Annotated in this window: 52 protein-coding genes and 1 pseudogene (2 of these 53 cut by a window edge); 35 read left to right on the top strand and 18 right to left on the bottom strand. The window is 67.9% G+C overall.

Features of this window, described 5'->3' with window-relative positions; translation table 11 throughout:
• A protein-coding gene (locus ACRAQ3_RS12440; RefSeq protein ID WP_432254847.1) for an NCS1 family nucleobase:cation symporter-1 crosses the window boundary here: on the top strand, positions 1–415 show its final stretch. 1076 nt of this gene lie to the left of the window's left edge; the window shows 415 of its 1491 coding nt (coding positions 1077–1491); its start codon lies off the left edge, out of view; it ends in the stop codon at positions 413–415.
• Positions 416–489: 74 nt separating this feature from the next.
• Positions 490–783 (top strand): DUF1330 domain-containing protein, encoded by a 294-nt coding sequence (locus tag ACRAQ3_RS12435; protein ID WP_253330509.1) that lies wholly within the window; start codon positions 490–492, stop codon positions 781–783.
• Between the two features lie 16 nt (positions 784–799).
• On the opposite strand, the gene ACRAQ3_RS12430 is transcribed toward ACRAQ3_RS12435, so the two are convergent.
• Positions 800–2197 (bottom strand): helix-turn-helix domain-containing protein, encoded by a 1398-nt coding sequence (locus ACRAQ3_RS12430; RefSeq protein WP_432254846.1) that lies wholly within the window; start codon positions 2195–2197, stop codon positions 800–802.
• 125 nt (positions 2198–2322) lie between these two features.
• Here ACRAQ3_RS12430 and ACRAQ3_RS12425 point away from each other — a divergent pair, with 125 nt between their 5' ends.
• The 5 genes from ACRAQ3_RS12425 (at position 2323) to ACRAQ3_RS12405 (ending at position 12707) form a co-directional block, all read left to right on the top strand.
• Complete coding sequence (locus ACRAQ3_RS12425; RefSeq protein WP_432254845.1) at positions 2323–3855, top strand: acyl-CoA carboxylase subunit beta; 1533 nt, start codon at positions 2323–2325, stop codon at positions 3853–3855.
• Positions 3836–5866, top strand: a complete 2031-nt coding sequence (locus tag ACRAQ3_RS12420; protein WP_432254844.1) for an acetyl-CoA carboxylase biotin carboxylase subunit — start codon at positions 3836–3838, stop codon at positions 5864–5866. The genes ACRAQ3_RS12425 and ACRAQ3_RS12420 overlap by 20 nt, the downstream gene beginning before the upstream one ends.
• A gap of 18 nt (positions 5867–5884) precedes the next feature.
• Positions 5885–8023, top strand: a complete 2139-nt coding sequence (scpA, locus tag ACRAQ3_RS12415; protein WP_432254843.1) for a methylmalonyl-CoA mutase — start codon at positions 5885–5887, stop codon at positions 8021–8023.
• An 899-nt stretch (positions 8024–8922) separates the two neighbouring features.
• Positions 8923–9810: a hypothetical protein gene (locus ACRAQ3_RS12410; RefSeq protein WP_432254842.1), complete on the top strand. Its 888-nt coding sequence runs from the start codon at positions 8923–8925 to the stop codon at positions 9808–9810.
• A gap of 2 nt (positions 9811–9812) precedes the next feature.
• A complete protein-coding gene (locus ACRAQ3_RS12405) occupies positions 9813–12707 on the top strand; it encodes a bifunctional diguanylate cyclase/phosphodiesterase (protein ID WP_432254841.1) in 2895 nt (964 codons plus the stop codon).
• Positions 12708–13070: 363 nt separating this feature from the next.
• Here the strand turns inward: ACRAQ3_RS12405 and ACRAQ3_RS12400 are convergent, their stop codons facing one another.
• Positions 13071–14159: a polyheme membrane-associated cytochrome C gene (locus ACRAQ3_RS12400; RefSeq protein WP_432254840.1), complete on the bottom strand. Its 1089-nt coding sequence runs from the start codon at positions 14157–14159 to the stop codon at positions 13071–13073.
• Between the two features lie 100 nt (positions 14160–14259).
• Between ACRAQ3_RS12400 and ACRAQ3_RS12395 the strand changes: the two genes are divergently transcribed.
• From ACRAQ3_RS12395 to ACRAQ3_RS12360, 8 genes are read left to right on the top strand one after another with little or no spacing between them, the layout of a single operon-like run.
• Positions 14260–15414: a hypothetical protein gene (locus ACRAQ3_RS12395; RefSeq protein ID WP_432254839.1), complete on the top strand. Its 1155-nt coding sequence runs from the start codon at positions 14260–14262 to the stop codon at positions 15412–15414.
• Positions 15411–16205, top strand: coding sequence for an RnfABCDGE type electron transport complex subunit D (locus ACRAQ3_RS12390; RefSeq protein ID WP_432254838.1), 795 nt, complete (start codon positions 15411–15413; stop codon positions 16203–16205). The genes ACRAQ3_RS12395 and ACRAQ3_RS12390 overlap by 4 nt, the downstream gene beginning before the upstream one ends.
• Positions 16198–16998, top strand: coding sequence for an NADH:ubiquinone reductase (Na(+)-transporting) subunit C (nqrC, locus tag ACRAQ3_RS12385; RefSeq protein ID WP_432254837.1), 801 nt, complete (start codon positions 16198–16200; stop codon positions 16996–16998). Before ACRAQ3_RS12390 ends, nqrC begins: the two co-directional genes overlap by 8 nt.
• Positions 16995–17654: an NADH:ubiquinone reductase (Na(+)-transporting) subunit D gene (locus ACRAQ3_RS12380; RefSeq protein ID WP_432254836.1), complete on the top strand. Its 660-nt coding sequence runs from the start codon at positions 16995–16997 to the stop codon at positions 17652–17654. The genes nqrC and ACRAQ3_RS12380 overlap by 4 nt, the downstream gene beginning before the upstream one ends.
• Positions 17651–18250: an NADH:ubiquinone reductase (Na(+)-transporting) subunit E gene (nqrE, locus tag ACRAQ3_RS12375; protein WP_432254835.1), complete on the top strand. Its 600-nt coding sequence runs from the start codon at positions 17651–17653 to the stop codon at positions 18248–18250. Before ACRAQ3_RS12380 ends, nqrE begins: the two co-directional genes overlap by 4 nt.
• Positions 18247–19464: an NADH:ubiquinone reductase (Na(+)-transporting) subunit F gene (gene nqrF / locus ACRAQ3_RS12370; RefSeq protein WP_432254834.1), complete on the top strand. Its 1218-nt coding sequence runs from the start codon at positions 18247–18249 to the stop codon at positions 19462–19464. Before nqrE ends, nqrF begins: the two co-directional genes overlap by 4 nt.
• Before the next feature lie 3 nt (positions 19465–19467).
• On the top strand, positions 19468–20424 hold the full coding sequence (locus ACRAQ3_RS12365) for an FAD:protein FMN transferase (protein WP_432254833.1): 957 nt from the start codon (positions 19468–19470) through the stop codon (positions 20422–20424).
• Positions 20421–20993 carry a CBS domain-containing protein gene (locus ACRAQ3_RS12360; RefSeq protein ID WP_432254832.1) on the top strand — a complete coding sequence of 191 codons (573 nt, stop codon included), beginning with the start codon at positions 20421–20423 and terminating at the stop codon, positions 20991–20993. Before ACRAQ3_RS12365 ends, ACRAQ3_RS12360 begins: the two co-directional genes overlap by 4 nt.
• A gap of 183 nt (positions 20994–21176) precedes the next feature.
• Here the strand turns inward: ACRAQ3_RS12360 and ACRAQ3_RS12355 are convergent, their stop codons facing one another.
• The 3 genes from ACRAQ3_RS12355 to ACRAQ3_RS12345 all read right to left on the bottom strand — a co-directional run bounded on the left by ACRAQ3_RS12355 (position 21177) and on the right by ACRAQ3_RS12345 (position 23354).
• A complete protein-coding gene (locus ACRAQ3_RS12355; RefSeq protein WP_432254831.1) occupies positions 21177–22031 on the bottom strand; it encodes a universal stress protein in 855 nt (284 codons plus the stop codon).
• Positions 22032–22104: 73 nt separating this feature from the next.
• On the bottom strand, positions 22105–22329 hold the full coding sequence (locus ACRAQ3_RS12350) for a hypothetical protein (protein WP_432254830.1): 225 nt from the start codon (positions 22327–22329) through the stop codon (positions 22105–22107).
• A 128-nt stretch (positions 22330–22457) separates the two neighbouring features.
• Positions 22458–23354: a LysR substrate-binding domain-containing protein gene (locus tag ACRAQ3_RS12345; protein ID WP_432256291.1), complete on the bottom strand. Its 897-nt coding sequence runs from the start codon at positions 23352–23354 to the stop codon at positions 22458–22460.
• A gap of 132 nt (positions 23355–23486) precedes the next feature.
• Here ACRAQ3_RS12345 and ACRAQ3_RS12340 point away from each other — a divergent pair, with 132 nt between their 5' ends.
• Together ACRAQ3_RS12340 and ACRAQ3_RS12335 are read left to right on the top strand one after the other, a co-directional pair.
• Entirely contained in the window at positions 23487–23726 is a 240-nt protein-coding gene (locus ACRAQ3_RS12340) for a hypothetical protein (RefSeq protein ID WP_432254829.1), read from the top strand.
• Positions 23716–23964 carry a DUF6552 family protein gene (locus ACRAQ3_RS12335; protein WP_432254828.1) on the top strand — a complete coding sequence of 83 codons (249 nt, stop codon included), beginning with the start codon at positions 23716–23718 and terminating at the stop codon, positions 23962–23964. Before ACRAQ3_RS12340 ends, ACRAQ3_RS12335 begins: the two co-directional genes overlap by 11 nt.
• Positions 23965–24038: 74 nt before the next feature.
• Here ACRAQ3_RS12335 and ACRAQ3_RS12330 read toward each other — a convergent pair whose 3' ends face one another.
• Entirely contained in the window at positions 24039–24566 is a 528-nt protein-coding gene (locus tag ACRAQ3_RS12330; RefSeq protein ID WP_432254827.1) for a TetR/AcrR family transcriptional regulator, read from the bottom strand.
• A 70-nt stretch (positions 24567–24636) separates the two neighbouring features.
• On the opposite strand from ACRAQ3_RS12330, the gene ACRAQ3_RS12325 reads away from it, so the two are divergent.
• The 4 genes from ACRAQ3_RS12325 to ACRAQ3_RS12310 all read left to right on the top strand — a co-directional run bounded on the left by ACRAQ3_RS12325 (position 24637) and on the right by ACRAQ3_RS12310 (position 30814).
• Positions 24637–25707 (top strand): alcohol dehydrogenase family protein, encoded by a 1071-nt coding sequence (locus ACRAQ3_RS12325; RefSeq protein ID WP_432254826.1) that lies wholly within the window; start codon positions 24637–24639, stop codon positions 25705–25707.
• A 382-nt stretch (positions 25708–26089) separates the two neighbouring features.
• Positions 26090–27013, top strand: a complete 924-nt coding sequence (locus ACRAQ3_RS12320; RefSeq protein WP_162620613.1) for a transposase — start codon at positions 26090–26092, stop codon at positions 27011–27013.
• A gap of 159 nt (positions 27014–27172) precedes the next feature.
• Positions 27173–28732, top strand: coding sequence for a trimethylamine methyltransferase family protein (locus ACRAQ3_RS12315; RefSeq protein ID WP_432254825.1), 1560 nt, complete (start codon positions 27173–27175; stop codon positions 28730–28732).
• Between the two features lie 45 nt (positions 28733–28777).
• Complete coding sequence (locus ACRAQ3_RS12310; RefSeq protein ID WP_432254824.1) at positions 28778–30814, top strand: FAD-dependent oxidoreductase; 2037 nt, start codon at positions 28778–28780, stop codon at positions 30812–30814.
• Positions 30815–30948: 134 nt separating this feature from the next.
• On the opposite strand, the gene ACRAQ3_RS12305 is transcribed toward ACRAQ3_RS12310, so the two are convergent.
• Positions 30949–31854: a LysR family transcriptional regulator gene (locus ACRAQ3_RS12305; protein ID WP_432256290.1), complete on the bottom strand. Its 906-nt coding sequence runs from the start codon at positions 31852–31854 to the stop codon at positions 30949–30951.
• A 130-nt stretch (positions 31855–31984) separates the two neighbouring features.
• Here ACRAQ3_RS12305 and ACRAQ3_RS12300 point away from each other — a divergent pair, with 130 nt between their 5' ends.
• From ACRAQ3_RS12300 to ACRAQ3_RS12290, 3 genes are all read left to right on the top strand, one after another.
• Positions 31985–32347, top strand: coding sequence for a DoxX family protein (locus ACRAQ3_RS12300; RefSeq protein WP_432254823.1), 363 nt, complete (start codon positions 31985–31987; stop codon positions 32345–32347).
• A gap of 36 nt (positions 32348–32383) precedes the next feature.
• A complete protein-coding gene (locus tag ACRAQ3_RS12295; protein ID WP_432254822.1) occupies positions 32384–33178 on the top strand; it encodes an SDR family NAD(P)-dependent oxidoreductase in 795 nt (264 codons plus the stop codon).
• A 110-nt stretch (positions 33179–33288) separates the two neighbouring features.
• Positions 33289–34275 (top strand): zinc-dependent alcohol dehydrogenase family protein, encoded by a 987-nt coding sequence (locus ACRAQ3_RS12290; RefSeq protein WP_432254821.1) that lies wholly within the window; start codon positions 33289–33291, stop codon positions 34273–34275.
• 196 nt (positions 34276–34471) lie between these two features.
• Here ACRAQ3_RS12290 and ACRAQ3_RS12285 read toward each other — a convergent pair whose 3' ends face one another.
• The gene (locus ACRAQ3_RS12285) at positions 34472–35068 is read right to left on the bottom strand and encodes a TetR/AcrR family transcriptional regulator (RefSeq protein WP_432254820.1); all 597 of its coding nucleotides are present in this window, start codon (positions 35066–35068) and stop codon (positions 34472–34474) included.
• A gap of 120 nt (positions 35069–35188) precedes the next feature.
• Between ACRAQ3_RS12285 and ACRAQ3_RS12280 the strand changes: the two genes are divergently transcribed.
• The 3 genes from ACRAQ3_RS12280 (at position 35189) to ACRAQ3_RS12270 (ending at position 37819) form a co-directional block, all read left to right on the top strand.
• On the top strand, positions 35189–36214 hold the full coding sequence (locus ACRAQ3_RS12280) for an aldo/keto reductase (RefSeq protein WP_432254819.1): 1026 nt from the start codon (positions 35189–35191) through the stop codon (positions 36212–36214).
• A gap of 70 nt (positions 36215–36284) precedes the next feature.
• Complete coding sequence (locus ACRAQ3_RS12275) at positions 36285–37232, top strand: SDR family oxidoreductase (protein ID WP_432254818.1); 948 nt, start codon at positions 36285–36287, stop codon at positions 37230–37232.
• 74 nt (positions 37233–37306) lie between these two features.
• Positions 37307–37819, top strand: coding sequence for a hypothetical protein (locus tag ACRAQ3_RS12270; protein WP_432254817.1), 513 nt, complete (start codon positions 37307–37309; stop codon positions 37817–37819).
• Positions 37820–37834: 15 nt separating this feature from the next.
• Here the strand turns inward: ACRAQ3_RS12270 and ACRAQ3_RS12265 are convergent, their stop codons facing one another.
• Complete coding sequence (locus tag ACRAQ3_RS12265; RefSeq protein WP_432254816.1) at positions 37835–38917, bottom strand: NAD(P)/FAD-dependent oxidoreductase; 1083 nt, start codon at positions 38915–38917, stop codon at positions 37835–37837.
• A gap of 105 nt (positions 38918–39022) precedes the next feature.
• Here ACRAQ3_RS12265 and ACRAQ3_RS12260 point away from each other — a divergent pair, with 105 nt between their 5' ends.
• Positions 39023–39928, top strand: a complete 906-nt coding sequence (locus tag ACRAQ3_RS12260; RefSeq protein ID WP_432254815.1) for a LysR family transcriptional regulator — start codon at positions 39023–39025, stop codon at positions 39926–39928.
• Between the two features lie 349 nt (positions 39929–40277).
• Here ACRAQ3_RS12260 and ACRAQ3_RS12255 read toward each other — a convergent pair whose 3' ends face one another.
• The 3 genes from ACRAQ3_RS12255 to ACRAQ3_RS12245 form a co-directional block, all read right to left on the bottom strand.
• Positions 40278–41795, bottom strand: a complete 1518-nt coding sequence (locus ACRAQ3_RS12255; protein WP_432254814.1) for a hypothetical protein — start codon at positions 41793–41795, stop codon at positions 40278–40280.
• Positions 41792–42241, bottom strand: coding sequence for a TadE/TadG family type IV pilus assembly protein (locus ACRAQ3_RS12250; RefSeq protein WP_432254813.1), 450 nt, complete (start codon positions 42239–42241; stop codon positions 41792–41794). Before ACRAQ3_RS12250 ends, ACRAQ3_RS12255 begins: the two co-directional genes overlap by 4 nt.
• 249 nt (positions 42242–42490) lie before the next feature.
• Entirely contained in the window at positions 42491–43495 is a 1005-nt protein-coding gene (locus ACRAQ3_RS12245) for a 2-hydroxyacid dehydrogenase (protein WP_432254812.1), read from the bottom strand.
• Positions 43496–43741: 246 nt separating this feature from the next.
• On the opposite strand from ACRAQ3_RS12245, the gene fnrL reads away from it, so the two are divergent.
• From fnrL to ftsH, 4 genes are all read left to right on the top strand, one after another.
• On the top strand, positions 43742–44467 hold the full coding sequence (gene fnrL, locus ACRAQ3_RS12240) for a transcriptional regulator FnrL (protein WP_269398468.1): 726 nt from the start codon (positions 43742–43744) through the stop codon (positions 44465–44467).
• 41 nt (positions 44468–44508) lie between these two features.
• Positions 44509–45516 carry a zinc-dependent alcohol dehydrogenase family protein gene (locus tag ACRAQ3_RS12235; protein WP_432254811.1) on the top strand — a complete coding sequence of 336 codons (1008 nt, stop codon included), beginning with the start codon at positions 44509–44511 and terminating at the stop codon, positions 45514–45516.
• Positions 45517–45980: 464 nt separating this feature from the next.
• A complete protein-coding gene (locus ACRAQ3_RS12230) occupies positions 45981–46415 on the top strand; it encodes a universal stress protein (RefSeq protein WP_269398466.1) in 435 nt (144 codons plus the stop codon).
• Positions 46416–46957: 542 nt separating this feature from the next.
• Positions 46958–48859 carry an ATP-dependent zinc metalloprotease FtsH gene (ftsH, locus tag ACRAQ3_RS12225; RefSeq protein WP_432254810.1) on the top strand — a complete coding sequence of 634 codons (1902 nt, stop codon included), beginning with the start codon at positions 46958–46960 and terminating at the stop codon, positions 48857–48859.
• Positions 48860–49226: 367 nt separating this feature from the next.
• On the opposite strand, the gene ACRAQ3_RS12220 is transcribed toward ftsH, so the two are convergent.
• Positions 49227–49964, bottom strand: a complete 738-nt coding sequence (locus ACRAQ3_RS12220; protein WP_432254809.1) for a VIT1/CCC1 transporter family protein — start codon at positions 49962–49964, stop codon at positions 49227–49229.
• Positions 49965–49966: 2 nt separating this feature from the next.
• Positions 49967–50380, bottom strand: coding sequence for a c-type cytochrome (locus ACRAQ3_RS12215; RefSeq protein ID WP_432254808.1), 414 nt, complete (start codon positions 50378–50380; stop codon positions 49967–49969).
• Positions 50381–50520: 140 nt separating this feature from the next.
• Here ACRAQ3_RS12215 and ACRAQ3_RS12210 point away from each other — a divergent pair.
• The 3 genes and pseudogenes from ACRAQ3_RS12210 to ACRAQ3_RS12200 form a co-directional block, all read left to right on the top strand.
• Positions 50521–50898 (top strand): annotated as a pseudogene (locus tag ACRAQ3_RS12210) (universal stress protein); the annotation flags it as partial.
• 6 nt (positions 50899–50904) lie between these two features.
• The gene (locus ACRAQ3_RS12205) at positions 50905–51375 is read left to right on the top strand and encodes a universal stress protein (protein WP_432256289.1); all 471 of its coding nucleotides are present in this window, start codon (positions 50905–50907) and stop codon (positions 51373–51375) included.
• A 14-nt stretch (positions 51376–51389) separates the two neighbouring features.
• The gene (locus tag ACRAQ3_RS12200) at positions 51390–52217 is read left to right on the top strand and encodes a universal stress protein (protein ID WP_432254807.1); all 828 of its coding nucleotides are present in this window, start codon (positions 51390–51392) and stop codon (positions 52215–52217) included.
• 2 nt (positions 52218–52219) lie between these two features.
• Here the strand turns inward: ACRAQ3_RS12200 and ACRAQ3_RS12195 are convergent, their stop codons facing one another.
• The 4 genes in view from ACRAQ3_RS12195 to ACRAQ3_RS12180 are tightly spaced (at most 14 nt apart) and all read right to left on the bottom strand, a layout consistent with a single transcriptional unit that may run on beyond the window.
• A complete protein-coding gene (locus tag ACRAQ3_RS12195) occupies positions 52220–52843 on the bottom strand; it encodes an ABC-type transport auxiliary lipoprotein family protein (protein WP_432254806.1) in 624 nt (207 codons plus the stop codon).
• Positions 52844–52853: 10 nt separating this feature from the next.
• The gene (locus ACRAQ3_RS12190) at positions 52854–54539 is read right to left on the bottom strand and encodes an MlaD family protein (protein WP_432254805.1); all 1686 of its coding nucleotides are present in this window, start codon (positions 54537–54539) and stop codon (positions 52854–52856) included.
• A gap of 3 nt (positions 54540–54542) precedes the next feature.
• Positions 54543–55319 (bottom strand): ABC transporter ATP-binding protein, encoded by a 777-nt coding sequence (locus ACRAQ3_RS12185; RefSeq protein WP_432256288.1) that lies wholly within the window; start codon positions 55317–55319, stop codon positions 54543–54545.
• 14 nt (positions 55320–55333) lie between these two features.
• Positions 55334–55791, bottom strand: partial view of an ABC transporter permease gene (locus ACRAQ3_RS12180; RefSeq protein ID WP_432254804.1) — the 3' end only. The gene runs 655 nt beyond the window's last position; the window shows 458 of its 1113 coding nt (coding positions 656–1113); its start codon lies beyond the right edge, outside the window; its stop codon occupies positions 55334–55336.

The following is a 55791-nucleotide window of genomic DNA, read 5'->3' as shown; positions in this document are numbered from 1 at the left end:
GAGCAAGATCAACCTCAAGCGCGGCGGCTACATCACGGCGGGCATCGGCATCGCCATGTTCCCCTGGGTGCTGGTGAACCACATCGTCGGCTGGCTGATCGCCTATTCGGCGCTGCTGGGCCCGATCGCGGGCGTGATGCTGGCGGATTACTACCTGCTGCGGAAGACCAAGCTCGAGGTGAAGGACCTGTTCCGGATGGACGGCATCTATTCGGGCCGCAACGGCACCAACTGGGCCGGGGTCGGCGCGCTGGTGATCGGCATCCTGCCGAACCTGCCGGGCTTCCTCGCCGGCGTCGGCATCACCGCTGGCACCTCGGATTTCTTCGCCACGATCTACACCTATGCCTGGTTCGTCGGGCTGTTCGTGGCTGGCGCGGCCTATCTCGTGCTGTCGAAGATCCTCAACAAGTGACGCCATGCGCGTGACGGGCCGGGGCGGCAGGTGTCGCCCCGGCCTTTTCATGTCCGCAGACAGGAGAAGACGACATGCCCAAGGCCTACTGGATCGCCCACGTGACGGTCACCGACCCCGAGCCCTACAAGCTCTACGCCGAAGGGGCGACGCAGGCGTTCCGCGAGCACGGCGCGCGGGTGCTGGCGCGCGGCGGCCGGATCGAGGCGCTGGAGGGCGAGAGCCATCCCCGCAACGTGGTGATCGAGTTCGACTCGATGGAGGCCGCGCTCGCCTGCTACAATTCCGACGCTTATCAGGCCGCGAAGCGCCACCGCGAGGGGGCGGGCATCGCCAACATCATGATCCTGGAGGGCGCGCCGGACTGACCGGCGCCGGGGGCGGTCACTCCAGACGGTAGGGCAGGTCCTGCCGCAGATCCGCGTCCACCTTCAGCCGTCCTTCGAGCGGCGGCACCGCGCGCTGGTGGCAGTTGGTGCGCTCGCAGATCCGGCAGGAGATGCCCACCGGCTCGAAGGCCTGGGCGGAATCAAGGTCCATGTGGTCGGCATAGACCAGCTCGCGCGCATGTTTCACCTCGCAGCCCAGCCCGATCGCAAAGCGCCGCACCGGCGCGCCCCATGCCCCGCCGCCGCCGCTGATGTCGCGCGCCAGCGAAAGATACCGCACCCCGTCCGGCGTCTCGGCCAGCTGGCGCAGCCAGCGCGTCGGCGTCTCGAAGGCCTGATGCACGTTCCATAGAGGGCAGGCGCCGCCATAGCGGGCGAATTGCAGCTGGGTGGCGGAGTGGCGTTTGGTCACGGTGCCCGCCTGATCGACCCGCACGAACCAGAAAGGCACGCCGCGCGCGCCGGGGCGCTGCAGGGTGGAAAGCCGGTGCGCCACCTGCTCGAGGCTGGCGCCGAACCGCTCGGCCAGAAGTTCGAGATCGTGGCGTGTCTCCTGCGCCGCGACGAGGAAGGCGCCATAGGGCATCAGCGCCGCTCCCGCGAAATAGTTGGCCAATCCGATCCGGGCAATGTCGCGCGCGGTGCCGATCTCGAAGCGGCCGAGGTCGAGCGTGGCTTCGATCAGCTCCCGGTGCTCGATCAGGGCGAGCTGCACCAGAAGCTGGAATCGCCGGGTCGCGCGGGGCGCCCGGGACGACAGGGTGAGGCTGCGGTTCTCTGCATCGAAGCGCCGCAGTGGCGCCTCGGCCACCTCGCGCAGGGTGATGCCGCGCGCATCGAGCGCCTCGATCGCCGCCTGTGGCGCGTCCTGCCCCTCGGCGGCGGCACGGCGGGCGAACTGCTCGGCGACGCGGTCGATGGCGTCGATGTAGTTGTCGCAATAATGGAAGAAGTCGCGCACCTCCTCCCAAGGCGAGACGGCGGCACCGGCGCGTCCCAGCGCTTCGTCAAATGAGGCGAGGCGATCCTGGGTCCGGCGATAGGCGGCGTGCAGGTCGAGCAGGGCGCGTGCCACCGAAGGGGCGTTGGCGGCGACCATGCGCAGGTCCGAAAGCGCCGGCTGCACGCCGCTCAGCACCGGGTCGGCCAAGGCCTCGCGCATGTCCGAAGCAAGGCGGATCTCCTCACCGGAGGTCAGCTCGGTCACGTCGAAGCCGAATTCGCGCGCCAGCGCCAGCACCACGCCCGCCGAGACGGGGCGGTTGTTGTTCTCCATCTGGTTCAGATAGGGAAGCGATACCCCCAGCCTTTCAGCAAAGCGCTTCTGGGTCAGCCCGATCCGTCCGCGCAGTTCACGCAGCTGGGTCCCGGCATAATGCTTCTGAACCGCCATCCCGCCTCCACTTTGCCAATTTGCATAGACAACGCTCTGCATAATGCCGAGTTTGCAAATTCGCGCAATCGTACTGGGAAGCTGGGGCCTTCTTTCCCTAGGATGGCGCCCGAAGGAGGACGCCGATGCAAGAGATTTTGCGCGAGCTCGAAGAGCGCCGCGCCTCGGCCCGGCAGGGTGGGGGCGAAAAGCGGATCGCGGCGCAGCACGCGAAGGGCAAGCTGACCGCGCGCGAGCGGATCGAGCTGCTACTCGACGAGGGCAGCTTCGAGGAATACGACATGTTCGTGGCCCATCGCTGCACCGATTTCGGCATGCAGGAGAGCCGACCCGCGGGCGACGGCGTCGTCACCGGCTGGGGTACGGTGAACGGCCGGATGATCTATGTCTTCAGCCAGGACTTCACCGTCTTCGGCGGATCGCTCTCCGAGACCCACGCCCAGAAGATCTGCAAGATCATGGACATGGCGATGCGCAATGGCGCGCCTGTCGTCGGCATCAACGATTCCGGCGGCGCCCGCATCCAGGAGGGCGTGGCGAGCTTGGGCGGCTATGCCGAGGTGTTCCAGCGCAACGTGCTGGCCTCGGGCGTGGTGCCGCAGATCTCGCTGATCATGGGGCCCTGCGCGGGCGGCGCGGTCTATTCGCCTGCCATGACCGACTTCATCTACATGGTGAAGGACTCGTCCTACATGTTCGTCACCGGCCCTGACGTGGTGAAGACCGTGACCGGCGAGGTGGTCACCGCCGAGGAGCTGGGCGGCGCGCTCACCCATGCGCGCAAGTCGAGCGTCGCCGACGCGGCCTTCGAGAACGATGTCGAGGCGCTTCTGGAAGCGCGGCGGCTGATCGATTTCCTGCCGCTCAACAACCGCGAAAAGGCGCCCAAGCGTCCCTTCTTCGACGATCCCGCGCGCGAGGAGCCGAGCCTCGACAGCCTGATCCCCGCCAACCCGAACCAGCCCTACGACATGCACGAGCTGGTCACCAAGATCGCGGACGAGGGCGACTTCCTCGAAATGCAGGCGGAGTTCGCCAAGAACATCCTCACCGGCTTCATCCGGCTCGAAGGCCAGACCGTCGGCGTCGTCGCGAACCAGCCTATGGTGCTGGCGGGCTGCCTCGACATCGACTCGAGCCGCAAGGCCGCGCGCTTCGTGCGGTTCTGCGACGCCTTCGAGATCCCGATCCTGACGCTCGTGGACGTGCCGGGTTTCCTGCCGGGCACGGGGCAGGAATATGGCGGGGTGATCAAGCACGGCGCGAAGCTCCTCTTCGCCTATGGCGAGGCGACGGTACCCAAGGTCACCGTCATCACCCGCAAGGCCTATGGCGGGGCCTATGACGTCATGGCGTCCAAGCACCTGCGCGGCGACGTGAACTATGCCTGGCCCACCGCGCAGATCGCGGTGATGGGGGCCAAGGGCGCGACCGAGATCCTGTATCGCTCGGAACTGGGCGATCCCGACAAGATCGCCAAGCGCACCAAGGATTACGAAGACCGCTTCGCCAACCCCTTCGTCGCCGCCGAGCGCGGCTTCGTCGACGAAGTGATCATGCCGCGCGCCACCCGTCGCCGCACCGCCCGCGCCTTCGCCGCCCTGCGGAACAAGAGCCTCGAGAACCCGTGGAGGAAGCATGACAACATCCCGCTCTGAGGCACGCCCGCCGTTCCGCAGCCTGCTCGTCGCCAATCGCGGCGAGATCGCCTGCCGGGTGATCCGCTCCGCCCGCGCGATGGGGATCGAGACCATCGCGGTGCATTCCGAAGCCGATCGCGACGCGGTGCATGTCGCCATGGCCGACCGCGCGGTCGAGATCGGGCCCGCGCCCGCGGCGCAGTCCTATATCGACATCGACCGCGTGATGCGGGCGATCGAGGAAACCGGCGCCGAGGCGGTGCATCCGGGCTACGGCTTTCTCTCCGAGAACCCGAAATTCGCCCGTGCGCTGGCCGATCGCGGCGTGGCCTTCGTCGGACCGCCGGTCGGCGCGATCGAGGCGATGGGCGACAAGATCGCCTCCAAGAAGATCGCGGCCGAAGCCGGTGTCAGCACGGTGCCGGGCCATATGGGCCTGATCGAGGATGCCGATGAGGCGGTGCGGATCGCGCAGCAGATCGGCTATCCGGTGATGATCAAGGCCAGCGCCGGCGGCGGCGGCAAGGGCATGCGGATCGCGCATGACGATGCGCAGGCACGCGAAGGCTTCGAGGCCTCCAAGCGCGAGGCGGCCAGCTCCTTCGGCGACGACCGGATCTTCATCGAGAAGTTCGTGGTCGGTCCGCGCCATATCGAGATCCAAGTGCTGGCCGACAAGCACGGCAACTGCGTCTATCTGGGCGAGCGCGAATGCTCGATCCAGCGCCGCAACCAGAAGGTCGTCGAAGAGGCGCCTTCGCCCTTCCTCGACCTCGAAACCCGGGCCGCGATGGGCGCGCAGGCCTGCGCGCTGGCACAGGCGGTCGGCTACGAGAGCGCCGGCACTGTCGAGTTCATCGTCGATGCCGATCGCAACTTCTACTTCCTCGAGATGAACACGCGGCTGCAGGTCGAGCATCCGGTGACCGAGCTGATCACCGGCATAGATCTCGTCGAGCAGATGATCCGCGTGGCCGCGGGCGAGCCGCTGCCCTTCGTGCAGGACGACATCAAACTCAATGGCTGGGCGATCGAGAGCCGGCTCTATGCCGAGGATCCGTATCGCGGCTTCCTGCCCTCGATCGGGCGGCTCACGCGCTACCGCCCGCCGCAGGAATTCGCGTCCCAAGCGGAGGTCGTGCGCAACGACTCCGGCGTCGCCGAGGGCGGCGAGATCTCGATGCATTACGACCCGATGATCGCCAAGCTCTGCACATGGGCGCCGGACCGCGAGCGTGCCGTGGATGCCATGGAGCGCGCGCTCGACGGCTTCGAGCTGGAGGGCATCGGTCACAACCTGCCGTTCCTCTCTGCGGTGATGGCGCATCCGAAGTTCCGCTCGGGCGATATCCATACCGGCTTCATCGCCGAGGAATGGCCCGAGGGCTTCTCGGGCGTCGACCTGCCGCGCGACACGCTGCGCCGGATCGCCGCCGCCTGCGCCACGCTGCAGCGCATCGAGGAGATCCGCCGGGCCCGGATCTCGGGCCGGATCGACCACCACGAGCGCCGCGTCGGCGAGGCCTTCGTGGTGCAGGTCGCCGCCGAGAGCCACGCGGTGACGCTGAAGGCCGGGGAGGGCGCCACCGACGTGCGTTTCGAGGACGGCACGGTGCTGCGGGTCGCGGGCGACTGGACCCCGGGCGCGCGGCTGGCCCGGCTCACGGTCGAGGGAACGGATACGGTGCTGAAGGTCGAGCCGCGCATCGCGGGGTTCCGGGTGCGCCATCGCGGCGCCGATCTCGACGTGAAGGTCTGGACCGCGCGGCAGGCCGAGCTGGCGGCGCTGATGCCGGAAAAGCAGGCGGCCGATACCTCGAAGCTGCTACTATGCCCGATGCCGGGCGTGGTGGTGCATGTCGCGGTCGAGGAGGGGCAGGAGGTCGAGGAGGGCCAGCCGCTCTGCACCGTCGAGGCGATGAAGATGGAGAACGTGCTGCGCGCCGAGCGCAAGCTCAAGGTCGCGAAGCTGCACGCGGCGGCCGGAGACAGCCTCTCGGTCGATCAGACCATCATGGAATTCGAATGAGCCTGGGAGGGCCATGACATGACCGAGAACAGCGACTCCCGCGGATCATGGGCCGCGCGCGCCCGCAAGGAGCTGAAGGGCCGCGATCCCGAAAGCCTGACGCGCGACACGCTGGAGGGGATCGCGGTCAAGCCGGTCTATGACGCGGGCGACCTCGAAGGGCTGTCGCATCTGGATGCAATGCCCGGCGAGGCGCCCTATGCGCGCGGCGTCCGCTCGACCATGTATGCCGGTCGGCCCTGGACGATCCGGCAATATGCGGGCTTCTCCACCGCCGAGGAATCGAACGCCTTCTACCGGCGGGCGCTGGAGGGCGGGCAGCAGGGCGTCTCGGTCGCCTTCGATCTCGCCACCCATCGCGGCTATGACAGCGACCACCCCCGGGTCGAGGGCGATGTCGGCAAGGCGGGCGTGGCGATCGACAGCGTCGAGGACATGAAGATCCTGTTCGACGGCATCCCGCTCGACAAGGTGTCGGTCTCGATGACGATGAACGGCGCGGTGATCCCGATCCTTGCCAGCTTCATCGTCGCGGGCGAGGAGCAGGGCGTGCCGGTCGAGAAGCTCTCGGGCACGATCCAGAACGACATCCTCAAGGAGTTCATGGTCCGCAACACCTATGTCTATCCGCCGGAACCCTCGATGCGGATCGTAGCGGACATCATCGGCTACACCGCGGATCACATGCCGAAATTCAACTCGGTCTCGATCTCGGGCTACCACATGCAGGAGGCTGGCGCCGATCTCGTGCAGGAGCTGGCCTTCACCCTGGCCGACGGGCGCGAATACGTGCGCGCGGCGATCGCACGCGGCATGGATGTGGACCGCTTCGCCGGACGGCTCTCGTTCTTCTTCGCGATCGGCATGAACTTCTTCATGGAGGCCGCGAAGCTGCGCGCAGCCAGGCTGTTGTGGCATCGGATCATGGAAGAGTTCGAGCCGAAGGACCCCAAGAGCCTGATGCTGCGCACCCATTGCCAGACCTCGGGCGTGTCGCTCCAGGCGCAGGATCCCTACAACAACGTCGTGCGCACCGCCTACGAGGCGCTGTCGGCGGTGCTCGGCGGGACCCAGTCGTTGCACACCAACGCGCTCGACGAGGCGATAGCCCTTCCCACCGATTTCTCGGCCCGCATCGCCCGCAACACCCAGCTGATCCTGCAGGAAGAGACCGGCATCACCGACGTCGTCGATCCGCTGGCGGGGTCGTATTACGTCGAGCGGCTGACCCACGAACTGGCCGAGAAGGCCTGGGCGCTGATCGAGGAGGTCGAGGGCCTGGGCGGCATGACCAAGGCGGTGGCGAGCGGAATGCCCAAGCTTCGGATCGAGGAGACGGCGGCAAGGCGGCAGGCGCTGATCGATCGGGGCGAACAGGTGATCGTCGGCGTCAACAAGTACCGCAAGGAGCGCGAGGATCCGATCGACATCCTCGACATCGACAACGTCAAGGTCCGCGACGGGCAGGTGGCGCGGCTGGAGACGATCCGGGCGACCCGCGACCAGGCGGCCTGCGACGCGGCGCTGACGGCGCTGGAGGAGGTCGCGCGGGGGGATGGCAACCTTCTGGAAGCGGCGGTCGAGGCGGCCCGGGCGCGCGCCACGGTGGGGGAGATCAGCATGGCGATGGAAAAGGTCTTCGGCCGGCATCGGGCCGAGGTGAAGACGTTGGCGGGCGTCTATGGCAAGGCCTGGGAGGGCGACGAGGGTTTCGAGCGGATCCAGAAGGAGATCGCCGATTTCGCCGCGGCCGAGGGTCGCCGCCCGCGCATGCTGGTGGTGAAGATGGGTCAGGACGGGCACGACCGCGGCGCCAAGGTGATCGCCACCGCCTTCGCGGATCTGGGCTTCGACGTCGACATGGGGCCGCTGTTCCAGACGCCGGAAGAGGCGGCTCAGGACGCGCTCGACAACGACGTGCACGTGGTGGGCATCTCCAGCCAGGCCGCGGGGCACCGCACCCTCGCGCCAAAGCTTGTGGCCGCGCTGCGCGAGCAGGGGGCGGGCGAGATCCTCGTGGTCTGTGGCGGGGTGATCCCCGATCAGGATCACGAGATGCTGAAACAGGCCGGCGTCGCCGCGATCTTCGGTCCGGGCACCAATATTCCCAAGGCGGCCTCGGAGATCCTGTCGATGATCTCGAAGACCGGGGGGTAGCTCCGGGCCTTGCTCGGGTCTCGGCTTACGTCACCTCGCGAGCCGGGATTGCTCGCGGGGTGTCGGTTTGCTGGCAGCCGGTGTCTCGAAAAATGGACAAATCATTCGGACCGGCTGGTGCGCCCCGCGAAGAACGACGATTTTGCCGACGTGTCGGACCGGACCGACATACTCGCCGACATGCCCTGCATGGTGGCGGCCCCTATGCTGCGGTGGGCCACGGCATGATCCACCAGATCACGTCGGGAAGCTGTCCCGGCGCATCGCGTTCGGCGTGGCCCGAACCACTCACGGCTCAGACATCACATCGGACCTGCCGACGAAGCTAAGGGCGATGCCATGCTCTCCATACGTGCTGGTGATAGCGGTCTGGCCCCCCGAGCAGGTCCGACGCGCTGCTTCATCATCGGACCGAGGCAGCCCGCATCGAGGGGCGGAATTCAGTCTTATCGGCCATACACCATACCACCTGCCAGAAGGGCCGCTCCGGCAAGGTCAGGTGATGCTCTCGAAGAGAGAGTGCCCGCCATTAACGAACCGGTAAGATTCACCGCTCATTATCGATGCCGAGCACAGCACGAAGCGCCTGCAAGGCCTTTTGAAGCCGGGACGCCGCACGAAGCAACGATCTCGACGGCGTCTAGAACCTCTACGGTCCGAAGCGCGAGGTTTCCAGCTCGATGGGGCCTGCAGGCCGCGATGCTACGGCATTGCCCCCGCCCTGATATGGGCAGTGAGCCAAGGCGTCCCGAGGTTTTCGACGCCTCGTGTGCACATGACGATCTTGTGGCCTTGAGGCCATTAAGCGTCAGGGAGGAAACAGTCTTGGCGCCTCCGCCACAGAAATGCCCGACTTCCCTTCGACATGTTACGGAATTCAGCCTGAACCATCGGATCTGATGGCCGGCATTGGACAAGACGGGGAAGGCACGATGAAAAATTCGGCAATCATGGGCAAACTGGTCTGCGCTGGCTTGGCCCTTGCCATGAGCGGGGTAGTCGCGGGCGGCGCCAAGGCCGATACGGCAGCGGTGGACGCGCTCGCCGAGCGTGCTGCCGCCGCGATCGGGCGGCTGCACCCCAATGCGCAAAGGGCGCTGGTAACGGTCGCACAGGACGAGGCCTTCGCCGACTATTTCCATACTCACGATGATTCGGAGCGGCACCGCCACAAGTCGCGGATCGACGAGGTCTCGCTTGCCACGCAGGACAAGTTCCACGTCGAGGAAATGTGCCTGATCGACCCGCAGGGCGCTGAGATCTCCCGCATCGTCGGTGACGAAATCGCCCATGATCTTGCGACCGATGAGGCCGATGCGCCGTTCTTCGCGCCCGGCTTCGCGGCAGATCACCGACAGGTCTATACCTCGCCGATCTACCTGTCGCCGGACGCGGACAAATGGGTGGTCGCCTACGTGACTCCCGTTCTGGTCGACGGGGACAAGCGGTCGATCCTGCATTACGAACATGCCTTCACGGCTTACGGCGACATCCTCCAGCGGCTGGCTGCCAATGATGCGGGCGAGATCATGATCGTCGCCGATACCGGGCATGTGATCTTCGACAGCCGGCGCGAGATCCCCACCGAGCGGGTCGGTGATCTCGAGGACCGGGACGACTATTTCGATGGCTTCGACTTTGCCGGCCTCGACCTGGCGGGCTTCCGCCAGGCGATCGGCCAGGATGCCACCCGGGGTCAGGGCCGCATCACCGGCCAAGATGTGGATCGCAATGCCGCGTTCCGGGTCGTGGGTCCCTGGACCCTCATCGGCTGGCAGGATCTCTGAGCATGGCCACGGCCATCCCTGTCGCTCGCTGGGCGCGGGCGGGGTTGCGCCTCAAGGTGGCGGCGATGCTGTTCACCTGCGCTCTCGTGTCGCTGGGAATTGGCACCTTGGTTGCCACCTATTTCGGAGAGCGTGCGCTGCGGGCCGAGGTCGCGGACAAGGCCACGCGTACCCTCAATGCCGAGATGCTCGATCTGGAGCGTTGGCTGGACCGCACGATGTACGACCTGACCACGCTCGCCGAGACGAACGTGATGCAGGACGTCCTGATCGCCGACGGCATCGGCGAGATCGCCAGGTCGCTGGCGGCGATGCGGACGCGATATCGCGAGTTCGCGGCATTCGTGGTGACCGACGAAACCGGCGCGGTGATCGCGGCCGAGGGAGTTGATCTGAGCCCCGGTCAGGATCTCGACATCGACCATCTGGACCAAAGCCTCGCCGGGCTTCCGGTCGTGGGGGGGTTCGACGCGCATCCCGGTCTTGCCGACGACTCCTTTCTGTTCAGCGTGCCGATCCGGGCCGAGTATGACCAAAGCACCGTGATCGGCGTGCTCTCGGGCACGATCGGCATGGACCGGCTGCGCGAACAGCTTGCCCGCGTGCAGATCGGCGATGAGGCCCAGGGCGCCGAGCGCGCGTTGCTGCTTCGCGATGGCGAGGGACGGCTCCTCTATCGCACCGGTTCGGACGCGGCCGACGAAATCGTGCAGCGCCTTCTTGCTGCCGTGGAGGGAACAGCGCCGGGCGAGGCGTTGGTGCGGGATCAGGGCCCCGATCTGGTCACCTCGGCGCAGTTTCCCGCCGAGAGCCCGTTCGCACATCTCGAGTTGCAGATGCTCTCGGGCGTGACCGAGGAGGCCGCTTTCGGCAGCATTGCGCAGCTCAAGCGTACTCTCACGCTGACCACCGTTTTCCTCGGGTTGACGATGCTGGTCTTCGGCTGGATCGCCTCGCGCGGCCTGACCGATCCGATCACCGCCATGAGCGCGGCAATGAACAGGTTGTCGACGGGTGCGCGAGACGAAAGCCGGACGCCCGAAGTGGCTGAGCTGATCGCGCCTTCGATCCTCGCCCGGAAGGACGAGATCGGCCTGCTGGCCCGCAGTTTCGACGGGTTGATCACACAACTCGCCCAAGCCCGCGCTCGCCTGATCGAACAGTCCGAGCTGGAGATCGCCAAGCGCAACATGCGTCTCGACGCCGCGTTGAACAACATGTCCCAAGGCCTCTGCATGTACGGCCCCAAGGGCGAACTGGTCGTGCATAATCGCCGTTTCGAGGAGATCTACGGCCTGCCTTCCGGGGCTCTCAAACCGGGCATGAAGATCGCGCAGATCCTCGAGGTCATGAACAGGGCGGGGCATGTCACCGAGGCACAGGACGCCGACTTCATCTCGCTCCTCACGCGACGCGACAGCGACCGCGAGACCTTGACCCATCTCGCCTCCACCGGCGACGGCCGGTCGGTATCGGTCTCCTGCGTGCCGATGCCTGCCGGTGGCTGGGTCGCCACCTTCGAGGATGTTACCCAGCGCAAGCGCGACGAGGCCCGGATCGAACACATGGCGCATCACGACGCGCTCACCGACCTCCCCAATCGCTTGCTGTTCACGCGCCGGATCGAAGAAACCCTTGCGGTCGCGGCGCGCGGTCGGCAGCACGCCGTGCTCTATCTCGACCTCGACCACTTCAAGGCGGTCAACGACCTGCACGGCCATCCCGCAGGAGACGAACTGCTCCGCCATGTGGGCGCGCGGCTGCGTGGCTGCCTGCGTCCCTCGGGCGTGGTCGCGCGGCTCGGCGGTGACGAGTTCGCGATCATCGAAAGCGACATCGCGTCGGGCGAGGAGGCGCGCAAGCTGGCAGAACGCATCATCGAGGAGATCACCCGACCGTTCGAGATCGCCGGCCACCAGGTCGCGATCGGCACCAGCATCGGAATCGCGCTCTATCCCGATGACGGCGGCGACGCCCAGACGCTGGTCAAGGCCGCGGACATGGCGCTCTACCGGGCCAAGGCCGATGGGCGCAACGGCTTCCGTTTCTTCGAACAGGAGATGGACAGCTCGATGCAGCAACGCCGGATGCTCGAACGGGATCTTCGCCTGGCTTTGCAGAATGACGAGTTCGAGGTCCACTACCAGCCCATCGTCGACATGGCGACGAGCCGGGTCAGCTGCTTCGAGGCGCTGCTGCGCTGGACGCATCCCGAGCGCGGCGCGGTGTCGCCCGCGGAGTTCATCCCGCTTGCGGAGGAGATCGGGCTGATCGGCGAGATCGGTGCCTGGGTGCTGCAGCGCGCCTGCGACGCCGCCGCCGGCTGGCCCGCCCATGTTCGCATCGCGGTCAACCTGTCACCGGCGCAGTTCCGCTCGCAGCAACTGCTCGACCAAGTGGCTCAGGCGCTGTCGCAGGCCGGGTTGGAACCGCAGCGGCTGGAGCTGGAGATCACCGAAACCGTTCTGCTGCGGCAGAGCGAACTCGTGCTGTCGATCCTGAAACAGCTGCGCGGTATGGGTGTGCGCGTGTCGATGGACGATTTCGGCACGGGCTACAGCTCGTTGGGTTACCTGCGCTCTTTCCCGTTCGACAAGATCAAGATCGACCGTTCCTTCATTCGCGATATTGAGAAGAGCGGCGACGCGCTGTCCATCGTGCGGGCGATCACCGGGTTGGGGACGAGCCTCGGAATGACCACCACCGCCGAAGGGGTCGAGACCTTCGAACAGCTCAACCAGCTGCGCTCCGAGGGCTGCAATGAAGTGCAAGGCTTCTACTACAGCCCGGCGGTCCGGCTCGACGCGGTCCCGGCATTGCTCGAAGGCATCGGCGCCGCCCACCACGGCAACACCTCGGCAGCATCGAGTTCGCGACCGAAGCGAATCCCGGCCTGATGGTATGGATAGCCCCGTATGCATGGGCGCCTTCCTCACTGATTTCGAGGCGAGGAGACCATGATGCAGCGCGACTTGTGGGGGCCGTATGTTGCGTATGCATCACACCCCCGCAGGCCATTGCGGTTCGTAAGGATGACGCCGGGCGGTACTCGACGATCGTCGCTGCGCAGCTTGCCGTGAATTTGGGGAACTACGGCTATGACGCGCTATCCGCGCCTTGACCAGCCGTAAGGGATTGCTCAGGCCACCGCTCGCCCTTCGAGCCATGAACCATGCCCCAGAAGGCGATCAGCGGGTGCTGAGCCCAAGCACGAGCAGCGGAACGCCAAGCGTATCATCCCGCGATGTTCCCTTGTGCCGTCATGGTCGCATGAAGGCGTCTCCCGGGGCTTGGGGCAGGGCTTCGGCGAGATCGTTCAGGCTATCGATCAGGAGCTGCGCCGCGTAGCGCGGGTTGTGGGCATGGGCGCCTCCGTCTTTCGCGACGAACTGGTAGTTGTAGGCCGCGCGCAGCAGCCGAGGTGTCCAGCTGGCATAGCGATTGTCGCGTACGGTCTCCTCCGCGTCGGCCTGCCCGTCGCCGTCGAGATCGGTGAAGAAGTAGGGAAAGCTGTCCGGCGCGTAGAGAATGGCCGCGTCGCTGACGGTCTCGGCATAGAGCATGATCATCCTGCGCAGATGTTCGTGCAGGGCTTTGATCTCCGAGGCGATGCCTTCGGCGGTGTTGTCGTCGCCGTCCGGGTCCGCTTCACTCGTTCGGATCGCGCGCGAATTCTCCACGCCTGCGTGACAGCTCGTGCAGTCGGCGATCTCGATCGCCGTGTCATGCGCGCCGTGGCAGCCCGCGCAGTCGTCGAAGCCCGGAACATGCGCGAAACGTCCCGCATAACTCCGGCCCTTGTATTCATAGCCGCCGCCGGCCTCGGCACCCAGCAATGTCGCCGCGGCCGCGGAGTAATGGACATTGATGAAGCTCAACCGGTCCGACACCTCGTCGTCGCCGAGATCCGCGATGGCCGTGTCGACGTCCTCCCCGGACGCGCGGCCTTGGTGACAGACCGCGCAGACAGCCATGCCCGACCCAAGCGAAATCGCCGCGCCGGAGGGAAAGGGAAGGGTGGTGAGCGACGCCGTTTCCGGGGCGTGACACGAGGTGCATTCGACCAAATCCCCCGTGGGGACGGGATGGTCGATGAGGCCTGCGGTGGTCATCGGCGAGGCGAGATAGGCCCTAAAGCCCGTGGTGGAATGGCACGCGGCGCAGGCGCCGGGGATCTCGCCCTCCTCGTCCCAGTGGCGGAACGCTTCCGACATGGCGTCGGCGTGGCCCGAGGCCATCCAGTCCTCGACGATCTCTTCCGGCGTGGGTTCGAGGTCTTGCGCCAGTGACCAGACCGGAACGAGGCTGCCGGTCAGCAACGCTGACAGCAGGAATGCAGGGCGGCGCATGGCATCTCTCCGACGGGCTGGGGCCAGATGTCTCGATGATGCGATGCAGGGCCGCCTCGAGCCTTGATCGAGATCAAGGCGGCCGCGCGGCGGTTGGCCGATGCAGGGAGAAGAAGCCGCCCCGGAGGTCGCCATGTCCTGTCTCGAGCCGCACCGCAAACGTGCCTTCGGTCCGCCCGCCATCGTTCCGGAAACGGTGACGCTGGAGGCGCAGGACATGCCCGGCCTGCGGCCCGTTGCCTGCATCGAGGAGGGGGCGGAGGTGGCCTTGGGCACGCCCGTCATGCACGACAGGGTCCGGCCCGCGATCCGGGTGGTCGCCCCGGTGGCGGGCCGGGTGGTGCGGGTGGAGACCGGCCTCGGTCGCCGCGTCATCCGGGTGGTGATCCGGCCTGCGGGCCCGGCACGGGCTGCGCCGGTGAGGGCGGTGGGCGACACCCGCGAATTGATGCTGATCCACGGGCTCTGGTGCGATCTGCGTACTCGGCCCTTCGACCGCGTGCCCGACCCCGAGGCACGGCCCAAGGCTATCCTCGTGAACGCGCTGGACGGTGCGGCGGTCGCGGCGGCGCAGGCCGCGCCATTCGCGCTGGGGCATGGTCTGCGCGCGCTCTGCAGGCTCACCGACGGGCCGGTGATCCTGTGTCAGCACGGCGGCGCGGCATTGGCCCCGGCGGAGGGACGCGTCGAGCTTGACACGGTCGCGCCGCGCCATGACGGCATGGCCCACAGGCTGCGCAGGCTGTGCAGCGTGGCCCATGGCGGTGAGGTCTGGACGCTCGACGCGCAGACGGCGATCGCGCTCGGCCGGCTCTGCGGCGAGGGGCTGTTCGACCCGACGCGTCTGGTCGAGATCGTCACGCTCATGGGCGAGGGTGCGGGCCTGCGGCAGGCGCCGCTCGGCGCCGATCTGGCGGAGGCGCTGAAGGAGGCTGGCTGGACGACCCCGGCCACCCGGCCGCTGAGGCGCAACGAGAGCCGGATCGACCCGCGCCACGACGCGGTCCCACCGCCCGACGGTGCGCTCGGGCCGATCGTGCCGGTGCCGGCCTTGGCGGCGACGCTGCCGATGCGGCTGCGTGCGATCCCGCTGCTGCACGCATTGCAGATCGGCGATGCCGAGACCGCGCGCAGGCATGGTTGCCTCGATCTGGTCGAGGGGGACATGCGAGCGGCCAGCGCGATCTGCGCCAGCGGCGCCGATTACGGCGCTCTGCTGCGCCGCGTCCTCGATGAGCTGGAGGGCGAGCGATGAGGGATGGACGTGTCACGGCGCTTCGAAAACGTGCCGCCCGCGATGCCACGGCGCTTCGATTGATCGCCCTCGCGCCGCCTGCGGTGATCCTGTTCCTGCGGGCTCCGGGCACGGCATGGCCTCATGCGCTGGCCGTGGTCACGGCCGCGTTGGCCTGCGCCCTGATCTTCGCCGAGCTTCGTGGCCGCGGGCCGATCTTCGAGGTGCTGGTGCCGGCGCTGCTCATGGTCCTCTTCGCTCCGCCCGAGGCCGCGCCCTGGCAACTCGCGCTCGCTCTGTCTCTGGCGCTCGTGCTCGGCGCTCTCGTTTTCGGCGGCGCGGGCTTCGGCTTTCTCAGCACCGGCGCGCTGGCACTGGCGCTGCTTGCCTTCTCGTTTCCGCCGCTAGCGGCGGTGGTTCCGGAAACGCCGGTGCTCTGGGCCGCCTTGCCCGGAGGCGCGCTGCTCCTGCTGGCGGGGCTTGCGCCGTGGCGGGTCGTGCTGGCCGGGGCCGCGGGCTTTGCGCTGGCGACCGGGGCGGGGGGCTCGGGTTTCGCGCAGGGGGCGCCACTCGCCGTCCTTCTGGTCTATTTCGCCGCAGATCCCTTCGGTGCGCCGGTTACCGGGCCGGGGCAATGGCTGTCGGGCCTTATGGTGAGCGGGCTCATCGCACTTCTGGGCGCAGCCGGGGGACCCGGTTTCGACATGTCGGCGGGCGTCTTCGCGGTCCTGCTCGCGGGTCTTTTCGCGCCGCTGATCGATGCGGGCGTGATCGCCGTCGCCGACTGGCGCGAGGGGGTCAGCCATGGCTGAGACACGCGGTCCGTGGGCGCGGTTTCTCGCGCGGCCCAACGAGGACCCGGTCAAGGCACTGGGCATGGCCGGTCTGGTGGCGCTGGGCGCGGCGCTCACCGTTTCGACCACGGCCACGCTGCTGGAGCCGCGGCAAGCCACCAATCTCGAGGCCGCCCGCGCAGCCCGGATGCAGGCCATGATCGAGGCGCTGCCGGGGCTGCGCGAGGTGATGGAAGAGGCCGGGGTGACCGAGCTACAAAGCCGTCTCGTCGATCTCGAGACCGGCCGCGTGCTGCCCGACGAGGTCATGGCGTTCGATCCCGAGCGGGTGGCGCGCGATCCGGACACCGGGATCGAGCTGCCGCCGAAGGCCGACATCGCCGGGATCGGGCGGCGCGAGCGCGTGGCCGTGATCCACCTGCTCGAACGCGACGGGGCGCTGGCGCTCGTGGTGCTGCCGATGCGCGGCGCGGGGTATCAGTCGACCATCCACGCGCTGCTCGCGCTCGAGGCCGATCTCGACACCGTCGCGGCGCTGACCGTGACCGAACAAGGCGAGACGCCGGGGCTCGGCGCGCAGATCGAGCGCGCCGATTGGCAGGCACTCTGGCCCGGCCGCCGCGTCGCCGATGACAGCGGCACGATCCGCATTGAGGTGGTGCGCGGCACGGCCACCACGGCATTCGAGGTCGATGGCATCTCGGGCGCCACCCGCACCGGCAACGGCGTCACCGCCATGCTGCGCTTCTGGATGGGGCCGTGGGGCTATGGCCCGTTCCTCGACAGCCTGGCCGGGGAGGGGGCGGGATGATCCGGTTGTCGCACCACCTGACCGATCCGCTGATCCGGTCGAACCCGGTGACGCTGCAGATTTTGGGCATCTGCTCGGCGCTGGCAGTGACCACGGCGCTGGCGACGGCGCTCACCATGGCGGCGGCGCTGATCTTCGTGCTCTGCGCCTCGGCCGCGATCATCAGCGCGATCCGCCGCCACATCCCGCACGCGATCCGGCTGATCCTTCAGGTCACCATCATCGCCACGCTGGTGATCGTCACCGACGAGGTGCTGCGCGCCTACGCCTTCGAGATCAGCCAGCGGCTGTCGATCTTCGTCGGGCTGATCGTCACCAACTGCATCGTGCTGGGCCGGGCCGAGGGCTTCGCCATGCACCATCCCGTGGGACCCTCGATCTTGGACGCGCTGGGCAACGCGCTGGGCTACGGCCTCGTGCTGGTGGTCGTCGCGACGATCCGCGAACTCCTCGGCACCGGCAGGCTTCTTGGTATTCCAATGCTGCCGCTGGCGGAGCAGGGCGGCTGGTTCGAGCCGCTGCGACTGATGCAGCTCGCGCCATCGGCCTTCTTCATCATCGGGCTCATGATCTGGGCGATCCGCACGGCGCGCCCCGAACAGGTCGAACGGCCAGAACATCGCCTGCTGTCCCGGCAGGGGGAGGCGCGGCCATGACGGAGATCCTGCTCGCCGCGATCCTGACCGACAACCTCGCGCTGTCCTTCTTCCTCGGCATCTGCACCTTCCTCGCGGTGTCGCAGCGGATCTCCACCGCGCTCGGCCTCGGTCTCGCGGTGATCGTGGTGCAGGGCGTGACGGTGCCGGTCAACGCGCTGATCCATGCCTATCTGCTCGCCCCCGGCGCGCTGCACTGGGCCGGGCTGCCCGACATCGACCTGAGCTTTCTGCGGATCATCGTCTTCATCGGCGTCATCGCCGCGATGGTGCAGCTGATGGAGCTCCTGCTCGATCGCTTCGTGCCGGCCCTGCACCGCGCGCTGGGGGTGTTCCTGCCGCTGATCACGGTGAACTGCGCGATCCTGGGTGGCAGCCTGTTCATGGTCGAGCGGCGCTACGACCCGCTTGAGGCGGTGGTCTGGGGGATCGGCAGCGGCATCGGCTGGGCCATTGCGATCACCGCCTTCGCCGCGATCCGCGAGCGGTTGCGCCATGCCGACATGCCCGAGGGGCTGCGAGGACTCGGCGGCGCCTTCATCGTCACCGGCCTGATGTCGCTCGGCTTTTCCGGCTTCGGGGGGCTGGTGCCATGACCGGGATGCTGGCGGGCGTGGTCCTTCTCGTGACGCTGGTGCTGGCACTCAGCGCCGCGCTCATGATGGCACGGCGGCGGCTGGTGCCCGATCGGCCCATCGCCGTCACGGTGAACGATCATGCGCCTTTCGAAAGCCGCTTCGGCACCGACCTGATGGGGGCCCTGGCCGCGCATGACATCCTGTTGCCCGCGGCTTGTGGAGGCGCGGGGACATGCGGCCAGTGCCGGGTGCGGGTCAGGGGAGAACCCGTCGCGCCGATGCCCGCCGAGCGGGCCCGGCTGTCACGGGCCGAGCGCCGCGCAGGCATGCATCTGGCCTGTCAGCTCCGGTTGCGCGTGCCGGTCGCGGTCGAGTTGCCCGAGAGCCTTCTGGGCGCGCGGGGCTTCGACTGCACCCTCCTGCGCGCACGCTTCCTGACGCCGTTGATCCGCGAACTCGTGCTCGAGGCGCCGCCCGACGTGGTCGCCCTGGTGCAGGCCGGGGCCTTCGTGTCGCTGACCGCGCCGCCGCATGATTTCGGCTTCGACACGATCGAAGTGGCGGAGCGGTTTGCCACAGACTGGGCCGAGCTGCGGGAGCTGCGCGCCGTCACGACCGCGCCGGTCACCCGCGCCTATTCCATCGCCAGCACCCCCGCCGATCTCGCGCAGGGGCATCTCGTGCTGCTCATCCGTCTTGCCCTGCCGCCGCCGGATCGGCCGCGCCTGCCGCCGGGGGCGGTCTCGTCCTGGCTGTTTCACGTGGAGAAGGGCACCCGGATCGCCGCAGGCGGCCCGCATGGCGATTTTCGCGCGCAAGCGGGAACGCGCGAGATGGTGCTGGTCGGCGGCGGCGTCGGTATGGCGCCGCTCCGGGCGATCATCCATGAACGGCTCGGGCAGGGGGCGTCTCAACCGATCAGCTTCTGGTACGGCGCGCGCCGCCGCGATGACCTGTTCCACGCCGAGGAGTTCGCGGCGCTGGCGCGCCGGTGTCCGAATTTCCGCTTCGAGGTCGCGCTGTCCGATCCGCGTCCCGACGAGCCCTGGGACGGGCGGACGGGCTTCGTCCACGTGGCCCTGCGCGACGGCCTTCTGCGCGATCATCCGGCTCCAGAGGCGTGCGATTACTACCTTTGCGGTCCGCCACTGATGATCGCCGCGGTGATGGGCGTGCTGGACGAGGCGGGGGTGCCGCCAAGCCGGATCTTCTTCGATGATTTCGGGAGCTGATTTATGCGGATCGGACGACGCGAGATTCTGCTGGGCGCGGCGGTGACACTCTTTGCCCCACCCGCATGGGCCGCAACGATCAGCCTCGGCGGCCCGGCCTTCGGCAGCTACTGGCGCTGCCTCGTGCCGGCCGGGACGGACAGGGCGGCCCTGATGGCCGAGGCCACAGGCCTGATCGCCGGACTGGATGCGGAGCTGTCCCCTTGGCGCGACGACAGCGCCCTCACCGCGCTCAATCGCGCCCCGGCGGGGCGGTGGATGCAGATGGGGGATGCGACCCGGACCTGCTTGCGAGAGGCCGAAGCCGTGCAGAGGCTGACCGGGGGTGGGTTCGACGCACGCGTCGGGCCGCTGGTGGCGCGCTATGGTTTCGGCCAGATCGCAGGAGAGGTGACGAGGGCGGGGCGGTTCGAACTGAGCGGCGGCGCGGTCCGCAAGAGCCATGACGCGCTGACCTTCGATCCCTGCGGTTTGGCCAAGGGACATGCGCTCGATCTGCTCGCCCAACGGATCGCCGGTCTGGGTGCGAGGGACGCGCTGGTCGAGATCGGCGGCGAGGTCCGGACGCTCGGTCGCCATCCATCGGGCCGACCATGGAGAGTGGCGATCGAGGCGCCGGGCGCGGAGCTGCCGCAAGCGCAGCGGGTGGTCCGGCCGGGACCTCTGGCATTGGCGACTTCCGCCCATGCGCCGCAGGGCCATGCGGGGCCCGCGACGACCAGCCATGTCATCGACCCGGTCAGCGCCCGGCCCGCCGCGCAGGGGCTCCTGCAGGTCTCGGTGCTGGCTCGAACCGGCCTGCGTGCCGATGCGTTGGCTACGGGCCTTCTGGCGCTGGGGGCCGAGAGGGGACCCGCGCTCGCGCGCCGGGCGGGGATCGCGGCCCTGTTCCTGCATCGCGCATCCGAGGGGGCGGTCGAGATGATGACCGGCGGCATCGACGCCCATTTCATTGCATGAAGGACATCGCGCATGTTGCTGCTACTCGTTCTCATTCTGGTGTCGCTGTCGATGGCGGGGCTGGCCTTGGGGCTTCTGGCCGGGCGCGGCCCGCTATCCGGCGGATGCGGCCGGGCCTGCGACGGATGTCGCAAGCCTTGCGCACGCCGCCCCGTCCCATGAAGCCGCTGCCGCGCATCGCTGCGATCATGACTCGCGATGTGGTCACCGCGACACCCGGGATGGACCTGCTGCGCGCCATGCATCTCATGGCGTTTCACGGCGTTTCGGGCCTGCCGGTCGTCGATGCCGATGGCCGCCTTGTCGGCATGCTGTCGCAGCGGGATTGCCTGAAGGGGGCGCTGCATGCGGCCTACCACGCCGGGCCGCCGGGTCGGGTCGCCGAGGCGATGCATGCACTTGTCGAAAGCCTGCCCGCCGATCTGGACATCCTCGCGGCGATCGAGAGGTTCCTCGCCAGTCGCTATCGCCGCTTTCCGGTCCTCGACGGGGGGCGGATCATCGGCATAGTGTCTCGCGGCGATGTCGTCAGGGCCCTGGCCCGGCGGGAGAGCTGGGTATCGACCTGAAGCCACCTATGACGATCGGGCAGGCGGCGCTCCAGCGGGCGAAGGGCTGCGATGAGCAGCATCACATGCGTCGGTGAGCAGCTTTCACTCGGCCACGAATGACCGTCGGTCTTCCCGGTCTGTGGCTTGGCGCGGCGCCCATTGGATCTGCAGGGTCCGGCAGGTCCGTGGGAGCCGCTTGGGTCATGTCCGGCTCATCGCCGGAAATGCAGTATCCGTCGTCCGCCGGGCAGCGTTCGGGAACACCAACAGGTCACATGGCGGTGTCCTGAGAAAATCGCCATTCAGCTTCGGCATCGGCCCCGTCCCGGAAAGAGCGACGAGGTCGAGCCCGCGCGCCGAGGCCAGTCGCCGAATCCGATCGCGCGGATCGCCCTTGACCATCAGGATCTCGGTTTCGGGATCGAGACCCGTTCGGTCACGGAAACCCTCGATTGCGCGGGGGCCTTGCTCCTGCACGGTGTTCGCGCGCGCGGCATCGGGGGCGCAGGGGAGTTCGTCACCCGGCTCGGCGGGTGCGACCTGCATCAACGCGATGGCGGAACCGGGCGCGACGTCGCGAATGACCGGGGTGAGCTTCTCGTTTTCCGGGCTCGGATCGATCACCACCAATGTGCGGCGATAGGGCGCCTCCGGTGCGGAGGTCGAGACCAGCACCGGTACCGCGCATTCGGCGGCCAGACGCTCCACGAAGGTCCCGTGAAACGCGTCGATCCCGTTCGGGTGAACATGCTGTCCCACCACCAGCAACTCGGCATTCTGCTGCGCCAGCACCCTATGGATATCCCGCCACACATTCGCGTGGGTGCCGTCCACGTCCAGCCTCGGTCCGTATCGGCACTGGATGCGGGCGCGCAGGGTGTCGAAGTAGCCTTCCACGAGGGCGGCGAAATGCGCCGCCTGTTCGGGCGCGATCCGAAAGCTCGAGGCATGGAAGATGTGCAGGCGCCCACCCGTGCGGGCCGCGATCTCAGCCCCCCGCAGGACCGCTTGGTTGCCCGCCTTCGAGAAGTCGGTCGCGGCGACGATCGTTTCCATGTGCTCTACCCCTCGCTGCATTCCGGCACGCTCCAAGCTTCGCGGGCTTTCGCCCATCGCGCCTTGCGCCAGATCAATCGCAGGCTTTCCTGTGCGGGACAGTCCGGCATCGATGGATGATCTGGTTGGACTGGTCCTCGTAGAAGAGTTCCCCCCCCTTTTCCTCGCAGGCGTCGGTGCCGAGGCTCCCGACCCGACCGCTCTTGGGCCCGCCGATGATTGTGCGGGTGGTGGCCACCGCGCCATGGCTGGCGTTGATCAGTCTGGCCACCAGCCAAATAGGTTTCTCATGGATCATGCTCTTGGGAGGGCCTGAACCGCACGGCCTAGGCGAGGTCGACGGGTCGTGAGCCTAGCCGCTCCGTGGATGGTCAACGCGTCCGGTCATCAAAACGCTTGGCGCCTTGCGGTGCTTGGCACATGACTTCAATCCCTCTTGGCTTCCTCGGACGCAACACCGAGAAGCCAGTCCCTTGCGCGCAGGGCCGCCTCGGATGCGCCCTGACGCGGCAGCAGGACGTAGAAATCCTGTCCCCTTTCGAGTGCGGCGTCGACGGGTTGAACCAGGCGGCCGGCATCGAGGTCCCGCTGCACGAGGAAGCGGCTGGCCAGGGCGATGCCCTGACCGGCCAAGGCCGCGTCGAGGCACAGCGTCGTCTGGCTGAAGCGAAGCCCGCGTGGCGCGTCCGGTTCGGTCCCGAATGCCATCTCGATGAATTGCGGCCAAAGATCATGCGTGTCGTGCAGCAGGGTCATGCGTGAGAGCGCCACCGCACCGAGAAGCCCGCCCTGATCGGCAACCAGTCGTGGCGCGCAGACCGCGATGATCTCTTGTGGAAACAGCAGGTCGGCGCGCAGGCTGGCCCCGAATGGCGAGCGCCCCTGCCGCACCGCCAGATCGATGCCATCCGCATGAAAGCTCATGACGCGCTCGGTCGCTGTGATCCGCAGGTCGATCCCGGGGTTGGCCTCGGTGAACTCTGCCAGACGCGGGATGAGCCATTTCGACCCTAAGGTCGGGGTCACGCTGATCGTCACCCGCGAAGGCGTATCTCGAAGCGCATCGGTTGCGTCCAGAAGCTGGGAAAAGGCGCGGGCGACCGCGGCATGGTAGGCCCGCCCCGCCTCGGTGAAGCTCAGCCCCCGCGGCTCACGAAGGAACAGGCGCAGGCCGAGATGGTCTTCGAGGCCGCGCACCTGCTGGGCCACGGCGCCCTGCGTCACGCCCAACTCTTCCGCCGCCGCGCGAAAGGACAGGTGCCTGCCCGCCGCGGAGAAGGCGCGCAGACCGCTCAGGGAGGGCAGATCGGCTTCGCTCGTCACGATAGTTCTCCTACACCCATGCGACAGCTCCCCTGGCTGGTCGCGTTCGTTCCAGACCCTTATCTGACGACCCATAGGCGCAAAGGGCGCCGCAGGAAAGCCAAGGAGCACGCAGGAATGGCAACAGGAAAAGTGGCGCCGATCGCGGCTGGCGGCATTTGCATGGAGGCCGGTGCCGCGCGGCGGCCGGCGGCCAATGGCTTCAAGGTCGGGGTGCTGTCTTCCTTGGGAAAGGCGGAGGCTCTGGGAGAAGAACTCGGCGGTATCGGCGTCACGGGTTCGAACCGGTCGGTCGGGGGTCTGGGGCGTTTCGCGCGAATGCGCGATGGAGAACTGGGGTCGGATCGACGGGGGCTGAGCCGTGGCCTCTGAAGTGACCGATATCGCGCGCGGTGACCGGACCGCCTTCGTCGTGAAATGGGTGGCCTCCGTCATCCAGATCCTCGGCTATGCCGGGACGGCCTTCGGCTGGACACCGTGGAATCTCTACCTGTTCGTCGTCGGCGTTCTCGGATGGCTGGTCGTCGGGGTGCTGTGGAACGACAGGGCGATCATGCTGATCCACTTCGTTGCTCTCGGCGCGATGCTGGCGGGCATGGTGAGCCAGTGAGGTCGGCGAGGACACGAGGCTGAGGACGGCAGCATCGACCTCGATGAGGCCGGGTTATCGGGCAGAACCTGCCGTCACGCCGCTTCATGCTCCAACAGGTCATGCCCCAGCCGCTTCGCGCCCGCCACGGCAGCCTCCTGGTGCAACGACCAAGCCTGCGTGAGACCCTCCATGATCACCAAGAGTTCGATCTCGCGACCACCGAGCCCGGTGGCCATGGCGGCGCGGCGCGCCACCTCGGCCTTGTGCCGCGATAACACCTCGCGCAGCCGCTCGCTCCCGGGCTCGGCCGCCACCGCGCCGTGAAACAGGCAGCCATGCGAGGTTTCGGTCGCCATCCAGTTTCCAACCCGGTCGAGCAGCGCGTCGAGTGCCGCCTCGGGCGCGTTTGGCAGCCCGTCGAAGAGGTGGCCGAGATAGCGCGCGTGTCGATGCTCCAGCGCCGCCAGCACCATGTCCGCGCGCGACGGCGTGTATTTGTAGAGCGTGCGCAGGCTGACGCCCGCCGCGTCGCGCAGGTCCTCGACGCTGGGCTCGGCAAAGCCCCGGGCGGCAAAGGCCTGCTCCAGCCCGGCGGCGATCCTGGTCATCGTATCGGTCATGCTTGACGATGTAGAGGGATCCCTCTACCTGAGCAAGTAGAGTAATCATTCTACACGACGGAGCAACCCGATGACCCTTCCTGACAAGATGAAGGCCATGGTTCTGACTGGCCATGGCGGTCTCGATCGGCTTCAGTGGCGCGAGGACGTACCGGTTCCCCGCGTGCGGGCGGGCGAGGTGTTGATCCGCGTCGGCGCCTCGGCGGTGAACAACACCGACGTGAACACCCGTACCGGCTGGTATTCCAAGGCCGTGCGCGGCGACACGAACTCCGCCGCCACCACTGGATATGACGGTGCCTCTGATACCGATGGCGGCTGGTCCGGCGCGCTGAGCTTTCCGCGCATCCAGGGCGCCGATTGCTGCGGCGAGATCGTCGCCGTCGGGGATGGGGTGGACGAGACGCGCATCGGCGAGCGGGTGCTTGTGCGGCCGATGCACCGGCCCGAGGGCGGCGACGAGGATGCGCTCGTCACCTTCGGCTCGGAGCGCGACGGCGGCTTCGCCGAATACGCGACCAGCGGCGCCGAGAACGCGCTGCGGATCGACAGCCCGCTTTCGGACGTGGAGCTTGCCTCCTTTCCCTGCGCCTTCTCGACCGCCGAGGGCATGATCCAGCGCGCGCGCCTCGGCGCCGAGCGGGTGCTGATTACCGGTGCCTCGGGCGGGGTCGGCTCGGCGGCTGTGCAACTTGCCAAGCGGCGCGGCGCGCATGTCACGGCGGTGACCAGCCCGGCCAAGGCGGACGAGCTGCGCGCGCTTGGCGCCGACGCCATCCTGCACCGCGACGAGGCGCCACCCGAGGGTGGCTTCGACGTCGTGCTGGACCTCGTCGGCGGCCCGCGCTGGCCCAAGCTCCTCGATGCGCTGGCGGTGCGTGGCCGCTACGTGACCTCGGGCGCCATCGCCGGGCCGATCGTCGAACTCGACCTGCGCACGCTCTACCTCAAGGACTTGACGCTGATCGGCAGCACCCGGCAGGAGCCGGACGTCTTCACCGATCTCGTGGGCTATATCGAGCGGGGCGAGATCCGGCCCGTTCTGGCAGAGACCTACAAGCTGCACCAGCTGCGCGCGGCGCAGGAGGCGTTCCTCGAAAAGGCGCATATGGGCAAGATCGGGATCGAGATCGCGGGCTGATCGCGATCCGCGGGGTCGCGCCATATCGAAAGACGCGGCGACAGGGCGCGGCAGGCCCCCCGGAGACGTCTTCGGCCTCGACGGTGTAGGGGGCGACCCCCGCCTCGGGTCCTTCATCCCGATCCGCATCCGCTCGCCCGGATCGCGGCGCGGCGCCCGTCCGACCTCGCGCGGGCCTGAACACATCGACAGGTGCGGTCGGGGGCGCCCCCCCCCTGTCTGTTGCGAATGGAGTAGAATGGCGGTGCGGAAGGGAGCCCGTCCCCCCCCAGGGTCGAGAGCCCGTGTGGGAGCAAGGGTCCCTTCCGCGTCGCGATCAACCTGAACAGTTGCTTGGGACGGCTGACTCCGATCCCGCATGACATGGACAGGAGCTTTTACCATGCCACAGACCGTCATCGGCTGCGACCTTGCCCGCGGCTGGATCGATACGCACGCCCTGCCGACCAAGGTGGTGGTGAGGATCGATAACAATCCGAACAGCATTACCCGCTGGACCGCGTCCTTGCCTGCAAACTCTCTAGTCGTCTTCGAGGCCACCAGCGGCTGCGACACTCTTTTGATCAAGGCACTCTGCGACCGGGGCCTTCGCTTCGCACGGGTCAATCCGCGCCAAGCCCGAGAGTTCGCCCGCGCGACGGGCGTGTTGGCCAAAACGGATCGGGTCGATGCGCGCATACTGGCTGATATGGGGCGCCTCTTGCCTCTCGAGGTTACCGCGCCGCCTCATCCGGATCGGGCCCGACTTTCTGATTTCCTTCGTCGCCGCAGGCAGTTGGTCGAAATGCGGAAAGCCGAAAAGGTGCGTCGCCACAGCGCCGGCCAGCCAGCAATCCTGCGCGAGATCGAGACGATGATCGCGCTGCTCGACCGCCGCATTGTCATCATGGATCGCAAGATTGCGGCTCTGATCGGAGACAGCCCCGAACTTACCGAGCATGCGGAGTTGCTTCGCGCCGTGCCTGGGATTGGACCGACGGTGCTGGCAACGCTTCTCGGCGAACTGCCCGAACTCGGCACGCTCTGTCGGCGTCGGATCGCCTCTCTCGCCGGGCTCGCTCCACATGCCCGCGAGAGCGGCACATGGCGCGGCACACGACGTATATGGGGAGGACGACGCAAAGTCCGCGAGGCTCTCTACATCGCGGCCTTGAGCGCGTCCCGCCGCGTGCCGCTCTTGATTGCCATGCGAGATCGAATGAAGGCTGCCGGCAAAGCCCCCAAAACAGTTCTCATTGCCGTTGCCCGTCAGCTCCTCGTCATCCTCAACGCCATGATCCGAAACAAACAGCCCATTCGCCTCTAAGAAACGACACAGTTGCCCCCGGTCTTCGCAGGCATGCTCGGCACGCCGGTCGTCATTTTCCCGCGGTGATAATCCGGAAACGACGAAACCATGTCGGTTTCTCGCCGGACAGGTCGGCTACCGATGCGATGGGCTGGAGGGGCAGCGAGGGAGGTATGGATGACTCATTCCGTCGAAGCCGATTCCGAGCGCCCGAGGCACCGTCGCAGCGGCGGGCGCGCCGCGCGGCGCGAGATGAGACTAGGCGCGGCGGTGGCCGGGCCGCCCTTCATCCGGCGCAAGACCCCCGTGCACGCGGTGCTGGACGAGGAGGGGCTCATCCGGATCGAGGCCACCTCTGACCGCATCCTCGCCGAGATCGGCATCGAGTTTCGCGGCGACGAAGAGGCACTGCGGCTCTGGCGCCGGGCCGGGGCAGAGATCGACGGTTTGCGCGTGCGCTTCCCGAAGGGGATGCTGGCGGAAGTGCTTGCTACCGCGCCCTCGCGCTTCACCCAGCATGCCCGCAATCCGGCCAATGACGTGGAGATCGGCGGCGATGGCGTGGTCTTCGCCCCGGCCTACGGCTCGCCCTTCGTGATGGATCTCGACCGGGGGCGGCGCTACGGCACCATCGCCGATTTCCGCGACTTCGTGCGCCTTGCCCAGTCCTGTCCGTGGATGCATCACTCCGGCGGCGTGGTTTGCGAGCCGACCGACATTCCGGTCAGCCACCGTCATCTCGACATGGTCGCGGCGCATCTGACGCTTTCGGATCGGCCGTTTCTCGGCGCCGTCACCTCCGAGGAGAGGGCCGAGGATTCGATCGAACTGGCGCGGCTCGCCTTCGCGCCCGGCTTTCTCGACGATCACTGCGTGATCATGGGCAACGTCAACGTGAATTCGCCGCTCGTGTGGGACGGCACGATGACTGGGGCGCTGCGCGCCTATGCCGCCGCGGGGCAGGGGGTGGTCTGCGTCCCCTTCATCCTGGGCGGCGCGATGGGACCGGTCACCAATGCCGGGGCCATCGCGCAGGCCCATGCCGAGACGCTGGCGGGCTGCGCGCTGGCGCAGCTGGTGCGGCCCGGCGCGCCGGTGATCTATGGCAACTTTCTCTCCTCGATGGCGCTGCGCAGCGGATCGCCCACCTTCGGCACGCCCGAACCCGCGCTCGGCTCGCTGGTCGTCGGCCAACTCGCCCGCCGCGCCGGGCTGCCGCTGCGCTGCTCGGGCAGCTTCACCACCTCCAAGCTGCCCGACGCGCAGGCGATGCAGGAAAGCACCGTCTCGATGATGGCGGCGGTGAATTGCGGCGCCAATTTCGTGCTGCACGCGGCGGGGTTCCTCGATGGGCTGCTGTCGATGAGCTACGAGAAATTCGTACTCGACTGCGACTTTCTCGGTGCGCTGCACAGCTATCTCGGCGGCATCGACACCTCCGACGAGGCGCTGGCATTGGATGCCTTCCGCGAGGTCGGGCCGGGCAGCCATTTCTTCAGCTGCGCCCATACCATGCGGCATTACGAGACCGCCTTCTGGGACTCGGAACTGGCCGACAACCGCAACTGGGAGAGCTGGGACGAGGATGGCAGGCAGGACGCGGCGACGCGCGCCAATGCGCGCTGGAAGCGGCTGCTGGCGGAGCACGAGGCGCCGCCGATCGCTCCGGGGACCGCAGAAGCGATCTCGGATCACGTGGCCCGCCGCAAGGCCGAGCTGCCTGAATGCTGGCATTGAGCGCCGCGAGCCGGTTCAATGCGGCTGCCCGACCGGAGTGACCCGATGCGCGACGACCCCCTTCTGCAACCGTTCCGGCTCAGGCACCTGACGCTGAAGAACCGGGTCATGTCGACCGCGCATGAGCCGGCCTATTCCGAGAACGGCCTGCCGGGCGAACGCTACCGGCTCTACCATGCCGAGAAGGCGAAGGGCGGCATCGCGCTGACCATGACCGCGGGCTCCGCGGTGGTCTCGCCCGACAGCCCGCCCGCCTTCGGCAACCTCACCGCCTACAAGGACGAGATCGTCCGGCCGCTGTCGGAGATGGTCGAGGCCTGCCACGAACATGGCTGCGCGGTGATGATCCAGCTGACCCATATCGGCCGGCGCACCGGCTATGCGGGCGGCGATTGGCTGCCGGTCATCGCGCCCTCTGGCTTGCGAGAGCCGGCGCATCGCAGCCACCCCAAAGCGATGGAGGATTGGGACATCGACCGCGTCGTGCGCGACTGGGCGGCGGCGGCCGAGCGGATGAAGGCGGCCGGTCTCGACGGGATCGAGATCGAAAGCTACGGCCATTTGATGGACGCCTTCTGGTCGCCCGCCTGGAACCTGCGCGAGGACGCGTGGGGCGGCAGCCTCGACAACCGGCTGCGCTTCACTTGGGCGGTGATCGACGCGATCCGAGAGGCGGTTGGCCCGGATTTCATCACCGGCATCCGCATGGTGGCGGACGAGAACATGGATGGCGGCCTGAGCCGCGAGGAGGGCATCGAGATCGCCCGCCGCCTTGCGAATTCGGGCAAGATCGACTTCCTCAACCTCATTCGCGGCCATATCGACCACGACGCCGCGCTCAACGAGGTGATCCCGATCGCTGGCATGCGCTCGGCCCCGCATCTCGACTTCGCGGGCGAGGTGCGGGCGGCGACGCGCTTTCCGGTGTTCCACGCCGCCGCGATCTCGGACGTTGCCACCGCGCGCCACGCCATCGCCGAGGGCAAGCTCGACATGGTCGGCATGACCCGCGCCCACATGGCCGATCCGCATATCGTCGCCAAGATCATGCGCGGCGAGGAGGCGCGCATCCGGCCCTGCACCGGCGCGACCTACTGCCTCGACCGGATCTACGAGGCGGGCGAGGCGCTGTGCATCCACAACGCCGCCACGGGGCGCGAGGCGCGAATGCCGCATGTGATCCCGAAGGCACCATCGCGACGCCGCGCCGTGGTGGTGGGCGCCGGTCCCGCCGGGCTGGAGGCGGCGCGGGTTCTGGCCGAGCGCGGCCACGCGGTCACCTTGCTGGAGGCTGCGCCGCGCCCCGGCGGGCAGGTGCTGCTCGCTACGCGCAACCCGCTCCGCCGCGACCTGATCGGCATCGTCGACTGGCGCGTGGCCGAGCTGGAGCGGCTTGGCACGCGGATCGAGTGCGACCTCTATGCCGAGGCCGAAGACGTTCTTGCCCGCGCCCCCGATATCGTGGTGATCGCAACGGGCGGGCTGCCGCAGACCCCGCCGATGCCGGGGGGCGGCGCCGATCTGTGCCACAACTCGTGGGACGTGCTCTCGGGCGAGTTGCGCCCCGAGGGCAAGGTGCTCGTCTATGACGACCATGGTGGCCATCAGGCGCTTTCGGCCGCCAAACTGCTGGCCGAAGGCGGTGCCGAGGTCGAGGTCGTCACGCCCGAGCGGATGTTCGGCGTCGACATGGGCGGGATGAACCACGTGCCTTACGCGCGCGCCTTCCAATGCACCGACACCCGGATCACCCTGCACACGATGCTGACCGGCGTACGGCGCGACGGCAACGCGCTTGTGGCGCGGCTGGGGTCGCGCCATGCACCGGGCTGGTCGGAGGAGCGGCGGGTCGACCGCGTCGTGGTCGAGCACGGCACCGCGCCGCTCGACGAGCTCTACTTTGCGCTGCGGCCGCATTCGGGCAATGGGGGTGCGCTCGACCACGCGGCGCTTCTGGTGGGGCGTGATCCCTATTCATGCGCCCGCGAAGGTTTCGTGCTGCTGCGGATCGGCGACGCGGTCGCCTCGCGCAACATCCATGCCGCGATCTATGACGGTCTCAGGATGTGCCTGCCGCTATGAGTGAGCTACGGGGTGCCTAAAGGGCATGGCAGCTTCGGTACGGGACGAGTACTGCATCCCCAAACTGCACCCTGTTCTGCCGAAGTTTCCTGCCCATGTCGGGGCTGCCTCCGGACGGAAATTGTGGTGATCGCTCACTCGCTCCAGCCCGCGTGACCGGCCAGCCGCTCGATCAGGAAGTCCATGAAGATCCGCGTCTTCGGGGTCAGCACGTTGGTGCGCGGATAGACCAGCCAGAGCACCGAGCGATCGTTCATCTTCCATCCTGCAAGAACCCGGACCAACCGGCCCGCTGCGATCTCATGGGCGACGTTCCAAAGCGAGTTCATCGACAGCCCGGCCCCGGCGAGGGTCGCCTCGCGCTGCGCATCGCCGTCATCCATGATGGTTCGGCAGATCATGCGGGCCGGGTCCAGCAAGGCCGTTTCTCCGGCGGCGTTCACCAGCTCCCGTGGCTCGAGATTGCTCCAGGCGATGAGCTGGTGGCCTGCCAGATCGGCTGGCGTGGCCGGGTTGCCGTGTCTCTCGAGATAGCCCGGCGAGGCACAAAGGACGCGTGCGTCGTCGGCGAGCTTGCGCCCCTTCAGGCTGCTGTCGGCCAGAGGGCCGCTGCGCAGCGCGAGGTCGAAGCTGCCCTCGATCGCGTCGAAACGCGTGTCGGACAGGCGCAGGTCGAGCGTAAGGTCGTGGTAGAGTTCGTGGAACTCCGGCAGCAGCGGCATGATGTGCAACTGCGCGAAACTGCTCGGCGCGGCGAAGCGCAGCGTGCCCTTCGGGCCGGCGTCGCTGCCTCCGAGGGCCGCACGGGCCGCATCCGCCTGGGCAAGGATCTCGCGGGCATAAGGCAGGAAATCCGACCCCTCCAGCGACAGTGACACCTTGCGGGTGGTGCGGCGCAGAAGTTCCGCGCCGAGCTCCTGCTCCAGCTTGGCAAGGCGCGCGCTCGCGACGGCGGGGGCGAGGCCCAGCTCACGCCCCGCGGCAGAGATGTTGAGCCGCTCGGCCGCCATCACGAAGAGGCGCAAATTGTCGGTGTCCATCGGGATTATATACCCAATCAGAAAAATCAATTCCGAATGGCGCAGCTTCATCGGGCGTTCGCAAGCTATATCTTGGCCGTGCCCCGACTGCTTTCGAAGCCCATCGGCTCAATTCCCGGAACTCCGCTTCATGATCGTCATCATCGCCTTGCTGTCGGCCTTCGTCCTGTTCGCGATCTCGATCAAGCTGTTCGGCTGGCAGCAGTTCATATTCGAGACCCAGCTCGCGATGTTCCTGAAATACGGGCTCAATCGCCGGATCATGGCCCTTGTCGGTCCCGTGGGGCTGTTCGGCGCGGTCGCCATCTGGGACAGGTCGAGCTGGCTCGGGCCGCTTGGTGGGCTGGCGCTGCTGGGCACTTCGCTCGGTGCGATCGTCTGCCACCTTGCTTGGGGCACTTGGAAGGAAGGCGTTCCGGCGATTGCCACGCTCTCTGCGATCCTGCTCTGGCCGGGCCACGGCGCGGTGCTTGCCGCCCCTGGTCGGACCTGAGCGGGCGCGGCCCCATCTAGCTTGAGGAGACATGCGATGTCCAAGACCATCCTGATCACCGGCGCGACGGACGGCATCGGCCTTCTGACCGCCAAGACGCTTGCCGGCGAGGGTCACTCCGTCCTGCTCCAGGGGCGCAGCGCCGAGAAGCTCGAGATGGCGGCCAAGGAGGTGGGTGGCATGCCCGAAACCTACCGGGCGGACCTGTCGCGATTGGACGAGGTCGAGGGTTTCGCCGAGGAAATCCTCGCGCGCCATGATCGGCTCGACGTGCTGATCAACAACGCGGGCGTCTTCAAGACCGCGCAGGCGCGTACGCCCGACGGGCTCGACACCCGCTTCGTGGTCAACACCATCGCGCCCTACCTGCTGACGCGGCGACTGCTGCCCATCATCCCGACATCGGGTCGCGTGGTGAACCTGTCCTCGGCGGCGCAGGCACCTGTGGATGTCGCGGCGCTGCGCGGCGAACGGGGCCTCGACCACATGGGGGCCTACGCGCAGAGCAAGCTGGCGATCACGATCTGGACGCGGGAGATGGCGAAGGACCACCCCGACGGGCCCGCTTTCATCGCCGTCAATCCGGGCTCGCTGCTGGCCTCGAAGATGGTCAAGGAAGGCTTCGGCGTCGCGGGCAACGACCTGTCGATCGGGGCCGACATCCTGCGCCGTGCCGCGCTGTCGGAGGCGTTTGCCGATGCGTCGGGCCGCTATTTCGACAATGACAGCGGAGACTTTGTCAAGCCTCACCCGGGCGCGCGTGACGCGACGCAGGTGGCCGAGGTGATGGCGGCAATCCGCGAACTCGCGCGCAAAGAGGGGCGGACCTGATCTTCGAATTATATTCTTGGGCCGAAAACTGAAGCTAGAATTGCCTCCATTATAGCCAGAAGCCAGATTTCGTATCTGGGGATCAACGCAACCATCATCTGGAGTTTCCGATGAAGACGATGATCCTGAACGACTACGGACCCGACGCAGCCTTCATCCCGGCGGAGACCGAGCGTCCGTCCGTGAAGCCTGGGCATGTCCTCGTTCGCGTCAATGCGACGAGCGTCAACACCGTCGACACGATGATCAGGGACATGGGCAGGGACCTTCCGCTGTCGCCCGATCTGCCCGCCATCCTCGGCATGGATTTCGCGGGTATCGTCGAAGAGCTGGGCGACGGCGTCGAGGGCTTCGCTGTCGGCGACGAGGTCTATGGCTGCGCCGGCGGCCTCGCCGACCTGCAGGGCGCGCTGGCCGAATACATGCTGGCCGATGCGCGTCTGATCGCGCCCAAGCCGACATCGCTGAGCATGCGCGAGGCCGCGGCGCTTCCGTTGGTGGGCATCACTGCGTGGGAGGGTCTGCACCGCGCCGGGGTCGGCCGTGGTCAGAAGGTCCTCGTGCAGGGCGGGGCCGGAGGCGTCGGCCATCTCGCCGTACAGATTGCGCGGCATCTCGGGGCGGACGTGTGGTCGACCGGCACCGGCGAGGCCAAGCTGGCGGCGATCGAAAAGTTCGGGGCGACGTCCATCGACTACCAGGCCGAGACGGTCGAAGCCTATGTCGCCGCCCATACCGGCGGCGCCGGGTTCGACGTGGTCTTCGACACGGTCGGCGGTGAGAACATGACCAACTCCTTCGCGGCGGCGGCGCTGAACGCGCAGGTCGTCTCGACCGTCGCGCTGCTGGCCCTCGACCTCTCGCCCGTGCATTTCAAGGGCCTGTCGCTGCATGTCGTCTTCATGCTGCTGCCGATGCTTCACGATGTCGGGCGTGAGGCGCATGGCGCGATCCTGGCCGACCTCGCCAAGCTCGTGGATGCGGGGGCCGTGAAGCCGCTCTTGGACGAGCAGCGCTTCGGCCTGGCCGAGGTCGGCGACGCCTATGCCCGACTGAAGAGCGGCAAGGCTATGGGTAAGGTGGTCGTGGAGGTCTGATCTTCCGATCGGGCCATCGATCGGACGCCGGTCTGCGGCGCCCGGTCACGCTGACTTTCGGCCTTGCTGCTGCGTGTCGGTTCGCGGCTGCCGTCCCGTTGGTCCGGCCACCGGACGGAAACCGACGGGCACCGCCGGTGCTCTCCGCGACCTCTGATCCCTCAGGGACATGGCGTCCTTCTGGGGAAATGCGCCCTCAGCTTTCCGGGCCGTAGTGGGCGAGGAACATGTCAACGCAGTCGGAGATGACGACATCCGGGTCGACCTCCGCCTTGGCGCCCATCAGGAACTGCGGCCAGACCAGAAAGTGCTTTACCATCGACAGCAGCTGGCCCGCGGCAAAACCGGGCTCGGCCTCGCGCAGCGCGCCCGCTTGCATCGCCTCATCGATCAGCCCGGAGATCGGGCCGTCCTGCATCGCGGCCTTGGCGAAGAAGGCCTGCGCGAGATCCTGATCACGCAAGAGTTCGGACATGACCAGCCGGTTCAGGCCCATATACTGCTCGCCGGTCAGATGGCCGATGTAGTCCCGCACCGCCGCGACCAATTGCTCGCGTAGCGGCGCGTCGGGCTGGTAGCGCAGCTTCGGCTTGGCCGCGATCTCTTCGAGCAGGATATCGGTGATGGCCTGAAACAGCAGCTCCTTGCTCTCGAAATGCTTGTAGAGCGTGCGCTTGGATACCTCGGCCAGTTCCGCGATCCGGTTCACCCGCGCGGCCGGGAAGCCCTGCTCGCGGAACTCCTGGATCGCCGCCTCCAGAATATCTTTTCGTTTCTTATCAGTTAGTTTCATCGATCCCGTCCCGCCGCGCCGCGATTTTGTAAACACAGGGGTTTACATGACCCGCTGCCTTCACCTATGTAAACATCACGGTTTACAAACGCAAGCGCTGCGGCGCCGGAGGGCCCCACGATGAAGTACAAGCAACTCGGACATACCGGTCTCTACGTCTCGGAACTGACGCTGGGCACCATGACCTTCGACAATGAGGGCGGCAGCTATGCCGGGATGATCGGTGCCACCGGTCAGGACCTCGCCACCCGGATGGTCGATCTGGCCATCGAGGCGGGCATCAACATCTTCGACACCGCCAATGTCTACAGCTCCGGCGTATCGGAAGAGATGCTGGGCATGGCCCTGGGTGACCGGCGTCAGGACAACCTCATCGCCACCAAGCTCTACAACACCATGACCACCGGCCCGAACGACCTGGGCACCAGCCGTCTGGCCATCATGCGCGAGGTGGAAGGCAGCCTGCGGCGGCTGGGCACCGACTACATCGACCTCTACCAGGTGCACAACTTCGACGTCACCACGCCGCTGGAAGAGACGCTGCGCGCGCTCGACGATCTCGTGCGGCAGGGCAAGGTGCGCTACATCGGCCTGTCGAACTTCGCTGCCTGGCAGATCGCCAAGGCGGACGGGGTCGCGCGGCTTCTGGGCACCGAGCGCTTTGCCTCGGTGCAGTCCTACTACTCCCTCGTCGGCCGCGAGCTCGAGCGCGAGATCCTGCCGGCTGCGATGGACCTCGGCCTTGGCACCTTCATTTGGAGCCCGCTCGCCGGTGGTTTCCTGAGCGGAAAATACACCCGCGACAGCGAGGTCTCGGGCCGCCGCGCCGCCTTTGAATACCCGCCGGTCAACAAGGACCAGGGCTATGAAGTGGTAGATGCGCTGGCCGCGATCGCCGAGGAGAAGAACGCCTCTGTGGCGCAGATCGCCCTGGCCTGGCTGCTGCACAAGCCGGGCGTCACCAGCGTCATCGTCGGCGCCCGCAAGGAAGCGCAGCTGATCGACAACCTCGGTGCCGCCGACATCGTGCTGAGTGACGAGGAGATGGCGCGGCTCGACGAGGTGAGCGCGCTCAAGCCCGAATACCCCGGCTACCTGCCGGTCTGGCGGCGCGGTGACACGCTGTTCGGCCAGCTCCACGACTGAGCGAATGACATGGCGCCCGGTCCAGGGCCGGGCGCTTCTCCCCCATATACGCATATCAAGGATCAGGCAGATGGCTGACACGAGTTTCGGACCCAAGGGCTGGACGCCCGAACGCCTCGGCAACCTCGCAGGCAAGACCTATGTCATCACCGGCGCCAATGCCGGCGCGGGCTTTCAGGCCGCGCGCATCCTCTTGGGCAAGGGTGCGGAAGTGGTGATGCTGAACCGCAGCGCCGAGAAATCCGCCGCCGCCGTGAACGAGCTACGCGAGGAATTCGGTGCCGCCGCACCCGTGCGCTTCATCCGCATGGACCTCGCGGAGCAGGCCTCCGTCCGCATGGCGGCCGAAGAGCTGCTCAAGACCACCCCACGCATCGATGCGCTGATCTGCAACGCCGCCATCGCCCAGGTGCCGACGCGCAAGCTGACCCCCGACGGCTTCGAGAGCCAACTCGGCACCAATCATTACGGCCACTTCACGCTGTGCGGGATGCTGTTCGACCGCATCGAGGAAGCGAAGGGCCGGATCGTCGTCGTCGCCAGCCTCGGCTACAACATGGGGCTCAAGACGATCCGCTTCGACGACATGAACTGGAACGAGGGCTATGGTCCGAACACCGCCTATTCCCAGAGCAAGCTGGCGCAGATGATGTTCGCCTACGAGCTTCAGGACCGGGTGAAGACCGCCGGGCGGAACGTCGAGGTCTATGTCTGCCACCCCGGCTCGTCAGCCACGTCGCTCATCACGACGAGCGGAAGCCGGTTCATGCGGCTGATGTTCCACATCATGACCAAGACGCCGCTGGTTCAAACCGCCGAACAAGGTTCCTACCCTGAGGTCATGTGCGCGACGGAGGATGGCTTGGAGCAACGCGCCCTCTATGGCCCCACCGGTCGTCTAGAGGTTGTCGGCCCGGTCGGCCGCGGCACGCTGAACGCCCACGCTTACGACAAGCCGGTCATGGTCAGGCTGTGGGAGCGGTCCGAGAAGGACACCGGCTTCAGCTGGCAATTGTGAGTTGGTGGCGGGCGGCGGAGCCGGGATGATCGGTCCCGCCGCCCATGCCCGCCACGCGACAGAAAGGTCACCCCATGGACATCGCCAAGACCGCATCCGACTGGGCACGGTTCGAACTGCACTCCGCCGCCGTCTTCATTGCCTTCGGGCTGGCCTTCGCGCTGGCAGGTCTGGGCTTCCGGCAGCTCGGCACGACCGACATGGCGCGGGCCTATGTGGTCCCGATGCTGGTCGCGGGCGGGCTGCTCCTGATCCTCGGCATGGGCCTGTTCTTTCCAGCCCAAGCCCGGCTGGCGACCGTCCCGACGGCCCTGAGAGGCGATCCCGCGGGCTTCGTCGCCGCCGAGATCGCCCGCACCGACAAGGTGCTGAACGACTACCGCATCGCGGTGTTCCGGGTTTTTCCGGCGATCATCGCCCTCTGCGCGATGGCGATCCCCTTCCTCGATGGGCCGCTCTGGCGGGCCAGCCTGATCACCGCCATTGCCATGTTTACGGTGCTCATCCTCGTCGACAGCAACGCCAACGGCCGGCTGGGGGCCTACCGGGCGCAACTGTCCCTCGCGGAGGGGTTTAGGCACCCTTGAACGCGTCCAATAGCCTCAGGGCTGCCCGAGCAGCTTGCGGTATTTCTTCACGAATAGGCCCTCGCCCTTCATCTTGCGCGTCAGGAAATCGCCGGCGGTCATGATGCCGAGGAAAGAACTGCCCATTCTCGGCCCGAGCGGAAGCAGCAGCGGCGCCTTCTCGCCCCATGGTTTATAGGGCTTGATCCGCTCGATCGGCGTGCCCTTGCCAAGGCTCAGCAGGGCCTTCGTCAGCCATGGCAACTGGCGGCTCGTCGCCACGATGGTCATCGCATCGCCGGCATCCGCCACATCGCCCGCGGCGAAGACGTTGGGCAGGGAGGAGGGCCGAAGCCAGAGATCGACTCTGATGCGCCCGGCGGAGCCGAATTCAGCCCCCGGCAAGCTCCGCAGAAGGTCCGAATTGGCGCGCGAACCGAGGGTGGGGAAGATCAGGTCGAATTCGTGTTCCGATCCATCCGCGAGCCGCAGGCTGCCGGCATGGGGATTGGTCAGGTTCTCGAGACCCTCGGCACGCTGCCCGAGGATCAGCCGGACGCCGGCCCGTTCGAGCTTTCTAGCCAGCTTGGCGCCGAATGCTGGCGGCTTGTCGGGAAACAGGCGCGGCTGGCCCGAGATCAAGGTGATCCGCTTGTTTGGCATCGCATGGGCGATCTCGCCGGCAAGCTCGGTGCCGACGGCCCCGGCGCCGACGATGGCGACGCTCTTCGCGGCCTGCAGTTGCGCATGGACGCGGGCATTCTCGGCGCGGAAGGCGGCGATGTCGTCCCCCTTGGGTTTGAACGGCGCGGCGTTGCCGGAGCCGGTGGCCACGACCACCTGGGTCGCCGCGATGCGGCGCCCGTCCTCCAGCATGACGCCGGTGGCGTCCACCGAGGCGGCGCGCGCCTGAACGACGCGGCCCCGCTTCAGCAGGCCGTCATAGGGAATGAGCGCCCGGCCGAGCAGCGCGGGATCGACCACGCCGCGGATCATCGCCGGGGCGTGGACGAAATGGCTGCGCGCCTCGATCAGCGTTACCTCGGCCTTGGTGTCGAGGGACTTGGCCAGCTCGGCGCCGATATAGCCGCCGCCGACGATCGCGATGTGCTGGGTCATGGAAGGATGCCTTTCTGCGGTGTCGGGACTGAGATAAGGGCAACAGGTCTGTATTGATATTTATACTTTTCACTGATCTATATAAGTATCCCTTCACGAGGGCGCATGGTGAAGCTCGACCAACTCAGGGTTCTGCGGGCCGTCGTCGAGACGGGCACGGTCAAGGCGGCCTCCGAGCGGCTGCACCGCACCCAGCCGGCCGTGAGCCAGGCGCTCAAGGCGCTGGAAGTCCAGACCGGGACCGAGCTTTTCGACCGCTCCGGCTACCGCCTCGAACTGACGAAGATCGGCCGGCGGGTCTATCTGCAGTCGCTGCGGGTTCTGGCCGAGGCGGATGATCTCGCTCAACTCGTGCGACATTTCGAGGAGGGGCGGGAAGAGACGGTGACGCTCGCCATCGACGCGGGCACCGATCCCGATCTGGTGACGCCGGTGCTGGGCCGGATCCAGACCGCCTTTCCGGAAACACGGGTCGTTCTGCGTGCTGAAGTGCTGTCGGGCGCCATCGACGCGGTGAAATCCGGCGAGGCGGCTTTGGCGGTGGCCCCGATGCTGCCGGTGATGCTCGAGGAAGAGGGTTTCGAGCACCGGCCCATCGGCCGTGTCATCATGCGCAATGTCGCCGCGCCGGCCTTGATCGCGGCGATGGGGACGCTCGGGCGGCTTTCGGATCTGCGCCGCTTCACCCAGGTGATCGCGCAAGACAGCGGGCAGGCCACCGGTCTTTTCGATCGCGAGATCGGCGTGCAGAAGGGTCAGCGCCGCTGGTATGTCGCCGACCTGCACAGCAAAAGGGCACTGCTGGTGGCCGGCCTCGGCTGGGGTCGGTTGCCGGAGCACATGATCGCCGGCGACCTCGAGCGGGGAGCGTTGCAGGAAATCGCTCTTCCGCACACCCATCTCCCCTTCGAAACCAGGGTCTATGCCTTCCGCCAAGCCCGCCCCGTCACCGGCCCGGTAGCCGCCGCCATCTGGAATGGGTTCGCCCTGTTGGCAGAAGGGCCGAGCTGAAACCACGGCTCATGCCTGATCGGCCATAGCGTCAGAACCCCTTCCTGTCTGAAATGTGCGAGGGCTGATCTGACGCCATCAGTGCGGAGCGTATCAATTTCGATCCGAACCGGCAGAATGGTCGCCAACATACGGGGCGTGTCATCTCTGCGAGGACCAGGCCTCGTTGATGCGCCGTAGCTGTCATTCCTGATGCGGATATCCACCTTGCCGTTGATCGTCCGCACCAGCGGTTCAAGGCCTCCACGGAGGGCAAGGTCCTTGTCCGCAGCTCTGGATTGGTCTTCGTCAGCCCCCACGACCCGGAAGGGCCGAAGCATGGGCTTGGTCCATTTCACCGAGGTGGGGGTCACCTGACGAGCCCTGGCTCCACATGCCGGATCATCAGGGCCTGCGGCTGAAGCGCTGGCTCCGTTTTGCAAGCAACGAAATCATGGCCCGCCGTGATATGAACGTCACCTTGGGCCATCATGCTGACGCCGTGGTGGCGGCCACTATTTCCCGCCCCGGACATGTGCAGGCTGCCGGCGGTCAGGAACGAGGTGTTCGAGCCGCTGAAGCCGCCCGGGATGTGGATATCGCCGCGTACGAGAACGGTGGTTCGGTCGCGGGGATCGCAGTTGCCGGCGGCGGCGCCGATCCGCGACTGGCTCGACGCCTTCAACCCCGATCGGGTGGAGACCAGCAGCGAGCCGGAGATGTCGACCTTGTTGCCGAGCTCGATCTCGCAGTCGGTGACGAGGGCGATGTCGCGCAGGCTGCCGGCATTCACCGAGTTCAGCGATACCGAGCTTCCACTGCCGTTTACCGGGTTCGGCAAGGAAATCTTGTTCTTGCCGCCGCCTTTGCCTTGCGTCGCACGACCGAGAGAGGCGATCCGTCCGTCGCAGGCGACGTCGTAGACCAGACCTGGCGGGATCACCGGCAGAAGCTGAAAGTCGTCGCGTGACAGGTGAACCACGGCACCCCGGGTCAGCGCGGTCACCGGGTATCCAATCTCCGCCAGAGGCAGGAGACTGCCGAGACCGGACTTGCCGTCGAAGAAGGCCGTCTTCTCAGGGCTCCGCGCTTCGAAGACGAAGGCGTCCTCCAAGCGGTCGATCAACTGGTCGAGTTCGGGCACCGGCAGGTTCATTTCGTTCGAAGCCTGACCGGCCCCGGGATTGGACTTGTCGTCGCACTTGTTCTTGCAGTCGGTCAGGTTCGGCATGCTGACACTGGCACCCGACGCGAAGCTGTTGTTCTGCGGCATCCAGACATTCTCCTGCGCATGCACGCAGTAGCCGGCCGCGAAGCTGTTGTTGGCCGACAGGTGCAGCGTGCCGCCGGCAAGCAGCATGTCCGCCCCTTTGCAGCGCGTTGTCGGCACATGCGCCGCCACGCCTTCGGCGGTCACCTCCCAGCCTGCCAAACCGTCGCCGTCCGAGAAGAGCGAGGCCACCCTCAGGAAGGTGAAGGGAATGACGTTGTCCTGGGCCTTGCTGTGCTGGAGCCGCACCAGCGCCGCGTTGGCCGGACCACCAGCGGCGGAGCGCGCGGTGTTGGTGGCTGGATCGTAGCTCAGCAGTTCGATGTCCCGCTCGGGATCGGCCAGAACCTCGCCGACACGACCCGCGTCGAGATTGGTATATACGGCCTGCCGGGCCGCGCTGCGTATCCCGACCGGATCGGCTCCGGTGGCCAGGGCGACCACCGCGGCATGAGCCGAGACGTCCGCCGTCTGCTTCAGGAACTGCTTGTGACGCCAGGCATTGACCGGATCGACCGCGAGGCCGGCAAGAGCCATCAGGACGAGGGTCCAGAACAGGCTGAAGACGGTCGAGCCATCCTCGTTCGACCACCATCGCAGGAAGGGCCGGGGGGTCATCTCGGCTCGAGGCTCTGGGTGACGGAGGCGGTGAGCTCAAAGCCCTCCGTGAGGTTCAGGACATCGATGGCCGCCACTTCGAGGGCCGGCTTGGTAAGCGTGACCGTCACGAGACCATTGGCGATCTGGACAGTGGCTTCGGGGGCACCCCCGATCAGGGTGCGGGAGGCGATGTAGGCATCCACCTCGGCGATGGTCATCGCATGTCGCGAGATCAGCCGGGCGGTATCGCGCGCGAGCGATCCGTAATCGGCCTGCACCATGAACAGCATGGCCCCCTGGGCGGCCACGAGCAGGACGACCACCATCACTGGCAGCCACAGGACGAATTCGACGGTGGCTGTGCCCTGGTCGCTTCTGACCAGGGAGGCGAGGAGTTTTGGGGGCCTCTGCGGATGGGGGCAAGTGCCGTCATTCTGACGACGCGCGCGAAGGGGTCGTGCCATTGAACCTGCTTGTTGTCGGTCGTTGAGCCCCGATTTTGCCTCAGCATTGTGGCGGAGATCGGACCTCGGCCGGGCGGAATGAAAGCCGCAGTTTCCCTCGTCAGGTGGTTTGTCGGAGGGAGGGGCTGACTTGGTGGGGCTTCGGTTTATGCCACGATCAAGCGACGCCGGTCGCGCGCTACGAAGATTGGGCTGATCCATGGGCGCCCCGATCCTAGGCTCGGATGCGGACGGATGGTCGCAGGCCGGCTACGCCAGCGGACCCGGAACGGGATGAAGGGGGGCGCCGTCGCGCTCGAAGGCGGTGATGTTGGCGAGGGTGGTCTCGGCGATGGCGGCGAGCGCCTCGGTGGTGAAGAATCCCTGATGGCCGGTGATCAGCACGTTCGGGAAGGTCAGGAGCCGCGCGAAGACGTCGTCGGGGATGATCCGGTTCGACAGGTCCTCGAAGAAGAGCTCCCCCTCTTCCTCGTAGACGTCGAGGCCGAGGCTCCCGATCCGGCCGCTCTTGAGCCCGCGGATGATCGCGCGGGTGTCGATCACCGCGCCGCGGCTGGTGTTGATCAGCATGGCCCCGGTCTTCATCCGCGCCACCGCCCGGTCGTCGATGAGATGATGCGTCTGCGCGGTCAGCGGGCATTGCAGGGTGACGATGTCGCTTGCCGCGAGCAGGGGGTCGAGCTCGAGATAGGCGACGCCACGGGCCAGACAGTCGGGATTGGGGTTCGGGTCATGCGCGACGACGCGGCAGCCGAAGCCCAGGAGTATCCGTGCCAGTATCGATCCGATCCGCCCCGTGCCGATGACGCCGACCGTCTTGCCATGCAGGTCGAAGCCCATCAGCCCGTCGAGTTCGAAATTGCCCTCGCGCACCCGGGCCCAGGCGCGGTGCGTCTTGCGGTTCAGGGTGAGGATCAGCGCAAGGCTGTGCTCGGCAACCGCGTGCGGGGAATAGGCCGGGACGCGGCACAGGGCGATGCCGGCGGCCTTGGCGGCGGCGAGGTCGACATGGTTGAAGCCGGCGCTGCGCAGCGCCACCAGCCGCACGCCGCCGGCCGCGAGCGCCTCCAGCACCTGCCGGTCGAGCCTGTCGTTCACGAAGGCGCAGACCGCCTCGGCCCCACGCGCGAGCGCCGTGGTGCCGGGCGCGAGCCTTGCCGCGTGGAAGCGCAGGTCGTGCCCGGGATCGGCCGCGTTGGCCGCGGTCAGATACGCGATATCATAGGGCTTGGCCGAAAAGACGGCGACATGCATGATCTGCCCTCCGGTTCGGATAAGGCCGCTGCTCTCTCCCTCTAGATCCATGAGCCTCGAGCCTGTCCCAGCCTAGCACGCGCGGGTCCGTCGGCGGGGATTCGTGGACCGAGATGCTCCCGGCGGGCCATCCGCCGAAAATGGCCATGGGTGCTTCGGTGCCGAAGACGCGAGGTCGAATCGTCTCGCGCTACTCCTCTTCGCCGTTCGGTGGTAACCTTTGATTGTCCAGCAAGGAGAACCGGGATGACGCCCCGACTGAACCTGCGCTGCGCCGATTGCGGTATCCGCCATCGGGCCGTCTGCGCGCGGTGCGACGAGACCGAGCTGGCGCGGCTCGAAGAGGTCAAGTTCTACCGCAGCTACGAGGCCGGGCAGAAGATCGTCTGGGCCGGCGACGAGCTGAGCTTCGTGGGCTCGGTGGTCTCGGGCATCGCCACCATGTCGCAGACGCTCGAGGACGGGCGGGTGCAGATGGTGGGGCTTCTGCTGCCCTCGGACTTCATCGGCCGACCGGGCCGCGACATCGCGCCCTACGACGTGGCGGCCGCGAGCGACGTGACCCTGTGCTGCTTTCGCCGCGCGCCGTTCGAGCGCCTGCTCGCGGAGATGCCGCATGTCGCGGGGCGGCTTCTGGAGATGACACTCGACGAGCTGGACGCGGCGCGCGAATGGATGATGGTGCTGGGCCGCAAGACCGCGCGCGAGCGCATCGCAAGCCTTCTGGTCTCGGTCGCCCGGCGCGAGGCGAGCTTCGACATGGTGCCGAGATCCGGCGACCTGCGGCTCGACCTGCCGCTGACGCGCGAGGCGATGTCGGAGTATCTCGGCCTGACCATCGAAACGGTGAGCCGCCAGATCAGCCAGCTCGGCCGCGAAGGGGTGATCGCGCTCGACGACAGGCGGCGTATCCTCATCCCCGATCTCGACCGGCTGAAGCGCGAGACCGGCGACGACGCGATCATGGCCTGACGCGCCCCCCGGTCGGGCGGCCTGCAACGGGAAACCTGCCCATGGCCGGTTCGATGCACGCGATGGTTCTGGCGAGGCCGGGCACACCGCTCGAATGGCGCGAGGTCGAGCGTCCTCGACCGGGACCCGGCGAGATCGGCCTGAGGGTGGAGGCCTGCGGCGTCTGCCGGACCGACCTGCATATTCTCGACGGCGAACTCGCGGACCCCGTTCTGCCGTTGATTCCCGGCCACGAGATCGTCGGGCGGGTCGAGGGTTTGGGGGCGGGCATGACGGTTCCGGCGATCGGCCAGAGGGTCGGGATTGGCTGGCTCGGGCGCAGCTGCGGGTGCTGCGGATATTGCGAGGAGGATCGCGAGAACCTGTGCGATGCGCCGCTTTTCACCGGCTATACCCGTGACGGCGGTTATGCCGAGCATTGCGTGGCCGATGCACGCTTCGTGTTCCCGCTACCGGATGCGGCCGATCCCGTGGCATTGGCGCCGCTCCTTTGCGCCGGGCTGATCGGCTACAGGACGCTTCGGCTGGCCGGCCCCGCCCGGCGGATCGGAATCTACGGCTTCGGCGCGGCGGCGCATCTGCTGTGCCAGTTCTGCACCTCGCGGGGGCAGGAAGTCTATGCCTTCACCCGGCCCGGCGACACCGAGGGGCAGGCCTTCGCGCGCAGTCTCGGGGCGGTCTGGGCCGGAGGTTCCGACAGTTCGCCTCCCGTGTCGCTCGACGTCGCGCTGATCTTCGCACCGGTGGGAGCCTTGGTGCCGTTGGCGCTCAGAAGGGTGCGCAAGGGCGGCACGGTGGTCTGCGGCGGCATCCATATGAGCGACATTCCCGCCTTTCCCTATGCCGATCTCTGGGAGGAGCGGTCCATCCGATCCGTCGCCAATCTGACCCGGGCCGACGGGCGCGACTTCCTCGCGCGCGCCCTCGAGGCGGGCATCGAGACCCATGCTACCGCCTATCCGCTGCAGTCGGCGAACGAGGCGTTGGAGGATCTGAGATCCGGGCGCTTGCAGGGGGCGGCGGTGCTTGTGCCGTTAAGGCAAAGCTGAAGCAGATGGGCCCGGTGCGGCAAGGGCGTGACGAGCCCCACGTGCCATCGCTGAAGCGTCGCCATGCCACGCGGCGGCCCATGCACCGGAAGGCATCGCGAGGTCCGGGCAGGCCCCTCGGTAGCAGACATCATGGCGAAAATCGCCCATCCTTGACCTCGGTCAAACCCGGGGCCCTCCGTTCGTGGCATGAAGCGACAGTGCCGGTGAGGCACGGTGGCAGTGGATGCTAGATCGAGGCCACAGCTTCGACCTCGAAGGCGAAGAGAAGGGGGCACCGATTGAGCGACGATCCAGTCGGCCCTGCTCGACTTCACTGGTTCCGGCCTCGGACCCGCGCGTCTCGGTTTCGTGGTCGCCGCATGAGCGCTCCGGCCCCCGGAGCGTGAGCCGTTGCCCCCCTGGGCCGGCCTGCCGCAGCTGCGCGGGGCGGCTCCCGCGCTTCTAATCGAATGGAGGCTAGGATGTTCAGACATATCGTGGTGCCCGTTGACCTGCGGCACCTGGACCAGATGCAGCGTGCGCTGCGGGTCGCGGCGGACGCGGCCCGCCATTACGGGGCAAGGGTCACCTACATTTCAGCGACCCCTTCGGCCCCGAGCACGATCGCCCGCAGCCCCGAGGAGTTCGAAGGAAAGCTCCGCGCCTTCGTCGCCTCCCGCTCGGAGGTCGACGGCGCCGAAGCCGCCTCGCACATGTTCGTGGTGAACGACCTGTCCGGCGATCTCGACCATTTCCTCTCGAGGGAGATCGATGGGCTGAATCCGGATCTGGTGATCATGGCCAGTCACCGCCCCGGCGCAGGAGATTACTTCTGGCCGTCGCATGGCGGCCACGTCGCCACGCATGTCGCGGCATCGGTCCTGCTGGTGCGCGAGGATGTGACCTTGCCGGGCTGAGCGGCTAGGGCCCGTTGGCCGGGAAACGGCATGACCGTGACCGACCGGCCCGAAGTCCGGGGGCCGGTCTTCACCACGCAGGGGGATCGAGGGCGCGTCCCGGCAGGCCCGCTGCGGCCGCAAGCCGCAATGAGAGGCCCTGACCCCCAGCACGAGCAGGAGGGCGACCTCCATGCCAAGTGCCACCTCCTTGGCGCCAAGTGTGCCGAACTGGCGGAGCATCAACAAGTCCAGCGGTGCGTTCAGCGCCAGCGCGACCGGAATGGCAACCAGCACTCTGCCGCGCGGTAGTGCGAAGACGATAGGGCGTTGCAGGCGCAGGTCCACGAAGAGCGGCGCCAGCCGCTGCCCGGCTTCGGCTCGGCCTGAACACATTGGCCTTCTCCTGTGGCGCCGTTGGCATAGCGCCCGCCGGATCGAAATGCCTTGACCTGCCGCAAACAGGCTCTGGCCTGACGCAATCGCTCGGCTTGACCTGCATCAAGGCCGGAGAACCGGCCATCCGGTAGACCCGTTCCGTGATCGGACGCGGGAGGGGCGTGATGACGGACAGGGACAAGCGATCTCCGGAGCCCGGTCCGCGCTGGCCGCTGGCCAATCAGTGGCTATGGGTCGGGGTCTTCTGGGCGCTGTTGATACTGGGCGCGATCTGGTTTCTGCCCGACGAGGCGCCCGAGGAAATCTCCTACAGCGCCGTCAAGCGCATGATCGAGACGGGCGAGGTCGCCAGCGCCGAATTGCAGGAGCACGGCATCGTCGTGTCCGCCCCCGGAACCACAGGCAGCGGCGAGACGCGGTACCGGGCGGTGACGCCGGTCCAGGGAGATCCCGGCTTGCTGCCCCTGCTCGAGACGATGCGGGTCGAGGTGAGCGCGACAGAGCCGCGAGACATCTCGCTGTTGAGCCTGCTGCTGCCATGGGTCGTGATCCTCGGAGCGTATTTCTGGCTGCAGCGCCGCCTGATCGGGCGGATGGCCGGTGGCCTTGGCCCGGGGGCGGGCGGCTTCGGCGCGGGCGGGCTGCTGGGTGGCCGTTTCACCAAGCCCAGCCGACCGGCGCAGGAGGTCACCTTCGACGACGTGGCCGGGCAGGACCAGGCCAAGCGCGAGGTGGCCGAGCTTGTCGAGTTCCTGCGCGACGCGGACCGGTTCCAGCGCGTCGGCGCCGAGGTGCCGCATGGCGTGCTGCTGGTCGGGCCGCCGGGCACCGGCAAGACGCTTCTGGCCAAGGCGCTGGCCGGCGAGGCCGACGTGCCGTTCTTCTCGACCTCGGGCTCCGAATTCATCGAGATCTTCGTCGGCGTGGGGGCTGGCCGGGTGCGCAAGATGTTCGAGGCCGCGCGGGCTGCAGCCCCGGCGGTGATCTTCATCGACGAACTCGACAGCATCGGCCGGACCCGCGGCACCGGGCTGGGCGGGGGGCATGACGAACGCGAGCAGACGCTGAACCAGATCCTCGCCGAGCTCGACGGCTTCGGCGGGCGCGAGGCGGTGGTCGTGCTGGCGGCGACCAACCGGCCCGACGTGCTCGACCCGGCGCTGCTGCGCCCGGGCCGCTTCGACCGGCACGTCACGCTCGAACTGCCCGACCGGGCCGCACGGCGCGCCATCCTCGACATCCATGCCGGACGCCTGCCGCTGACGAACGCGGAGGATCTCGATGCGATCGCGGCCGGCACGCCGGGATTTTCCGGCGCGGATCTGAAGAACCTGCTCAACGAGGCCGCGATCATGGCGGCGCGGCGCAGCGGGACGGGCATCACCCGCGCCGATCTGGAGGAAGCGCGCGACAAGGTGATGATGGGCACGGTGCGCTCGCTGGCGATCCGCCCCGAGGAACGGCACCGGCTCGCGGTTCACGAGGCCGGGCACACCGCTGCCGCCTTCTACACACCCGGCGCCGACCCGCTGTACAAGGTGACGATCATTCCACGCGGCCGCGCGCTGGGCGGCACGCACATGCTGCCCGAGGCGGAGCGCCACACGCTCGACGAGGCCTATCTGCGCGGGCAGCTGGTCGCGTTGCTCGGCGGACGGGCGGCCGAGCGGACGCTGCTCGGGTCGGTCAGCTCCGGGGCCGACGACGACATCCGCCGCGCCACCGGGCTCGCGCGCGCCATGGTGTCGCGCTGGGGTATGGACGAGGCGCTCGGCCCGGTCGATCTGAAGCAGAGCGAGGACCATCCCTTCATCGGCCAGTCCATCGCGCAGCCGCGCAGCCATGCCGACGAGACGGCGGCCCGGGTCGACCGGGCGGTGATGGCGCTGCTCAAGGACGCGGAGCGCCGGGCGACCGAGATCCTCGAACGGCACCGCTCGGAGATCGACAACCTGGTCGAGGCGCTGGAGGCGCGGGAAACCCTCGATGCCGACGAGATCCGCCGCTGTCTCGATCCGGAAGGGAGAGTCACCGTGATCGCCCCGCAGGTGTCGGCGTGTCCCTGACGAGGGATCGGCGCCCTGATCGGTCCGCTAGAAGCCGAGGCGACCGGGTGCGCCCGATTCCATCGCACCAGATACGGGATCTTCCAAAGGCCCGGCTGATCGCCGAGAGCTCCGTGGCAGATGGAGGGGTGGTGGCCGGGCCGATCAAGCGCAGCGGCCATCACCGCTGCGACGCCGCGCGCGGTGTATGTGGACCTCGTCGAGCAAGGCATCCTCGACCCGACGCGGCTGGTTCGTGTTGACTTGGAGAATGCCGTGCCCGTCGCAGGGGTGTAGCTCCCGACCGAGGCGAGGATGACGGAAATGGCCACGTCTGCGTCGGAGGATCGGCCCCCGCGGAGTTTGGGTTGCGATAGCCGGATATCCTCTAGCCGACCCCGCGAAACAGCGATCCGACCAGATAGGCGATCGCGGCTGCCGTGCCGCCGATCGCCAGCGTCTCGAGGCCCGAGCGCCACCACGGCGCCAGCGACCAGCGGCTCTTCAGCGCGCCGATCGCGAAGAAGGCGGCCCCGGTCATGGCGACCGACAGACCGAAAGCCGCCCCGAGGCCGAGCGCGAAGGGCGCGAGCGGCACCAGGCCGGCGGTGAGGAAGGCCGCGAATGTCACCAGCGCGGCGGGCAGGGGGGCCGGGGCCCTTGGGCTCAGCCCGTATTCGTCGACCAGCATCAGCTCCACCCAGGCGCGGCGGTCGCGCGAGATCGCGGTCACCGCGCGTTCCAGAACCGAACCATCGAGGCCCTTGGCCGCGAGGATCTGGCGGATCTCCTCGCGCTCGCCTTCGGGGTAGAGATCGATATGACGCTCTTCGACCGCCCTGAGCCGGGCGGCGTCGTCGCGCTCGGCCTTGGTGCCGGCATAGTTGCCCGCCGCCATCGAGAACCCGTCGGCCAGGAGGTTGGCGGCACCCAGCGCGAGGATGATCGCGGGCGGCAACCCGGCGCCCTGCACCCCCGCGACGATGGCGAAGGTGGTCACCGCCCCGTCCATCGCGCCGTAGATCGCGTCCTTCAGATGCCCGCCTTGCCCGGCGCGGGCCAGACGTTGCGCGATCTCGGCCTGGCCGTGGCCATGATCGGCGGGACGCTGGCCGAAACGCGGCATGCTCAGCCCGCGACCTGGATGCTCTCGAGCCAGTGGATCAGGTCGGTGATCGACTGGCTGGTCAGCACCGGCTGGCCGGACTGGGTCGAAAGCGTGCCGAAATCGGTGTCGAAGACCGGTCCGAAGACCGGCATCTCGCCGCCATGGCCCAGCAGGGGATCGCGGCCGTCGATCTGGCGCGTGGCGCGGGCAACCGGAAAGCTGCCGCCATTGCGCTCCGACAACCGGGTGAGATCCGGCGGCACGCGCCTGAGCATCTCGGCGAAGGGCCCGTCACCGCGAGCCTCCGGGCCGTGGCAGGACTGGCAGAAAACCATGTAGAGATCGTGGCCCGCCTCAATCGAAAGCGGGTCCTCCACCTCCTGCGCCTGCGTCGTGCCGGCGATGAGAAGAACGAAAGGGAGTAACGGTCGCATGATCGGCTCCTTTGCTGCGGCCCCAGCTTCGCCGGTGAACGCGCCACGGACCTTGACCTGCATCAAGGCAGCCCCGGGGGGGGGCGGACCAAGCTGGCCGACATAGGGGCGAGACGCGTTCCCGGGTGGGGATAGAAGGCATGGAGCGGATTCTGGTCGCGACGGATCTGACGGGGCAGGGCGCCCGCGCGTTGCGGCGGGCGGCGATGCTGGCGGAGGCGCTGGGCGCCGGGCTGGAGGTCCTGCATGTCCTGCGCGACGATTTGCCGGACGATCTGCGGGCCGAGTTCGAACGCGTCGCGGGCGGGCGGCTCGCGACGGAGGTCGCGGCCCTGCGCGCTCGGCTGAACGGTTGAGTCCGGAGCCGGCTCGAGTTCGGCACGCCCTGGATGACGATCCTCGACGCCGCCGCCGAGGCGGATCTTCTGGTGATGGGGGCGCACCGCCATGCCGGGATCGCGGAGCTGTTCCGCGGCACCACGGTCGAGCGCGTTGCCAAGGCCTGCGACACGCCGCTGCTCGTCGTGCGTGGCGACCCGGTCAGCCCCTACGGCTCGCTGCTCGCGGCCACCGATTTCTCGCTCGCCGCGCGCGCCGCACTCGAGGCGGCGCTGCGTCTCGCGCCGAATGCGACCACCCGCCTGCTACATGCTCACAGCGTGCCCTTCCGGTTCCTGCTCGGCGGCGAGAGCCGACGCTCGCTGCTGCATGCCGAACGTCGCCGCCAGCGCGAGACCGCCGAAACCGACATGGCCACATTCCTCGGCGGATTGGAAACGCGGCTAGCCGGCGCGGAGCGCATCTTCGTCGAGGATGCGCCGGAGGCCGCGATCCGCCGCACGCTGGCGACCGAGCCGGCGGATCTGCTCGCGGTCGGCACCCATGCGCGGCCACGGCTGTCCGAAGCGCTGCTGGGCAGCGTGGCGCGCGGCCTGATGGCGGACCCGCCCTGCGACCTGCTCGCCGTGCCGCCGCCGTTCCGGACCGCCGGATAGAAGGAGATTGAGCCATGACAATCAGCACCATAGCCCTGTGCTTCACCGACGCGGCACAGGCCGAGACGCTCATTCGGGCCGGGGTCGCGCTGGCGCGCGAGAAGGGCGCGCATTTGCTTGGCCTCCATGTGATGCCCGATCCGCAGATCTACCCGGCCGTCTCATCGCACATGACCGGCGAGTTCCTGTCGCAACTCCGCGACCGCCAGCACGACGCCGCCCGCGAGATGCAGGCCTTGTTCGATGCGCGCGTCGCGGCTGAGGGTGTCGCGGGGGAGTGGCGTTGCCTCGGGGCGAAATACATCACCCCCGCCGAACGGATGGTCGAGAGCGTGCGCGCCGCTGACCTGGTGATGGCGGGGCGCCCCGACGGAGATCGCATTGGTCGCGGTGAGGCGGAGATCATCCGCGCCTCCGGTCGACCGGTTCTTGTGATTCCGCCGGGATGGGAGCCCGCGCCGCTGGGGCGCGCCGCGGTGATCGGTTGGAGCGAGACCCGCGAGGCCGCGCGTGCGGCGCACGACGCCGTCGATTTGCTGGAGAAGGGGGCGGAGGTCACGTTGCTCAGCGTGGCAAAGCTGCCCGACCGTGACGCGCACCACTACCCGGCGCAGGACATGGCCACGATGCTGAGCCGCCATGGCCTGAGAGCGAGGGTCGTGCATCGCGAGGCCGAGTCATCGAAGATCAGCGAAATTCTCGAGCGCGAGGCGTTCCAGACGGGGGCGGGGTTGATCGTCACCGGAGCCTTCGGCCATTCGCGCGCCTACGACTTCGTGCTCGGGACGGTGACGTGGAGCCTCCTGCGCCACGCCAGGCGGCCGGTGTTGTTCTCCAAGTGACCTCAGCTGCCGGCGCCGACCTCGCCGAGCACCCAGCCGGTGAACTCCCCGAGGGCCGCGCGCATGGCCCGGTCGAAACCCGCGGCCAGCGCCGGGCTGTCGGTCGAAGGCGCTTTGGCCACCGCCTCGATCCGGCGAGTCGAGACGACGGCCGCGTCGCTTTCGCGCACCAGCCGGACCAGCAGCTCGATCTCGAGCTGCGCGTCCTCGGCGGTGAAGGCCTCCGCATGGAAACCGATGATCTCGGTCAGCACCGCGTAATCGCCGCCCACACCCAGGGGGCTGCGGCCGACATATCGTAGCGCGGCGCTGTCGCCGAGGCTGCGCACCATCAGCGTCTGGACCATCTGCGGCACCGGGTCGGCCCAGCGCGCATCGGGCAGGTACTGCGCCCGGAGCGGATCGGGGCGGATCATGATCCGGTCGGTGGCGATGCTGCCGGAGGCCACGGGCAATTCGACGATCACGTCGAGCGGGCGTGGCGCGACCACGGGCGCGGCCATCTCCGGCGAGCGCAGTTCGAAGACCTCGAGCGGCGCCGAAGCCCGGTCCAGAACATCCAGCGCGCCACAGCCGGACAGCAGCAGAAAGAGCCCCAAACCGGCCGCACCCTGAACCCGAAGCATTCCATTCCCTTCACCTGCGGAAGGCGGGGGCCCGGTCGTCCAGCAGGAAGCGGGCGGGGTCCCGATCCATCCGGCCGACCATGCGGTCGAGGTTCCCGACCAGGGCACGCGCCTCCCGTGCGAGGCGAGCATAGCCCGGAAGCGCCTCGGCCGTGAAGCCGTCCAGCGCGGTTCCCGACCGCGCCACCGTGGTGGCCAAGGTCTCGAAGGCGGTCGCCGCCGCCTGGCTCGCGCGCCGCAGATCCGCGCCGATCCCGGGCAGTTCGGCGGAGACCGTGCCGATGGCCTCTTCGAGGCCCGAAGCGGCGCCCCGGACGTCCGAGATCAGCGGCGCGATCTCCTCTTCCGCGAGTCGCGCCGTCTCCGAGAAGGTGCGTTCGGCCGAGGCGAAAGCGGCTTCGCCGCGCTGCATGGCGGTCTCCAGCGATCGCATGGCGTCCTGCGCGGCCGTAAGCCCGTCCGCCGCCCCCGTGACGAGGGTTTCGGCCGATCCGGCGAGCCGGGCGGCGCTTTCGGTGGCGCTCGCGAAATCGGGACCCAGCGTCGAGACGAGATCGTCCATCGCGCGCCCGGTGCCGCGCAACTCCGATATCATCGGCGCGAGATCCTCGTCGACCAGCCGCTCGGCCCGCGCCACCAGGTCGCGCGCGGAGCCCGAAAGGGCCGCGATCTCGCGCTCGGTGGTTCCGATCGCGGGGCCGAGCCGGGCCGCGGCATCGGTGGCGCTCCTCAGCAGTTCCGCGGCCTCGTCGAGGCGGGCCCCGGCCGCGTCCCCCGCCGATGCGAGCGTGTCGATCATGCGCCGCGCCTCGGGGCCCAGCGCCCCGATCTCGGCCCCTAAATCCTCGAGCATCTGCTGCAGGGCGGTGCTGGCGGCGCTTGCCTCCTCGGCCATGTAGCGGTCGGTCTCGGCCAAGAGATCCTGCGCCGCCTGAAGGGTGTCGGAGCCGCTTCGCATCGTCTCCCCGGCGGTCTCCGCCAGCGTATCGATCCGGGCCATGGTGGCCTCGGCCCGGTCGGAGAGGCGCAGGAGCCCATCGGCGAGATCGTCCCATGTGTCGTTGAAACGCCCGGCTTCGGCCGCGACGCCGGTGATCGCCTCAGCCGTGCCGGACAGCTCGTCGAGCGTATCGGCCAGCGCCGCGCTCGCCCGTTCGGTGTTGTCGAGGATCCGCACGACGCGGTCGCGGTTCGCTTCGTCGAGCAGTGTGTCGAGGCGCTGCATGACCGAGATCGCCTCGTCGAGCAGTTCGGGCGCGCTGCGAGTCAGCGATTGCAGGGTCGAGGGCCCGGCGGCGATGCGCGGCAACGGCTCGCCGGGGGCGGCGGAAAGCAGCGGCGAGTCGGGCGATCCCGCCTCGATCGCGACATAAGAGACGCCGGTCACGCCCAGCGCCTCGATCCGGGCGATGCTGTCGCCTCGGACCGGGGTATCGGCCTGAACCTGCACCACGACTCTTATGGCGCCGGTCTGGTCGGGGGCGAGGGCGAGGTCGGTGACCTGACCGACCAGCAGCCCGCCGAAGCGCACCTCCGAGGCGCGGCCGAGCCCGGAGACGCTGTCGAACTCGATCTCGTAAGTGGCGAACTGCCGGTCCAGCTCGACCCGGGCGAACCACAGCAGGAAGGCGAGGATACCGAGCAGGCCCGCGAGGGTGAAGGCGCCGACGAGCACGTAGTTGGCCTTGGTCTCCATGTGTCACCTCCCTTGCGGTGCGGCCGGGCCGGACCTGCGGGCGGCCCGGCCACGCGGGCCGTGGAAATAGTCGCGCACCCAAGGGTGCTCGACCGCCAGCATGTCATCGAGCGTGCCCGTGGCGAGCACGCGGCGCTCGGCCAGCACGGCGACACGGTCGCACAGCGCGTAGAGCGTATCGAGATCGTGGGTCACGAGGAACACGCTGAGCCCCAGCGCCTGCACGAGATCGCGCATCAGCCGGTCGAAGGCCGCGGCGCCGATCGGGTCGAGACCTGCGGTCGGTTCGTCGAGAAAGACGATCTCGGGGTCGAGCGCGAGCGCGCGCGCGAGGCCCGCGCGCTTGCGCATGCCCCCCGAAAGCTCGGCCGGATAGGTCTCGGCCGCGTCGAGCGGCAGCCCGACCATGGCGATCTTGAGCTCGGCCAAGGCACGGCGGGTGTCCGGGCCGAGGCCTTCGACGCCGCGCAGCGGCACCTCGACATTCTCGCGCAGCGTCAGCGAGGAGAACAGCGCCCCGTCCTGGAACATGACCCCCCACCGCGCCGCGAGCGCGGCGCGGCGATGCTCGTCGATCCCGGTCATCTCCTCACCGAACACCGCGATCCGCCCGGCATCGGGTCGCCGCAGGCCGACGATGCTGCGCAACAGCACAGACTTGCCCGTGCCCGAGCCGCCGACCACGCCCAGCACCTCGCCGCGCCGCATGTCGAGATCGAGCCCCTCATGGACGCGGTGCGGCCCGAAGCGGTTCTCCAGCCCGCGAATGCGGATCACCATGTCGTCGGCCCCGGTCACAGGCCGACCTGCGCGAAGAGGATCGAGAACAGCGCGTCGGTGACGATCACCGCGAAGATCGCGGTGACGACGGCGCTGGAGGTCATCCGCCCGAGCGACTCCGCGCTGTTGCCGACCTGCATGCCGGCGCGACAGCCGACGATGCCGATGATCAGCGCGAAGACCGGCGCCTTGACCAGCCCGACGACCACATGGATCGGCTCGACGCCCTCGATCAGCCGGGTGCGGAACATCGCGGGCGAGATGCCGAGCTCGGCCCATGACATGAGCGCACCGCCCAGAAGACCGCTCAGATCCGCCACCAGCCCGAGGATCGGCAGGGTGATCACCAGCGCCAGGATGCGCGGCAGGATCAGCGCGCTGGCCGGGTCGATGCGCAGGGTCTGCATGGCGTCGATCTCCTCGCGCATCTTCATCGAGCCGATCGCCGCCGTGAAGGCCGAGGCGGTGCGCC

Source organism: Limimaricola sp. AA108-03, from assembly GCF_050847355.1.
Taxonomy (GTDB): Bacteria; Pseudomonadota; Alphaproteobacteria; order Rhodobacterales; family Rhodobacteraceae; genus Limimaricola.
Note: the sequence above shows the minus strand (reverse complement) of the source record. Positions and strands in the feature narration are given on the sequence as shown.

Bases quoted from the DNA above. Each gene is read 5' to 3' on its own strand.
- ACRAQ3_RS12435 (WP_253330509.1), top strand. From the start codon at position 490: ATGCCCAAGGCCTACTGGATCGCCCACGTGACGGTCACCGACCCCGAG.
- ACRAQ3_RS12430 (WP_432254846.1), bottom strand. From the start codon at position 2,197: ATGGCGGTTCAGAAGCATTATGCCGGGACCCAGCTGCGTGAACTGCGC.
- ACRAQ3_RS12425 (WP_432254845.1), top strand. From the start codon at position 2,323: ATGCAAGAGATTTTGCGCGAGCTCGAAGAGCGCCGCGCCTCGGCCCGG.
- ACRAQ3_RS12420 (WP_432254844.1), top strand. From the start codon at position 3,836: ATGACAACATCCCGCTCTGAGGCACGCCCGCCGTTCCGCAGCCTGCTC.
- scpA (WP_432254843.1), top strand. From the start codon at position 5,885: ATGACCGAGAACAGCGACTCCCGCGGATCATGGGCCGCGCGCGCCCGC.
- ACRAQ3_RS12410 (WP_432254842.1), top strand. From the start codon at position 8,923: ATGGCCGGCATTGGACAAGACGGGGAAGGCACGATGAAAAATTCGGCA.
- ACRAQ3_RS12405 (WP_432254841.1), top strand. From the start codon at position 9,813: ATGGCCACGGCCATCCCTGTCGCTCGCTGGGCGCGGGCGGGGTTGCGC.
- ACRAQ3_RS12400 (WP_432254840.1), bottom strand. From the start codon at position 14,159: ATGCGCCGCCCTGCATTCCTGCTGTCAGCGTTGCTGACCGGCAGCCTC.
- ACRAQ3_RS12395 (WP_432254839.1), top strand. From the start codon at position 14,260: ATGCAGGGAGAAGAAGCCGCCCCGGAGGTCGCCATGTCCTGTCTCGAG.
- ACRAQ3_RS12390 (WP_432254838.1), top strand. From the start codon at position 15,411: ATGAGGGATGGACGTGTCACGGCGCTTCGAAAACGTGCCGCCCGCGAT.
- nqrC (WP_432254837.1), top strand. From the start codon at position 16,198: ATGGCTGAGACACGCGGTCCGTGGGCGCGGTTTCTCGCGCGGCCCAAC.
- ACRAQ3_RS12380 (WP_432254836.1), top strand. From the start codon at position 16,995: ATGATCCGGTTGTCGCACCACCTGACCGATCCGCTGATCCGGTCGAAC.
- nqrE (WP_432254835.1), top strand. From the start codon at position 17,651: ATGACGGAGATCCTGCTCGCCGCGATCCTGACCGACAACCTCGCGCTG.
- nqrF (WP_432254834.1), top strand. From the start codon at position 18,247: ATGACCGGGATGCTGGCGGGCGTGGTCCTTCTCGTGACGCTGGTGCTG.
- ACRAQ3_RS12365 (WP_432254833.1), top strand. From the start codon at position 19,468: ATGCGGATCGGACGACGCGAGATTCTGCTGGGCGCGGCGGTGACACTC.
- ACRAQ3_RS12360 (WP_432254832.1), top strand. From the start codon at position 20,421: ATGAAGGACATCGCGCATGTTGCTGCTACTCGTTCTCATTCTGGTGTC.
- ACRAQ3_RS12355 (WP_432254831.1), bottom strand. From the start codon at position 22,031: ATGGAAACGATCGTCGCCGCGACCGACTTCTCGAAGGCGGGCAACCAA.
- ACRAQ3_RS12350 (WP_432254830.1), bottom strand. From the start codon at position 22,329: ATGATCCATGAGAAACCTATTTGGCTGGTGGCCAGACTGATCAACGCC.
- ACRAQ3_RS12330 (WP_432254827.1), bottom strand. From the start codon at position 24,566: ATGACCGATACGATGACCAGGATCGCCGCCGGGCTGGAGCAGGCCTTT.
- ACRAQ3_RS12325 (WP_432254826.1), top strand. From the start codon at position 24,637: ATGACCCTTCCTGACAAGATGAAGGCCATGGTTCTGACTGGCCATGGC.
- ACRAQ3_RS12320 (WP_162620613.1), top strand. From the start codon at position 26,090: ATGCCACAGACCGTCATCGGCTGCGACCTTGCCCGCGGCTGGATCGAT.
- ACRAQ3_RS12315 (WP_432254825.1), top strand. From the start codon at position 27,173: ATGACTCATTCCGTCGAAGCCGATTCCGAGCGCCCGAGGCACCGTCGC.
- ACRAQ3_RS12310 (WP_432254824.1), top strand. From the start codon at position 28,778: ATGCGCGACGACCCCCTTCTGCAACCGTTCCGGCTCAGGCACCTGACG.
- ACRAQ3_RS12305 (WP_432256290.1), bottom strand. From the start codon at position 31,854: ATGGACACCGACAATTTGCGCCTCTTCGTGATGGCGGCCGAGCGGCTC.
- ACRAQ3_RS12300 (WP_432254823.1), top strand. From the start codon at position 31,985: ATGATCGTCATCATCGCCTTGCTGTCGGCCTTCGTCCTGTTCGCGATC.
- ACRAQ3_RS12295 (WP_432254822.1), top strand. From the start codon at position 32,384: ATGTCCAAGACCATCCTGATCACCGGCGCGACGGACGGCATCGGCCTT.
- ACRAQ3_RS12290 (WP_432254821.1), top strand. From the start codon at position 33,289: ATGAAGACGATGATCCTGAACGACTACGGACCCGACGCAGCCTTCATC.
- ACRAQ3_RS12285 (WP_432254820.1), bottom strand. From the start codon at position 35,068: ATGAAACTAACTGATAAGAAACGAAAAGATATTCTGGAGGCGGCGATC.
- ACRAQ3_RS12280 (WP_432254819.1), top strand. From the start codon at position 35,189: ATGAAGTACAAGCAACTCGGACATACCGGTCTCTACGTCTCGGAACTG.
- ACRAQ3_RS12275 (WP_432254818.1), top strand. From the start codon at position 36,285: ATGGCTGACACGAGTTTCGGACCCAAGGGCTGGACGCCCGAACGCCTC.
- ACRAQ3_RS12270 (WP_432254817.1), top strand. From the start codon at position 37,307: ATGGACATCGCCAAGACCGCATCCGACTGGGCACGGTTCGAACTGCAC.
- ACRAQ3_RS12265 (WP_432254816.1), bottom strand. From the start codon at position 38,917: ATGACCCAGCACATCGCGATCGTCGGCGGCGGCTATATCGGCGCCGAG.
- ACRAQ3_RS12260 (WP_432254815.1), top strand. From the start codon at position 39,023: ATGGTGAAGCTCGACCAACTCAGGGTTCTGCGGGCCGTCGTCGAGACG.
- ACRAQ3_RS12255 (WP_432254814.1), bottom strand. From the start codon at position 41,795: ATGACCCCCCGGCCCTTCCTGCGATGGTGGTCGAACGAGGATGGCTCG.
- ACRAQ3_RS12250 (WP_432254813.1), bottom strand. From the start codon at position 42,241: ATGGCACGACCCCTTCGCGCGCGTCGTCAGAATGACGGCACTTGCCCC.
- ACRAQ3_RS12245 (WP_432254812.1), bottom strand. From the start codon at position 43,495: ATGCATGTCGCCGTCTTTTCGGCCAAGCCCTATGATATCGCGTATCTG.
- fnrL (WP_269398468.1), top strand. From the start codon at position 43,742: ATGACGCCCCGACTGAACCTGCGCTGCGCCGATTGCGGTATCCGCCAT.
- ACRAQ3_RS12235 (WP_432254811.1), top strand. From the start codon at position 44,509: ATGGCCGGTTCGATGCACGCGATGGTTCTGGCGAGGCCGGGCACACCG.
- ACRAQ3_RS12230 (WP_269398466.1), top strand. From the start codon at position 45,981: ATGTTCAGACATATCGTGGTGCCCGTTGACCTGCGGCACCTGGACCAG.
- ftsH (WP_432254810.1), top strand. From the start codon at position 46,958: ATGACGGACAGGGACAAGCGATCTCCGGAGCCCGGTCCGCGCTGGCCG.
- ACRAQ3_RS12220 (WP_432254809.1), bottom strand. From the start codon at position 49,964: ATGCCGCGTTTCGGCCAGCGTCCCGCCGATCATGGCCACGGCCAGGCC.
- ACRAQ3_RS12215 (WP_432254808.1), bottom strand. From the start codon at position 50,380: ATGCGACCGTTACTCCCTTTCGTTCTTCTCATCGCCGGCACGACGCAG.
- ACRAQ3_RS12200 (WP_432254807.1), top strand. From the start codon at position 51,390: ATGACAATCAGCACCATAGCCCTGTGCTTCACCGACGCGGCACAGGCC.
- ACRAQ3_RS12195 (WP_432254806.1), bottom strand. From the start codon at position 52,843: ATGCTTCGGGTTCAGGGTGCGGCCGGTTTGGGGCTCTTTCTGCTGCTG.
- ACRAQ3_RS12190 (WP_432254805.1), bottom strand. From the start codon at position 54,539: ATGGAGACCAAGGCCAACTACGTGCTCGTCGGCGCCTTCACCCTCGCG.
- ACRAQ3_RS12185 (WP_432256288.1), bottom strand. From the start codon at position 55,319: ATGGTGATCCGCATTCGCGGGCTGGAGAACCGCTTCGGGCCGCACCGC.